The 43,338-nt window shown below is 71.9% G+C and carries 36 protein-coding genes (1 of these 36 cut by a window edge); 17 read left to right on the top strand and 19 right to left on the bottom strand.

Features of this window, described 5'->3' with window-relative positions:
* Positions 1–892, bottom strand: partial view of an ABC transporter transmembrane domain-containing protein gene (locus IEY91_RS21685; protein ID WP_189175293.1) — the beginning only. The gene continues 1,157 nt to the left of window position 1, outside the view; only the first 892 of its 2,049 coding nucleotides appear in the window; it begins with the start codon at positions 890–892; the stop codon falls past the left edge of the window.
* A gap of 248 nt (positions 893–1,140) precedes the next feature.
* On the opposite strand from IEY91_RS21685, the gene IEY91_RS21690 reads away from it, so the two are divergent.
* A complete protein-coding gene (locus IEY91_RS21690) occupies positions 1,141–1,959 on the top strand; it encodes an endonuclease/exonuclease/phosphatase family protein (protein WP_189175336.1) in 819 nt (272 codons plus the stop codon).
* A gap of 231 nt (positions 1,960–2,190) precedes the next feature.
* Here the strand turns inward: IEY91_RS21690 and dctA are convergent, their stop codons facing one another.
* From dctA to IEY91_RS21715, 5 genes are all read right to left on the bottom strand, one after another.
* Complete coding sequence (gene dctA, locus IEY91_RS21695) at positions 2,191–3,609, bottom strand: C4-dicarboxylate transporter DctA (RefSeq protein WP_229697133.1); 1,419 nt, start codon at positions 3,607–3,609, stop codon at positions 2,191–2,193.
* Positions 3,610–3,718: 109 nt separating this feature from the next.
* Positions 3,719–4,774: a tartrate dehydrogenase gene (locus IEY91_RS21700; RefSeq protein WP_189175338.1), complete on the bottom strand. Its 1,056-nt coding sequence runs from the start codon at positions 4,772–4,774 to the stop codon at positions 3,719–3,721.
* Positions 4,775–4,932: 158 nt separating this feature from the next.
* Entirely contained in the window at positions 4,933–5,817 is an 885-nt protein-coding gene (locus tag IEY91_RS21705) for a LysR family transcriptional regulator (RefSeq protein WP_189175294.1), read from the bottom strand.
* A gap of 144 nt (positions 5,818–5,961) precedes the next feature.
* A complete protein-coding gene (locus IEY91_RS21710; RefSeq protein ID WP_164317521.1) occupies positions 5,962–7,743 on the bottom strand; it encodes an ABC transporter ATP-binding protein in 1,782 nt (593 codons plus the stop codon).
* Positions 7,740–9,689 carry an ABC transporter transmembrane domain-containing protein gene (locus IEY91_RS21715; protein WP_189175339.1) on the bottom strand — a complete coding sequence of 650 codons (1,950 nt, stop codon included), beginning with the start codon at positions 9,687–9,689 and terminating at the stop codon, positions 7,740–7,742. The genes IEY91_RS21710 and IEY91_RS21715 overlap by 4 nt, the downstream gene beginning before the upstream one ends.
* 160 nt (positions 9,690–9,849) lie before the next feature.
* On the opposite strand from IEY91_RS21715, the gene IEY91_RS21720 reads away from it, so the two are divergent.
* A complete protein-coding gene (locus tag IEY91_RS21720; protein ID WP_189175295.1) occupies positions 9,850–10,614 on the top strand; it encodes a L,D-transpeptidase family protein in 765 nt (254 codons plus the stop codon).
* Between the two features lie 81 nt (positions 10,615–10,695).
* On the opposite strand, the gene IEY91_RS21725 is transcribed toward IEY91_RS21720, so the two are convergent.
* Positions 10,696–12,174 (bottom strand): Gfo/Idh/MocA family protein, encoded by a 1,479-nt coding sequence (locus IEY91_RS21725; protein WP_189175296.1) that lies wholly within the window; start codon positions 12,172–12,174, stop codon positions 10,696–10,698.
* 175 nt (positions 12,175–12,349) lie between these two features.
* Between IEY91_RS21725 and IEY91_RS21730 the strand changes: the two genes are divergently transcribed.
* On the top strand, positions 12,350–13,207 hold the full coding sequence (locus IEY91_RS21730) for a maleylpyruvate isomerase family mycothiol-dependent enzyme (RefSeq protein WP_189175297.1): 858 nt from the start codon (positions 12,350–12,352) through the stop codon (positions 13,205–13,207).
* A 35-nt stretch (positions 13,208–13,242) separates the two neighbouring features.
* On the opposite strand, the gene IEY91_RS21735 is transcribed toward IEY91_RS21730, so the two are convergent.
* From IEY91_RS21735 to IEY91_RS21745, 3 genes are all read right to left on the bottom strand, one after another.
* On the bottom strand, positions 13,243–13,536 hold the full coding sequence (locus IEY91_RS21735) for a hypothetical protein (RefSeq protein ID WP_164317511.1): 294 nt from the start codon (positions 13,534–13,536) through the stop codon (positions 13,243–13,245).
* A gap of 186 nt (positions 13,537–13,722) precedes the next feature.
* Positions 13,723–16,713: an FAD-binding and (Fe-S)-binding domain-containing protein gene (locus tag IEY91_RS21740; RefSeq protein ID WP_189175298.1), complete on the bottom strand. Its 2,991-nt coding sequence runs from the start codon at positions 16,711–16,713 to the stop codon at positions 13,723–13,725.
* A gap of 88 nt (positions 16,714–16,801) precedes the next feature.
* A complete protein-coding gene (locus IEY91_RS21745) occupies positions 16,802–17,245 on the bottom strand; it encodes a MarR family winged helix-turn-helix transcriptional regulator (protein WP_164317508.1) in 444 nt (147 codons plus the stop codon).
* A gap of 158 nt (positions 17,246–17,403) precedes the next feature.
* Between IEY91_RS21745 and IEY91_RS21750 the strand changes: the two genes are divergently transcribed.
* The 10 genes from IEY91_RS21750 (at position 17,404) to IEY91_RS21795 (ending at position 30,082) form a co-directional block, all read left to right on the top strand.
* On the top strand, positions 17,404–19,263 hold the full coding sequence (locus IEY91_RS21750; RefSeq protein WP_189175299.1) for an ABC transporter ATP-binding protein: 1,860 nt from the start codon (positions 17,404–17,406) through the stop codon (positions 19,261–19,263).
* 65 nt (positions 19,264–19,328) lie between these two features.
* Entirely contained in the window at positions 19,329–20,180 is an 852-nt protein-coding gene (gene mltG / locus IEY91_RS21755) for an endolytic transglycosylase MltG (RefSeq protein WP_189175300.1), read from the top strand.
* A gap of 134 nt (positions 20,181–20,314) precedes the next feature.
* Complete coding sequence (locus IEY91_RS21760; protein WP_189175301.1) at positions 20,315–21,607, top strand: S8 family peptidase; 1,293 nt, start codon at positions 20,315–20,317, stop codon at positions 21,605–21,607.
* Positions 21,608–21,841: 234 nt separating this feature from the next.
* On the top strand, positions 21,842–24,676 hold the full coding sequence (locus IEY91_RS21765; RefSeq protein WP_229697134.1) for a M4 family metallopeptidase: 2,835 nt from the start codon (positions 21,842–21,844) through the stop codon (positions 24,674–24,676).
* Positions 24,677–25,171: 495 nt separating this feature from the next.
* Positions 25,172–26,077 (top strand): helix-turn-helix domain-containing protein, encoded by a 906-nt coding sequence (locus IEY91_RS21770; protein ID WP_164317497.1) that lies wholly within the window; start codon positions 25,172–25,174, stop codon positions 26,075–26,077.
* Positions 26,061–26,966: a hypothetical protein gene (locus tag IEY91_RS21775; protein WP_189175302.1), complete on the top strand. Its 906-nt coding sequence runs from the start codon at positions 26,061–26,063 to the stop codon at positions 26,964–26,966. Before IEY91_RS21770 ends, IEY91_RS21775 begins: the two co-directional genes overlap by 17 nt.
* A 112-nt stretch (positions 26,967–27,078) precedes the next feature.
* The gene (locus IEY91_RS21780; RefSeq protein ID WP_164317493.1) at positions 27,079–27,222 is read left to right on the top strand and encodes a keywimysin-related RiPP; all 144 of its coding nucleotides are present in this window, start codon (positions 27,079–27,081) and stop codon (positions 27,220–27,222) included.
* Between the two features lie 117 nt (positions 27,223–27,339).
* Positions 27,340–29,376: an asparagine synthase-related protein gene (locus IEY91_RS21785; RefSeq protein WP_189175303.1), complete on the top strand. Its 2,037-nt coding sequence runs from the start codon at positions 27,340–27,342 to the stop codon at positions 29,374–29,376.
* Positions 29,376–29,648 carry a lasso peptide biosynthesis PqqD family chaperone gene (locus tag IEY91_RS21790; protein WP_164317488.1) on the top strand — a complete coding sequence of 91 codons (273 nt, stop codon included), beginning with the start codon at positions 29,376–29,378 and terminating at the stop codon, positions 29,646–29,648. Before IEY91_RS21785 ends, IEY91_RS21790 begins: the two co-directional genes overlap by 1 nt.
* Positions 29,645–30,082, top strand: coding sequence for a lasso peptide biosynthesis B2 protein (locus IEY91_RS21795; protein ID WP_189175304.1), 438 nt, complete (start codon positions 29,645–29,647; stop codon positions 30,080–30,082). Before IEY91_RS21790 ends, IEY91_RS21795 begins: the two co-directional genes overlap by 4 nt.
* Before the next feature lie 32 nt (positions 30,083–30,114).
* Here IEY91_RS21795 and IEY91_RS21800 read toward each other — a convergent pair whose 3' ends face one another.
* The 6 genes from IEY91_RS21800 to IEY91_RS42685 form a co-directional block, all read right to left on the bottom strand.
* On the bottom strand, positions 30,115–31,212 hold the full coding sequence (locus tag IEY91_RS21800) for an FAD-dependent oxidoreductase (protein ID WP_189175305.1): 1,098 nt from the start codon (positions 31,210–31,212) through the stop codon (positions 30,115–30,117).
* A 107-nt stretch (positions 31,213–31,319) separates the two neighbouring features.
* A complete protein-coding gene (locus IEY91_RS21805) occupies positions 31,320–32,528 on the bottom strand; it encodes an LLM class flavin-dependent oxidoreductase (protein WP_189175306.1) in 1,209 nt (402 codons plus the stop codon).
* Positions 32,529–32,530: 2 nt separating this feature from the next.
* Entirely contained in the window at positions 32,531–33,589 is a 1,059-nt protein-coding gene (locus IEY91_RS21810) for an ABC transporter substrate-binding protein (protein ID WP_189175307.1), read from the bottom strand.
* A gap of 83 nt (positions 33,590–33,672) precedes the next feature.
* On the bottom strand, positions 33,673–34,458 hold the full coding sequence (locus IEY91_RS21815) for an ABC transporter ATP-binding protein (protein ID WP_189175308.1): 786 nt from the start codon (positions 34,456–34,458) through the stop codon (positions 33,673–33,675).
* Entirely contained in the window at positions 34,431–35,324 is an 894-nt protein-coding gene (locus IEY91_RS21820; protein WP_189175309.1) for an ABC transporter permease, read from the bottom strand. Before IEY91_RS21820 ends, IEY91_RS21815 begins: the two co-directional genes overlap by 28 nt.
* Positions 35,325–35,497: 173 nt before the next feature.
* A complete protein-coding gene (locus IEY91_RS42685; protein WP_352319302.1) occupies positions 35,498–35,599 on the bottom strand; it encodes a putative leader peptide in 102 nt (33 codons plus the stop codon).
* A 129-nt stretch (positions 35,600–35,728) separates the two neighbouring features.
* On the opposite strand from IEY91_RS42685, the gene IEY91_RS21825 reads away from it, so the two are divergent.
* On the top strand, positions 35,729–36,172 hold the full coding sequence (locus IEY91_RS21825) for a YjbQ family protein (protein WP_189175341.1): 444 nt from the start codon (positions 35,729–35,731) through the stop codon (positions 36,170–36,172).
* A 113-nt stretch (positions 36,173–36,285) separates the two neighbouring features.
* Entirely contained in the window at positions 36,286–37,650 is a 1,365-nt protein-coding gene (locus IEY91_RS21830; RefSeq protein ID WP_164317471.1) for an FAD-dependent oxidoreductase, read from the top strand.
* A 22-nt stretch (positions 37,651–37,672) separates the two neighbouring features.
* Here the strand turns inward: IEY91_RS21830 and IEY91_RS21835 are convergent, their stop codons facing one another.
* On the bottom strand, positions 37,673–39,523 hold the full coding sequence (locus IEY91_RS21835; protein ID WP_229697135.1) for an FAD/NAD(P)-binding protein: 1,851 nt from the start codon (positions 39,521–39,523) through the stop codon (positions 37,673–37,675).
* 192 nt (positions 39,524–39,715) lie between these two features.
* Here IEY91_RS21835 and IEY91_RS21840 point away from each other — a divergent pair, with 192 nt between their 5' ends.
* Positions 39,716–40,381: an LmbU family transcriptional regulator gene (locus tag IEY91_RS21840; protein WP_189175311.1), complete on the top strand. Its 666-nt coding sequence runs from the start codon at positions 39,716–39,718 to the stop codon at positions 40,379–40,381.
* Positions 40,382–40,472: 91 nt separating this feature from the next.
* Complete coding sequence (locus tag IEY91_RS21845) at positions 40,473–41,699, top strand: class I SAM-dependent methyltransferase (protein WP_189175312.1); 1,227 nt, start codon at positions 40,473–40,475, stop codon at positions 41,697–41,699.
* A 27-nt stretch (positions 41,700–41,726) separates the two neighbouring features.
* Here IEY91_RS21845 and IEY91_RS21850 read toward each other — a convergent pair whose 3' ends face one another.
* Together IEY91_RS21850 and IEY91_RS21855 are read right to left on the bottom strand one after the other, a co-directional pair.
* A complete protein-coding gene (locus IEY91_RS21850; RefSeq protein WP_189175313.1) occupies positions 41,727–42,992 on the bottom strand; it encodes a beta-ketoacyl-[acyl-carrier-protein] synthase family protein in 1,266 nt (421 codons plus the stop codon).
* Positions 42,989–43,338: glycosyltransferase (locus tag IEY91_RS21855; RefSeq protein WP_373287995.1), on the bottom strand; the 350-nt coding region annotated here is incomplete at its 5' end. The genes IEY91_RS21855 and IEY91_RS21850, both read right to left, overlap by 4 nt.

Below are 43,338 nucleotides of genomic sequence, written 5' to 3' on the forward strand. Positions count from 1 at the left end.
AGCCGTAGACGGCCACCAACTCGCCGACGGTGAGGTCTCCTTGGGCGGCCATGCGGGCGGACAGCCAGGTCACGGCGGCGAGGAACAGGGTGGGCAGGCCGAGGGCGAGGGCCTGGATCCAGCTCAGGGCGGCGCCGACACGGTAGCCCTCGTCGCGCAGCCGACGGGAGCCGTCCCGGTAGCGCGCGGCGAAGACCTCCTTGCCGCCGAGGCCGTTGAGGACGCGCAGCCCGCCCGAGAGGTCACCGAAGACGGCGGCGAGCCGTCCTTGCTGGTCACGGTAGGCGCCCTCCGCACCCGTGAGGCGGCCGAGCAACGGGCCGATGGCAAGGGCGAGCAGGGGGACACCGAGCAGGACGATCACGGCGAGGAGGACGGAGACGGACAACAGGAGCGCGGCGACCACCAGGTAGGAGAGCACCCCGCCGATGCCGGGGCCCATGACGGTGAGGGTCTGGCTGAGGATGCCGACGTCGGAGTGGCCGATCGCGACGACCTCCCCGGCGGACAACCGGCGGGGCAGTGTGGCGCCGAGGCGTGTGGTGTGGTCGACGACAAGGCGTACCGTGCGGACGTACGCGTCGAGCCGGACCCTGCTCATCGTGCGGTGGCGCATCACGGCGAGCCAGGCGTTGAGGATCCCGACGGCTCCCAAGACCGCGGTCCAGACGGCGAGCTGCCCGAAGTCGCCGGGGCGCAGGCCATCGTCGATGGCGCGCGACAGGACGTACGGCGGCACGGCGAGGCCGATCATCCAGAGGCTGCCCAACAGGGCTCCGCCCGCGATCCGTTGGCGCTGGCTGACGACCAGCCACCACAGGTAGCGCGCGGGCCCGCGTCGGCCGGGGGCGGCAAGGTCTGTGCCGCCAAGGTCCGTGCGTAGTGCAGCCATTGGTGCACCCTAACTATCGTCCGCGCGCGGCGGCACGGCGGCCTGGCTGCACGCCGGGATGGGGCGGGCGGGGTTCATACGCGGGGAGATACCGCGCGCAACATAGCGAAATCCGGCACACCGCATGTGTTGCTGACCGTCCCGTCCCATAACCTCGTGCATGGAGACGTCAGACGTGCCATGTGTATCCATTCTGAGGATCTGAGGAGGCGGCCGTGCTCGGAGGTACGCGGTTGCTCGCGGGCGGGATGGCCGTGGCCTGCATGGTGCTCGTCGGCCCCAGTACGCCGAGCGGGGACCTCTTCGGCAGGTCACTGCCCGCCGCCGCCGTGAGGGACGTCGTACCGAACCGGGTCATGACGTGGAACATCTGCAACCCCTGCGACGAGAACAACGGTGGCCGGGCAGCGGAGATCGCCACGTATGCGCCCCAGGTCGTCGGCATGCAGGAAGCGTGCGTGCGTGACGTCGAGAAGATTCGGGATTACCTGGAGAGCCTTTACGGGCTGGTCTACCACGTCGAGTACGGGTCGGTTCTTCGGAATCGGAGCCGCTGCGGGGGATGGCCGTGGAGCCCCGGGGGCTTCGGTCAGGCGATCCTCTCGGCGGCGCCGATGACGGACCGCGTGAATGTGGAATATTCCAACGGCGGGTCCGAAGACCGTGGGTACATGGCCGTCACCACCAAGGTGGGCGGCCAGTCCGTGCGGGTCTTCAACACGCACCTCGCCCAACGGCGTCAGGAAGAAGTCCGAGCGGACCAGGTCGGCGTACTCGCCAAAGAGGTGGCCCGACACGACCGCGCGATCGTTCTCGGCGACTTCAACGCCGTGTCGGACGCCCCCGAACTCACCGACATGTGGGCCCAGGCCGCGGACGCGGACCCCCAGTGCCAGCCCTCGCCCACCGGGACAGGCACCGGAACCGGCACCTGCGAGACAACCACCGACTGGGACAGCAAGTTTGACTACGTCTTCCTGCGGGACATCGCCCCGCTCAACCAAGGCGTGCATCCCAGCCAGTACTCGGACCACCACCTGGTGCACGCCGACCTGGACCTGACTTAGACGGCCACCCCGGCACGGCGCGCCAACTCGGTCGCGGTCCAGCACCCACTTGAGCTTCTGCCTGGCCCTGCTGGACGGTCGGGCAGCGTTGGACCTGTCGGTGGCTTCGTCTGGCCGGATCCGGTCTGAGGCGGAGCCTCGACGACACTCCGACACATGAGCCCGGGCCATGGCGTGCTCACGCGCCATGGCCCGGGCCGACGCCTGACGCCTGACGCCCGAAGCCTGGAGTCAGGTCTTCGCCAGCGCCGGTGTCGACCCGGTGTCGTGCTCTGGGAGTGGGGCCGCCTCTGGTTCCGGGTCGTCTGCCGGTGGTTCGGGGATTCCGGTGCGCAGGACCCGGTTGACGCGGGCGGTGTCCAGGACCCCTTCCCAGCGGGTCACCAGGAGGGTGGCGACGCTGTTGCCGGCGAGGTTGGTGAGGGCGCGGCACTCGGACATGAACTTGTCGATGCCGAAGATCAGCATGATGCCGGCCGCGGGTACGGTGCCGACGCTGGAGAGCGTCGCGGCCAGGGCGATGAATCCGGCGCCCGTGACGCCGCCCGAGCCCTTGGAGGTCAGGATCATGACTGCCAGCAGGCCTAGTTGCTGCCCGAGGGACAGTGGGGTGTCCGTGGCCTGGGCTATGTAGACGGCCGCCAGGGAGAGGTAGATGGAACTGCCGTCGAGGTTGAAGGAGTAGCCGGTCGGCACCGTCAGGCCGACGATGTCGCGGCGTACGCCGAGGCCCGTGAGCTTGGTCATCAGGCGCGGCAGCACGCTCTCGGAGGAGGACGTGCCGAGGACGATGAGGAACTCCTCGCGCAGGTAGTGCAGCAGCCGGAAGATGCTGATCCGCAGGAGGGCCAGGGCGGTGCCGAGGACCACGACGACGAAGAAGAGCGACGTGCCGTAGAACAGGCCGATGAGGCGGCCGAGGCTGGTCAGGGTGGAGATGCCGTACTTGCCGATGGTGAAGGCCATCGCCCCGAAGGCGCCGACGGGCGCGGCCAGCATGACGTAGTGAAGGATCTTGAACACTACGGTGCTCAGCCGGTTGATCCCGTCGACGATCGGGACTCCGGGCGGTCCCACGGCCTTCAGCGCGATGCCGAACAGCACCGAGAAGAAGATGACCTGGAGGATGTTGCCCTCGGCGAAGGCGCCCACGGCGCTGGAGGGCACCACGTCGGTCAGGAAGTGCCACCAGCTCTGGCCCTCGCCGTCCTTGACGTACTGGGCGGCGTCTCCGGCGAGGCGCAGTTCGCCGGGGTCGGCGTGGACTCCGGCGCCGGGCCGGAACAGGTTCACGGCGAGCAGGCCGAGAGCCAGGGCCACCAAGGTGCCCGCCTGGAAGCACACGAGGGACTTCAGGCCGACCCTGCCGACGCGGCGCAGGCTGTCGACTCCGCCGATCCCGCCCACGATGGTCAGGAAGACGATCGGCGTGATCAGCATCTTGATGGCGGACACGAATGTGGTGCCCACCGGCTCCAGGCCCACACCGACGTCCGGCCAGAGCCAGCCGGTCAGGATGCCGCAGACGATCGCGGTCAGGACCCAGAAGTAGAGCTGTCGGTACCAGGGTTTGGGCGGCGGGCGATCAGGGGCGGGAGCGGGGGAGGGCGAAGAGTCGGGGGGAGGGCTGGGGGACGTGGGCGCTGCCATGGTGGTTCTCCTCGTCTCTCCTCGTTGAGGAACGTGGAACGCGGAACGCAGCCGGGACGTTGGAGCGGGTGAGTGCGGCGTCGGAGCGGTGGGAGCGGTGCCGAGGCGGTCAGAGCAGGTCGAGGAGCTTGTCGGTGAACTCGGCGGTCGTCGCACCGCCACCGAGATCGGGCGTAAGGACATCCGTCTTGGCCAGCACCGCGGCGATCGCGTCGGTGACGTCCTTGGCCGCCTCGGGATGCCCGAGGTGGTCGAGCATCATGGCGGCCGACCAGATCGCGCCGAGCGGGTTGGCGACGCCCCGGCCTGCGATGTCGGGCGCGGAGCCGTGGACGGGCTCGAACATCGAGGGGAAGTCGCGCTCGGGGTTGAGGTTGGCGGCCGGGGCGATGCCGATGGATCCGGCGACGGCGGCGGCGAGGTCGCTGAGGATGTCGCCGAACAGGTTCGAGGCGACGACCACGTCGAAGCGGGCCGGGTCGAGTACGAACTTCGCCGCCAGCGCGTCGATGTGCTCCTGGTTCCAGTCGACTTGAGGGTGGGCGGCGGCACGCTCGGCGACGAGTTCGTCCCAGAACGGCATGGTGTGCACGATGCCGTTGGACTTGGTGGCCGAGGTGAGCGTCCCGCCGCGCCGCGCGGCCAGCTCGAAGGCGAAATCGAGGACCCGGGTCACCCCGGCACGCGTGAAGACCGCTTCCTGGACGGCCAGTTCCTCGGGGGTCCCCCGGTTCAGCCGGCCGCCGATCTCGCTGTACTCGCCCTCCACGTTCTCGCGTACGACGACGAAGTCCACGGCACCTGCGGCGGCACCGCGCAGCGGGCTGTCGACGCCCTCGAAGACGCGGATCGGCCGCAGGTTGACGTACTGGCGGAAGCCGCGCCGGATCGGGATCAGCAGCCCCCACAGGGAGACATGGTCGGGCACGCCCGGGTATCCCACGGCGCCGAGCAGGATCGCGTCCTTGTCGCGGAGCTGATCGAGGCCGTCGGCGGGCATCATCGCGCCCTCACGGACGTACCGCTCGCAGGACCAGTCGTACGACGTGTACGAGAAGTCGATGCCGTGGCGGGCGCCGACGGCGTCAAGGACCTGCTGGGCGGGCGGCAGGACTTCGGCGCCGATGCCGTCGCCGGGGATGAGGGCGATGCGGTGGCGGGTCATCGCGACGGGGTGGCCGGTCATGGGGTGATGGCGGGTCATGCGCCGATTGCAGCAATCAGGCCGGCGGACCGTCCAAGTCGCTCTGCCGATCTGGCATATAAGGCCGGGTTATCAGTGGCCCACCTGCCGGGTTACCAGCGGCCCAAGGGCGGGCTTCCCTAGTTCTTGACCGCCTCCAACGCGTACGTCACGAACGTGCGGGCCGCGGGAGACAGCCCCGTGCGGCGGCTGACCAGTGCGATCCGCAGCGTCGTCTTCGGCTCGATGTCCAGGACCAGCGCCCCGGCCCGCTCGGCCATGGTGCGCCAGGACTCGGTGACCACGGCGAGCCCGACGCCGGCGAGGACCAGGGGGAGGATCGCCACCCGGTGCTCGGTCTCCGCCGCGACGGTGATGTCGATGCCGCGTTCGCGCAGGCCGTCGACGTACGCGCGCATTCCCGTACCGCGCTGCCCGACGATCAGCCGCTGCCCGGCCAGCGCCTCACAGGCGATCGACTGCCCGGCCGGAAACGGTCCTTCGGGCGGCGTGACGAGCACGAAGCGCTGCTCCCCGGCGGCATGTGACACCACTTCCTTGTCGGGAAGCGGCCCCGACGTGGCGAGAAGGCCCAGCTCGGCGGCGCCGGTGCGCACCATGTCGACCACGTCACGGGAGGTGAAGGCGGCCCGGACGCTCACCGACACACCCGGGTACGGGCCGCTGAACGCGCGGACCATCGTGGTCAGCGGCTCGACCGCCTGGGAGGGCATCGCGGCGATGTCGAGCCGGCCCTCGCGCAGCTCGTGCACGGCCGCGACGCTGGCGCGGGCCGTCTCCAGGCCACGCACGGCGGCGCGGGCCGGTTCGATCAGCGCCGTCCCGGCTTCGGTGAGCACCGCGCGGCGGCCGATCCGGTGGAACAGGCTGCCGCCCAGGTCCCGCTCCAGCGCCCGCACGGCCTGGGAGAGCGCGGGCTGCGAGACGTACAGGGCGTTCGCCGCCCGGTTGAAGCCTCCGTGATCGACGATCGCGAGGAAGTACTCCAGCTGCCGGATGTCCATGACGGCCATCCTGCCTGCGGCCGGCCCGTGCGCCGGGGTGAGGGGCGCCGGAGCGTCGAGGCCACGGCGCGCGGCGTCCCTGACCGCCCGCCGTGCGCGGGACTGGGCCCCGCCGTCCCACAACCCCCGCCGCCCGCGGCCACCTCACCCGTGCCAAGACCTCCACAACGCCGCATAGGCCCCGTCCGCCCGCACCAGCTCGTCATGGCTGCCGAGTTCGCTGATGCGCCCGTTCTCGACCACGGCGATGACGTCCGCGTCGTGGGCGGTGTGCAGACGGTGGGCGATGGCCACGACCGTGCGGCCGTCGAGTACGCGGGCCAGGGAGCGCTCCAGGTGGCGCGCCGCGCGCGGGTCGAGGAGCGAGGTCGCCTCGTCCAGGACCAGCGTGTGCGGGTCGGCCAGGACGAGCCGGGCCAGCGCGATCTGCTGCGCCTGCGCGGGGGTGAGGCCGAAGCCGCCCGAGCCGACCTCCGTGTCGAGCCCGTCGTCGAGGCCGCGCGCCCAGGCGTCCGCGTCGACCGCGCCGAGAGCCGCCCACAGCTCGGCGTCGCTCGCCCCGGTCCGCGCGAGCAGCAGGTTGTCGCGGAGCGACCCCACGAAGACGTGGTGCTCCTGGTTGACGAGCGCCACATGGGCGCGGACGTCCTCCGCGGGCATCCGCGTCAGCTCGGCGCCGCCCAGCGTCACGCGGCCGGTGCGCGGCCCGTAGATCCCGGCGAGCAGCCTGCCCAGCGTCGACTTGCCCGCGCCGGAAGGACCGACGAGCGCGACCCGCGACCCGGGCTCGACCGCCAGGGACACCTCGCGCAGCACGTCGACGCCCGCGCGGTAGCCGAAGTGCACGTCGTCCGCGAGGACGGCGCGCCCCTCCGGCCGCACGGAGGCGTCGCCCGCGTCCGGCTCGATGTCGCGCACGCCGACGAGCCGGGCCAGCGACACATGCGCGACCTGCATCTCGTCGTACCAGCGCAGAATGATGTTCAGCGGGTCGACGAGCATCTGCGCGATGAGCGCGCCCGTCGTGAGCTGACCCACCCCGATCCACCCCTGCAGCACGAAGACGCCGCCGATCATGAGGACCGAGCAGAGCACGATGATGTGGGTGGCGTTGATGACGGGGAAGAGGACAGAGCGCAGGTAGAGCGTGTAGCGCTCCCAGGCCGTCCACTCCTTGATGCGCCGCTCGGACTGCTCGACGCGGCGCGCGCCGAGCCGGTGCGCCTCCACGGTCCGGCCCGCGTCGACGGTCTCGGCGAGGGCGGCGGCGACGGCCGCGTACCCGGCGGCCTCCGAACGGTACGCGGACGGCGCCCGCTTGAAGTACCAGCGGCAGCCGACGACCAGCACGGGCACGGCGAACAGCAGCGCAGGGGCGAGCGGCGGCGCGGTCACGGCGAGGCCGCCCACCAGCAGGCCCACCCACACCACGCCGATGGCGAGCTGCGGCACGGCCTCCCGCATCGCGTTGGCGAGCCGGTCGATGTCCGTGGTGATACGGGACAGCAGGTCACCGGTGCCCGCGCGCTCCAGTACGCCCGGCGGCAGGCCCACCGAGCGCACCAGGAAGTCCTCGCGCAGGTCCGCCAGCATGCGCTCGCCGAGGATCGCCCCGCGCAGCCGCACCTGACGTACGAAGAACGTCTGCACCAGCAGCGCGAGCGCGAACAGGCCGACGGTGCGCTCCAGATGAAGCTCACGGGACTTGTCGGAGACGCCCTCGACGACGTCGCCGAGGAGGTACGGGCCCACCATGGAGGCGGTCACGGCGAGCGTGTTCACGGCGATGAGCAGCAGGAAGGCGCGCCGGTGGCGCCGGAACAGCTCGCGTACGTAGGCGCGTACGGTCGCGGACGCCCCGACGGGCAGCGTCTCGGCGGTGGTCGGGGCCGCCGGGTCGTACTCCGGCGGCGCCAGGCCGATCATGCGGACTCCTCGATGTCGATGTCGATGCCGGTTTCGATGTCCGGTACGTTCACTTTGCGCGGGCCGCCGTCACGCTCGTCCACGGCTGCCTCCGTGGCCGACGCCGCGGCCACCTCGTCGTCCGTCTCGCGCGTCACCACGGCCCGGTACCGCGGCTCGCTCACGATCAGCTTGCGGTGTTCGCCGACCGCGGCGACCTCGCCGTCGTGCAGGAACACGACGCGGTCGGCGCGGTCCAGGAGCAGGGGCGACGAGCTGAGGACCACGGTCGTGCGGCCGGCGCGCAGCTCGCGCAGACCGTCCGCGATGCGTGCCTCGGTGTGCGAGTCGACGGCGGACGTCGGCTCGTCGAGCACCAGGGCCTCCGGGTCGGTGACCAGCGACCTGGCGAGCGCGAGACGCTGGCGCTGGCCGCCGGACAGGGAACGGCCGCGCTCGGTGAGGCGGGCGTCCATAGGGTCGTCCGCGACCGAGCCCTGAAGGAGGGCGTCGAGCACGTCGGAGCACTGCGCGGCGGCCAAGGCCTGCCGTGCGCTCACGGCTCCTGACGACGGTACGTCCAGGAGCGCGCGCAGCGTTCCGGACAGCAGGACCGGGTCCTTGTCCTGTACGAGGACGGCGGTGCGGGCCGTGTCCAGGGGGACCTCGTCCAGCGGTACGCCGCCGAGCCGCACCGACGGCAGCTCCGCCGCCTCCTCGAATGCCGGGTGCCCGCCGAGCCGTTCCGCGAGCCTCCCGGCCACGTCGGGGTCGCCGCACACGACGGCGGTGAGGCGTCCGGCGGGGGCGAGCAGGCCGGTGGCGGGGTCGAGGAGGTCGCCGGAGGGCACCTCATGAGCCCCACCTCGCGCCTGCTGCGCACCACCTTGCGGCTCGTGCGCACCATCCCGCGCCTCCTGCGCACCACCCCGTGCCTTCTGCACAGCATCCTGCGCGTCCTGCGCACTCTCCGTCCGCTCCAGCGCAAGCACCCGCGCCGCCCGCTTCGCCGAAGGCCGCGAGAACGAGTACGCCATCGCGATCTCCTCGAAGTGCCGCAGCGGGTAGTTGAGCAGCATCACCGCGCTGTACACGGTGACCAGTTCGCCCACCGTGATGCGGCCGTCCTGGGCCAGGTGCACGCCGTGCCAGACGAGCGCCACCAGGAGCAGCCCCGGCAGCAGGACCTGAATGGCCGAGATGACCGCCCACATGCGCGCGCTGCGCACGGCCGCCGCCCGCACCTCCTGCGAGGCGCGCCGGTAGCGGTCCAGGAACAGCTCCTCGCCGCCGATGCCGCGCAGCACCCGCAGTCCCGCGACGGTGTCGGAGGCCAGCTCGGTGGCGCGCCCGGCCTTCTCGCGCTGGACGTCGGCGCGCCGGGTGGCACGTGGCAGAAGCGGCAGGACGGCGACCGCGAGGAGCGGAATGCCGATGGCGACGACGATGCCGAGCGAGGGCTGGTACACGAGCAGGCCCACGCAGACCGCGACCACGGTCAGCGCGGCGGCGGCGAACCGCGACAGGGCCTCCACGAACCAGCCGATCTTCTCGACGTCGCCCGTGGACACGGCCACGACCTCGCCCGCGGCGACCCGCCTGGTGAGCGCGGCGCCGAGCACCGCGGTCTTGCGGGCGAGCAACTGCTGGGTGCGGGCCGCCGCCGTGATCCAGTTGGTGACCGCGGTGCGGTGCAGCATGGTGTCACCGACCGCGACGGCGATCCCGGCCAGCAGGATCACACCGCCCGCGGCGGCGAGCCGTGTGCCCGAGCGGTCGACGACGGCCTGCACGGCGAACCCGACGGTGTACGGCAGCGCCGCGATGCCGAGGAAGTGAAGCAGCCCCCAGCCGAGCGCCTTGAGCTGGCCGCCGAGCTGGTTGCGGCCGAGCCAGAGCAGGAAGCGGGGACCCGAGCGGGTGTCGGGCTCGCCCGGGTCTGCGTACGGAAGATCGCGAATCTGCATGATGTCCAAGCGCCCGGAGGTAACAAACCGTGAAAGGTTCGCCTCGTTGCGTGGCCCGAAGCAAACGATTTTCCGTGGCCGGGCAAAGAGTCGGCCATTCCGCGGCGCCGCGCGCGGTCCGTGTCCGGGTGCGGAAGCGCCCGGTGCGACGATGGAGCGCATGCGAATAGCCGGTGTGGTGCGAGTCGCGGCCGCGGCAGTGGTCAGCTCCGTCCTTCTGACGTCCTGCGGCGGATCGGGCGACGACGACGGGGACACGGGGGACGGCGGCGGCGCCCGGAAGGCAGGCCGTACGGACGCCCGCGCCGCCGAGGACCTCAAGCGCATCCCGGACGTCGGCGACCGCCTCCAGTCACGCATCCCGAAGAACTCCCGCCAGGTCGTGGCGGTCTACGGAGAGGGCAGGAACTCGGCGGACGCGACGGTCGTTCTCTATACGAAGTCCGCCGCCACGAAGTCCGCCGCCACCTGGAAGAAGACCCGCAGCTGGCCCGCCCACAACGGCAAGAAGGGCTGGACGCCGAACCACCGCGAGAACGACAAGCGCAGCCCCGTCGGCGTGTTCACCCTCAGCGACGCGGGCGGTGTCCTCGCCGACCCCGACCCAGCCCGGGGCACCGGACTCCCGTACACGAAGTCCGCCGCCTTCCAGGCCCCGCACTACTGGCCCAAGACGCACTGGCACGACTTCGACCACGTCATCGCCATCGACTACAACCGCGTCAAGGGAACCCCGCCCAACGACCCGACACGCCCCCAAGGGCAGTCCAAGGGCGGCAGCATCTGGCTGCACATGGACCACGGAAGCGGCACGTCCGGCTGCGTGAGCCTGTCGAAGTCCGGCATGCGTTACCTGCTGCGCACGCTCGACCCGAAGCAGCACCCGGTCGTCGTGATGGGGGACAAGGAGGCCCTGAAGTCCTGAGGGAGCGGCCCGAGTTCTGAGGGAGCGGCCCGGCGGCCGGACCGCTCCCCGTGCGTCATGCGTTCAGGACTCCCTGTGCGTTCAGGACTCCTTGGGCTTCTCCGAGTCCATCCCGGGACGCGCCTTCTTCCACAGACCCCGGGTGAAGTCCGGGATCGCCTGCGGCGCGCCCTTCGCCTTGATCGAGGCGTGGCTCAGCGGCACCGGTGCCGTCCAGGTCGCCGCGTCGTACACGTCGAAGTCCGGCACGAGACCGAGACGTACGCACTGCATCAGGCGGAACACCATGATGTAGTCCATGCCGCCGTGCCCGCCGGGCGGGTTGGCGTGCTCCTTCCACAGCCAGTGGTCGAACTCGGCGGCGTACTTGCCGAAGTCGCCCCACTCGTCGTCCGTGTGGTCGGGCTCGATGTAGATGCGCTCCGGGTAGTCCTCGAAGACGCCCTTGGTGCCGCCGAGGCTGTTGATGCGGCTGTAGGGGTGGGGCGTGGAGACGTCGTGCTCCAGGCGGATCACGCGGCCCTTGGCGGTCTGGACGAGGCTGATGGTGCGGTCGCTCTCGATGTACGTCTCCTTCCAGCTCGGGTCGCCGGGCGGCATGTGCGCCTTGCGGTACTCGGCGAGGCCGAGGGAGGGCGTGCCGAAGCTGGAGATGTGCGTGACGCGGTCGCCGCGGTTGACGTCCATGTAGTTGGCGACGGGGCCGAAGCCGTGGTTGGGGTACAGGTCGCCGCGCAGCCGTGTGTGCCACAGGCGGCGCCACGGGCCCTCGTAGTACTTGGGGTCGAACATCAGGCCGCGCAGGTCGTGGTTGTACGCGCCCGCGCCGTGCAGCAGGTCACCGAACTTGCCCGCGTGCGCCATCCGCAGGACCCGCATCTCGTTCTTGCCGTAACAGCAGTTCTCCAGCTGGATACAGTGTCTGCGGGTGCGCTCGGACAGGTCGACCAGCGCCCACAGTTCGTCGAGGCGCATCGCGACGGGACACTCCACGCCGACGTGCTTGCCGTTCAGCATCGCCGACTTGGCCATGTCGAAGTGCAGGTCCCAGGGCGTCGCCACGTACACGAAGTCGACGTCGCCGCGCTCGCAGAGCTTCTCGTAGTCGTGGTCGCCATTGGTGTACGTCGCGGGGGCGGGCTGGCCCGCGGCCACCACCTTCTTCGCGGCCGCCGCCGTCTTGTCCTTGACCGGGTCGCACAGCGCGACGACGCGTACGCCGGGCAGGGCCAGGAACAGGTCGATCATGCTGCCGCCGCGGTTGCCGAGGCCGACGATGCCGACGCGGACCGTGGAGCGGGCCTCGAAGGGGACGCCGATCATGGTCTTGCCCTTGCGGGCCGGGGCCGGGGCCGGGGCCTGGGCGGCGTCGGCGGCCGCGGACGCCACCGCCGGGGCTTCGGCGGGGGCGTCCGCGTGGGCCGCGCCGGTGCCGAAGGCGCCCAGGCCGAGGCCGGCACCCGCTATGCCTGCCGTGCGGAGGACCGTACGCCGGGAGCTACCACCGGTGGACTGGTCGGTGGACTCTTCGGGTGCCGGTGTCGCGTTCTCGTCGTGCATCGGACCTCCGTGATCGCGGTGCCTATCTGTGGGCGGAAGACACCCTGATGGCGGGGCGATCGGGACGCAAGAGACCGAAGTGGCCAAGGGGTTGGACTTTTCTCGAGGCGGTCGGTGGTCATCAGGAAGGGGATATCCGGTGGCCATCGGGACATTCGGTCGGCAGGCTTGAGCCATGAACTCCTGGCCCACCGGTGAGCCGAGCCACCTCTGGCTCGGTGCCCCGATCGACGCCCGCCCTCTGTTCGCGCCCGAGCACGCCGCGCTGATGGCCACCCTGCGCGGCCTGGCGCCCGCCGACTGGGGCAAGGAGGCGGTGCCGGGCTGGACGGTGCGGGATCTGGCCGCGCACGTCCTGGGCGACTTCTACGGGCGCCTCGCCCGGGACCGCGACGGGCACCGGGAAGGGCCCGCCTTCGCTCCGGGGGAGACGCTGGAGGCGTTCATCCACCGCATCAACCAGGAATGGCTGGACGCCTTCTCGCGGGTGAGCCCGGCCGCGCTCACCGACACCCTCGACCTTGTGGGCGGGCAGGTCGCCCGGCTCTTTGAGGCCGCCGATCCCGACTGCCCCTCCCTGGGCGTGTCCTGGGCCGGAGTCGATCCCGCGCCGATGTGGCTGGACAGCGCCCGTGACTTCACCGAGTTCTGGACCCACCGCCAGCAGATCCGCCGCGCGGTCGGCCAGGACACCGACGCCGATCCGCGAATCCTCTCCGTGGTCCTTGACACCTTCATGCGGGCCCTGCCCCACACCCTGCGCGACGTCGCCGCGCCGACCGGCACGCAGATCCAGGTGCGGGTGGACGGTCCGGCCGGCGGCACCTGGACCGCGACGGCCGCCGGGGACTGCTGGTCGCTCGCCGAGCCGGACGCCGGACGTCCCGCCGCGCTCGTCGCCCTGGACGCGGAGACCGCCTGGCGGCTGTGCACCCGGGGCATTCAGCCGGACACCGCGCTCGCCCGTGCCCGTGTCGAGGGCGACCGCGAACTGGCCGGAGCCGCCTGCCGGATCGTGTCGATCGTGTACTGACAGCAGGCGGCCCGGCGCGCGACCGAGTGTGTCGGTCAGCGGGTGACGACGTTGTGCGCGGGGGTGATCTGCGGCTCGCCGTCGGCGTGGCCCAGATCGGCGAGGATCGGCTGCAGGATCTTCCCGAAGTTCTCGAACGCCTCCTCGGACTCCCATACGTCGACGACCCGCCACCCGCCGTCGATCGGCCCGGCCGCGTGGGAGATCAGTCCGGGCGCGGGAATGTCGGCGAGCGAGGTGAACTCGCCGCCGTCGGTGAGGCGGCTGACGCAGGCGTCGTAGAGCTCCTGCCCGACGCCCGGAGTGTCGAATGTGACGATGATGGCCATGTCGTCCCCCACTGCTCGCTCACTGCGTACGGCGATCGCTCCGGTCGGCGCGATCCCCCTCATGCCTACCCGAGCACTGTCCGCGCGTCGACGGCCTCGCGGGGGCCGGGTGGCGGGAGCTGAGGCACGGCGGAGGGTTCCGCGCCCCGGGTGAGCCGACTGCCACCCGGCGTGCGCCGCCCTCTCCTAAGGCTTCGTGGGCCGCGTGGCCCGCTCCAACTCCTGCAGCACCGACCCGTACTCCCGCCCCGTCGCGTGCTGCATCCCCACCTCGCACAGGCGGTTCGCCGAGAGATGGGCGTCGAAGTGGCGGGACGTCACCTCGGCGGCCTCCCGGTGCGTGGCGGACTCCGTGAGTTCCTTGTGGAGCATGCCCCGGTCGCCCGCGAACGCGCAGCAGCCCGCGTCGTCCGGGACCACGACTTCGTCGGCGCACGCCTCGGCGACGGCGCGTAGCTGCGGCTCGTCGCCCAAGTGGTGCATGGAGCAGGTGGGGTGGAGGACGGCGGTGCCGATGGTGCGGTGGACGGTGAGGTGGGGCAGGAGGTCCTCGGCGGCCCAGACGAGGGAGTCGACCACCGTCAGTTCCTTGTGCAGTTGGCGGTTGTCGTCCGTGAGGTAGGGCACGACCTCGTGGGCGATGCCGAGCGTGCAGGACGAGGCGTCCACGACGAGCGGCAGCGCCCCGCCCGCGGTCCAGCCCCAGGCGGCCTCCACGATGCGGTTGGCCATCACGCGGTTGCCCGCCTCGTACCCCTTGGAATGCCAGATCGTCGCGCAGCACGTCCCCGCGACGTCGTCCGGGATCCACACCGGCTTGCCCGCGCGGGCGGAGACCGCGACGACGGCCTGCGCGAGGGGGACCGCGCCGGGGCTGGCGAAGATGCGGTTCACGCACGCCGGGTAGTAGACGGCGGACGCGCCCACGCGCGCGGTGTGCGGGAGCCGGGCGGGGGCGGCGCCGGGGATCTCCGGCAGCCACTCGGGGACCAGGTCAGGGCGGACGGCCTTGCGGGCGGCCCGGGTGACGGCGGTCAGGAGACGATCACCCCGCCGGTCGCCCCTTCCGTCTCGCCCGCCCCGGCCGCCGCCGAGGCGCGCGCCGAGCGTGTCGGCCGCGGCCACCGCGAGCCGCGCCGAGGCCTCGACCGCCTTGAAGTTCCGGGCGGCCAGCGCGGCCGCCCTCTCCTCGCGCGGCGAGTGCCGGGCGTGCCGGAAGTCCTTCATCAGGGCGCCCGTGTCGATGCCGACGGGGCACGCCAGCTTGCACGTGGAGTCGCCGGCACAGGTGTCCACGGCGTCGTATCCGTACGCCTCGACGAGGCCGTCCTCGACCGGGGAACCCGGCTGCTGCCGCATCATCTCGCGGCGCAGCACGATGCGCTGGCGCGGGGTGGTCGTCAAGTCCTCGCTGGGGCACGTCGGTTCGCAGAAGCCGCACTCGATGCACGGGTCGGCGATCACCTCGACCTTCGGGATGGTCTTCAGGCCCCGCAGATGGGCGCGCGGATCGCGGTCGAGGACGATACGGGGCGCGAGCACGCCGTCCGGGTCGATGACGCGCTTCGTGCGCCACATCAACTCCGTTGCCCTCGGGCCCCATTCGAGCTCCAGGAACGGCGCGATGTTGCGGCCCGTCGCGTGCTCGGCCTTGAGCGAGCCGTCGAACCGCTCGACGGTCAGCCGGCAGAACTCGTCCATGAACGCGGCGTACCGGTCGACGTCGGCGGGCCTGCCCGCGTCGAAGGCGAGCAGGAAGTGCAGATTGCCGTGCGCCGCGTGCCCGGCGACGGCCGCGTCGAAACCGTGCCGGGTCTGGAGCTCCAGGAGCGCCTCGCAGGCGTCCGCGAGACGCGACGGGGGCACGGCGAAGTCCTCGGTGATCAGCGTCGTCCCCGCGGGGCGTGAGCCGCCGACGGCCGTCACGAACGCCTTGCGGGCCTTCCAGTAGCCCGCGATCGTCTTCGCGTCACGGGTGAACTCGTTGGTCACGGAGGCCACGGGCGCCACCAGGGAGAGGTCGCCGAGGACCCGCGCGGCCGCCTCCTCGTACGCCTCCTGACGGGCCTCGTCCGGCGCGCGGAACTCCACCAGGAGCGCGGCCGTGTCCTTCGGCAGCCGCGCCCAGTCGGCCGGAACTCCCTGCACGCTCACCGAGGCGCGCAGCGTGTTGCCGTCCATGAGCTCCACGGCCAGGGCGCCCGCCTCGTTGAACCGGGGCACGGCGGCAGCGGCGGCGGGCAGCGACGGGAAGAACAGCAGCGCCGTCGTCACGCGCCGGTCCAGCGGCAGCGTGTCGAAGACGACTTCGGAGATGAAGCCGAAGGTGCCCTCGGAGCCGACCATCAGGCCGCGCAGGATCTGCACGGGCGTCGCGCCGTCGAGGAACGCGTCCAGGCGGTAGCCGTTGGTGTTCTTGATCTCGTACTTCGCGCGGATCCGGGCGGTGAGCTCCGGGTCCGCCTCGATCTCCCGCTTGATCTCAAGCAGGCCCGCGCACAGGGCGGGTTCGGCGTGCGCGAGCTCGTCGTCGGCGTCCGGGTCCGCCGTGTCGACGACCGTGCCGGACGGCAGCACGAACGTCAGGGACGCCACCGTGCGGTAGGAGTTGCGGGTGGTGCCCGCCGTCATCCCGGAGGCGTTGTTCGCCACGACGCCGCCGATGGTGCAGGCGATCGCGCTCGCCGGGTCCGGGCCGAGCACCCGCCCGTGGCGGGCGAGCGTGGCGTTGGCGCGCACCACCGTCGTGCCAGGACCGATCCGCGCGCGCACCGCGCCCCCGGGGCCCTCGATCACCTCGACGCCCGTCCAGTGCTTGCGTACGTCCACGAGGATGTCCTCGCCCTGCGCCTGGCCGTTCAAGGAGGTGCCGGCCGCGCGGAAGACCACCTCGCGGCTCCGGCCGTGCGCGTACGAGAGGACGGCCGAGACGCCGTCGATGTCCTCGGCGACGACCACGACCTGCGGCACGAAGCGGTACGGGCTCGCGTCCGACGCGTACCGCACCAGGTCGGACACCTTCGTGAGGACCTTGTCGGCACCGAGGATCGCGGCGAGGTCGGCGCGCAGTGGTTCGGGGGTGCCGCCGGCCCGGTGGTCCGGGACGCGGTCGGAGGACGGCGCGCGGCCGTCGGGGGCGGGGCGCAGTGCGTCGGGGTCCGGCTCCAGCAGGGGCATGGCCTCTCCTCGGCAGATCGGCTGCGGCTCTCGCAGGTCGGCTGCGGTCCTCGCGTGGGCGGCGGGTCGGCGGCGACGCCCGGCGAGGTCAGCAGCGGTGGCGCTCCGGCACGTCGAACAGCGCGTCGAGCAGGCCGCCGAGCTGCTCGCGCTGCGCGGCGTCCAACGGAGCCAGGATGTCCTCCGCGGCGGCCCGGCGCGCGCCGCGCAGCCGCCCGAGGGCCTTGAGTCCGCCGTCGGTGAGCTCTATGCGGATGACGCGGCGGTTGGTGGGGTCGGGGACGCGGCGCACCAGGTCGGCCGCCTCCAGGCCGTCGACCACGCTGGTCACGGCGCGGGGCACCACCTCCAGGCGCTCCGCGAGGTCCGCCATCCGCGGCGGCGTCTCGTAGTGCGCGAGGGTGCGCAGCAGCCGTGACTGGGCCGGCGTGATGCCGATGGGCTCCAGATGGCGCTTCTGGATGCGGTGCAGCCGACGGGTCAGCCGCAGCAGTTGCTCGGCCAGAAGTCCGTCGGTGTCCGGGTTGCTCATGGCCGAACTTTATCAGGACCTTGTGCATTGTGAGTATAGGTAACAATGAGCTACGCTCTCATAGTCATCGCCGGAGCGCCGGCGGCGCGGGCCGGCGGATCGGCGGCCACGCTGCCGCCTGCCCGCGCCCGGCCCCCGTCGCACTCCCGTAGGAGCCCATGCGTCACGACGAACCCACGCGGAACCTCGAATCCGAACAGCCCCGCGAACAGCCCCGCGAACAGCCCGGCGAGCAGCCCCGTGAGCTGCGCCGCATCCTGCGCCTCTTCCGTCCCTACCGCGCCCGTCTCGCGCTCGTGGGCCTCCTGGTCTGCGCCGCGTCCCTGGTCTCGGTGGCCACCCCCTTCCTCCTCAAGGAGATCCTCGACACCGCGATCCCCGAGGGCCGCACGGGCCTGCTGAGCCTGCTGGCGCTCGGCATGATCCTCAGCGCGGTCGTCACCAGCGTCTTCGGCGTCCTGCAGACCCTGATCTCCACGACCGTCGGCCAGCAGGTCATGCACGACCTGCGCACGGCGGTGTACGGCCGCCTCCAGCGCATGTCCCTCGCCTTCTTCACCCGCACCCGCACCGGCGAGGTCCAGTCGCGGATCGCCAACGACATCGGCGGCATGCAGGCGACGGTCACGTCCACGGCCACCTCCCTGGTGTCGAACCTGACGAGCGTCATCGCGACGGTCGTCGCCATGCTCGCCCTCGACTGGCGCCTGACCGTCGTCTCGCTCCTGCTGCTCCCCGTCTTCGCCTGGATCAGCCGCCGCGTCGGCCGCGAGCGCAAGAAGATCGCCACCGAACGCCAGAAGCAGATGGCCGCGATGGCCGCCACGGTCACCGAGTCGCTGTCCGTCAGCGGCATCCTGCTCGGCCGCACCATGGGCCGCGCCGACTCGCTGACCCGCTCCTTCGAGGAGGAGTCCAGACAGCTCGTCGACCTCGAGGTCCGCTCCAACATGGCCGGACGCTGGCGCATGGCCGTCATCACGATCGTGATGGCCGCGATGCCCGCGGTCATCTACTGGAGCGCCGGCCTCGCCTTCCAGATGGGCGGCCCCACCGTCTCCATCGGCACGCTCGTCGCCTTCGTCTCGCTCCAGCAGGGGCTGTTCCGCCCGACGGTGAGCCTGCTCTCGACCGGCGTGCAGATCCAGACCTCCCTGGCGCTGTTCCAGCGCATCTTCGAGTACCTGGACCTGCCCATCGACATATCCGAACGCCGGGACCCGGTCCGCCTGGAGACCATCAAGGGCGAAGTCCGCTTCGAGAACGTCTCGTTCAGCTATGACGAACACGAGGGGCGCGACGAGCACGACGGGCACGACAAGCGCGCCCCCGTCCTCGACGGCATCGACCTCACCGTGCCCGCCGGCGGCAGCCTCGCGGTCGTCGGGCCCACGGGCTCGGGCAAGTCGACCCTCAGCTACCTGGTGCCGCGCCTGTACGACGTCACCGGCGGCCGCGTCACGCTCGACGGCGTCGACGTGCGCGACCTGGACTTCGACACCCTCGCCCGCGGCGTCGGCGTCGTCTCCCAGGAGACGTATCTCTTCCACGCCTCGGTCGCGGAGAACCTCCGCTTCGCCAAGCCGGACGCGACGGACGAGGAAATGCACGCGGCGGCGCGCGCCGCCCAGATCCACGACCACATCGCGGCCCTGCCCGACGGGTACGACACCGTGGTCGGCGAGCGCGGCCACCGCTTCTCCGGCGGCGAGAAGCAGCGCCTCGCCATCGCCCGCACGATCCTGCGCGACCCGCCCGTCCTCATCCTCGACGAGGCCACCAGCGCGCTGGACACCCGCACGGAGCACGCCGTGCAGCAGGCCATCGACGCCCTGTCGGCCAACCGGACGACGCTCACCATCGCCCACCGCCTGTCGACGGTCCGCGACGCCGACCAGATCGTGGTCCTCGACTCCGGCCGCACGGCCGAGCGCGGCACCCACGGCGAGCTCCTCGACCGGGGCGGCCGCTATGCCGCACTGGTGCGGCGGGACGCCCGACTGGAGCCGGTGACATGAGGCAGTGGGGCGAGCGGAGTAGTGATATGCAGCAAATATGACGAATGTCGGGTTAGCGTTCCCGCATGTACAACACGACCCCGCCACGGGGCACGAAACGGGGCACGATCCGGCTGACGCGCCGGGGCTGGATCACCTTGGCCGCCATCGGCGCCGTCACGGCGGGCGTCGCCGTGGCGGTGCCGATGCTGCTGCCCCTCACCAGCACTGACGAAGCCCGGCCCAAGACGCTGACCGTCCCCGAGGGCTGGCGCTCCGGCCAGGTGTACGAGGCGGTCGACAAGGCCCTGGACGTGCGGGCCGGGACCACCAAGAAGGCCGTCTCCAAGACCGACCTCAAGCTCCCGGGCGACGCGGGCGGCAACCCCGAGGGGTACCTCTTCCCGGCGACGTATCCCATCGGCTCCCAGTCGACGCCCGCCTCCGTCCTGTCGTACATGGTCAACACCGCGAACAAGAAGTTCAGCGGAGGCCACGTCACCGCGGGGGCCGACCGCAACGCGGTGAACATCTACCAGACCATCACCATCGCGAGCATGGTCGAGGCCGAGGCGGACACCAAGGAGGACATGGGCAGGGTCGCCCGCGTCATCTACAACCGCCTGGACCGGGGCATGCCGCTGCAGATGGACTCCACCATCAACTACGCCCTGAACCGCTCCACGCTCAAGACCACCAGCCGCGACACGAAGATCACCAGCCCGTACAACACCTACGCCCGCATGGGGCTGCCGCCGACCCCGATCGGCAACCCCGGCGAGGCCGCCATGCGCGCCGCGACCAGCCCGACACCGGGGGACTGGCTGTACTTCGTGACGGTGAAGCAGGGCGACACCCGCTTCACCGCGAACTACGAGGAGCAGCAGCGGAACGTGGCGGAGTTCAACCGCAACGGACAGCAGGCCGCCGCCCGCTGAGCGGCGGGCCTTGTGCCGCCCTGAGCCGCGCGAGACGCTGGCGTGCGTTTTTTCCGCCGGACCAGCGAAAGGTTCAGGTGCAACCCGAGATGAGACACCCGAGACAGACGAGACATCTGAGATATCCGAGACCGATGGGTACGTCCATACGCCGCCGGTCGGCAGCGGTGGCGCTGTCCGCCGCGCTGCTCGCCGCGGGACTCCAGCTCGGCGCCGCTCCCGCGTACGCCGGGTCCGAACGGGCCGCCCCCGAGGGGGAGTTACGGCTCGCCGGTTCCGGTGAGGCCGCGGTGCCGGACGGCTGGATCGTCGTCCTCAAGGAGCCCGCGGGCGCAGCGGCGGCCGAGGTGTCCGCCGTGGCGCGCGACCTCCTCGGGCGGGCCGAAGGGGCGCGGCTCGGCCATGTGTACCGGGCGGCGCTGCACGGCTTCTCCGCCTCGATGAGCAGGGCCGAGGCCGCCCGCACGGCCGCCGACCCCCGCGTCGCGTACGTACGCCAGGACACCCGGGTGCGCGTCGGCGCGACGCCGTCCACGCGGCCGGACCCCACGCGGCTGTCCGCGACAGCCGTCGACCAGACCCAGCCCAACGCCCCCTGGGGCCTCGACCGCATCGACCAGCGGAAGCTGCCGCTGTCCACGACGTACACGTACCGGACCACCGCGCCGGACGTCAGCGTGTACGTCGTCGACACCGGGCTGCGCACCACGCACCAGGAGTTCGGCGGCCGCGCCTCGGTGGGCGTCGACACCGTGGGCGACGGGCAGAACGGCAACGACTGCCACGGCCACGGCACGCACGTCGGCGGCGTCGCCGCGGGCACGACGTACGGGGTGGCCAAACAGGCCAAGCTGGTGGCGGTGCGCGTCCTCAACTGCCAGGGATCGGGGACGATTTCGGGCGTCGTCGCGGGCATCGACTGGGTGACGGCCAAGGCCGTGAAGCCCGCCGTCGCGAACATGAGCCTGGGCGGCGGGGCCAGCGACGTCCTGGACCGGGCCGTGCGCAACTCCATCGCCTCGGGCGTCACGTACACCGTCTCGGCGGGCAGCGCGGGCCAGCCCGGCGGGGCCTGCTCCACCTCGCCGTCGCGGGTGCCCGAGGTCATCACCGTGGGCGCGAGCGACCGCGGTGACCGGGTGACGTCCTCCTCCAACCACGGCAAGTGCGTGTCGCTGTTCGCGCCCGGCGCGCAGATCCCCTCGGCCTGGAAGGACAGCGACACGGCCACCGCCACGCTCAGCGGTACGTCGATGGCGACCGCGCACGCCGCCGGCGCCGCCGCGCTGCACCTCGGCTTCCGGCCCGCCGACACCCCGGCGCAGGTGAAGAAGGGCCTGGTCGACAACGCCACGACGGGTGTGCTCCAGGGCAATCCGCCGCCGGTCGTGCCGGACAAGCTGCTCTACACCCTCTATCTGCCTTGACCGATTCTCCTGCCTCGACCGATCCTCCTCATTTCCACGAAGGATCTTCACAGGGCCGGAAGCGGTCTTGGCTCCTCTGTGCCCCATTGATGCGGCGGCGCATCGTCGCTTCCATGGCTGCCCTGTCCGGTGGCATCGTGCCGCCGGACCGGTCATGAGGGGGCTGGGGAGACAGTGCGTCGGTCCGGATCACGCTCGGCGAGACCGAGAGCAGGCAGAGCACAGCGGAACGGATTGACCGGTGCGGCGGCGCTCATCAGCGTCGCCGCACTTGTCGTGTCGGCGGCGCCCGCCGGTGCGGCCGACCCGGCGGGCCAAGCGCCGCCGCCGAGCCCGGGGGAGGTGATCCCGGGGCAGGACACGGCGACGCCCGCGCTGGTGCGGGGCATCCGGGAGCAGGCACCGGCGGGCGGCAGCGCCGCGACCGCCGCCCGCGGCTACCTGGAGTCGAAGGAGAGCCGCTACCGCATCGAGGAACCGGCCCGCGACCTGGTGCCGCTGCCGACCGCCACCGGCGCGGGCGGCCAGGAGACCGTGCGGCTCCAGCAGAAGCACCGGGGCGTGCCGGTCCTGGGCGGCCAGTACGTCGTACGCATGGAGAGGAAGAACGGCGAGCGGGTCGTCACCGGCACGTCCGGCAAGTACTTCACCGCCCTGCGCACGGCCACCGAACCCGGGATCGGCGAGGACCTCGCGGTCGAGCGGGCCGTCGACGCCGTACGCGACGACCTGAACAAGCGGCGGTTCCCGCAGCGGGCCGCCGAGGAGCGCGACGACGGCGAGGCGGGCGCGGCGAAGCTGAAGGGCACCTTCCGCGGCCTCGTCGTGCTGCCCACCGGACCCGGCGTGCTCACCCGGCACGTCACCGTCCGCGGCAGCGATCCGGCGAGCGGCGAGCCCGTGCTGCGCGAGGTCTACATCGACGCGCGCGCCGGGTACCCGGTCCTCACGTACAGCGGAATCAAGACGTTCGGCGGCGCCGCGCGGAGCACGGCGGGCAACGCCACCGGCACCGGCACGCGATCCGCGGCAAAGGCAAAGGCAAAGGCAGAGGCAGAAGCGGGCGAGAAGGGCTCCGGCGTCAAGCTGGACGGCAGGTCCGTCGCCCTCGACGTGGAGCGCGACACCTGGCGCGAGCAGTACGTGCTGCGCGACACCACCCGCATCCCGGACGAGGAGGGCTACGGCCGCACCCTGTCCACGTGGGACGCCCGGGACAGGTCCGTGGGCGAGGTGATCGGCCAATGGCCGCCGGGCATCCAGGAGTTCGGCTCACCCGACCTCGCCTTCGGCGGCGACGCCACCGAAGCGGGCGCGGTGGACGCGCACTGGGGCGGCGCGCAGGTCTTCGACTACTTCAAGGACAAGCACGGTCGCACGAGCCTCGACGGGCACGGCATGACCGTCAACTCCCTGGTGGGCGTGACGAACGGCGGCCAGCCCTACGTCAATGCCTTCTGGGACGGCCAGAAGATGGTGTACGGCAACGGCGACGCCGAGTACAAGCCGCTCTCCGCGGGCCTGGACGTCGTCGGCCACGAGATGACGCACGGCGTCGTCGAGCACACTGCGGCCCTGGTCTACGCGGGCCAGTCCGGCGCCATGAACGAGGCGATCGCCGACTACTTCGGCAACGCCATCGAGACCGAGGCGTACCAAATCCCCACCGACGACCCGGACTCGGGCCTGGTCGGTGACCGTTTGTGCCGCACGAAGACCCCGCGCGAGTGCGCGTTCCGCGATCTCAACGACGGCCGGAACACCGCCAAGCACTTCCTCGGTGTCGGCTTCGGCACCGACAACGGCGGCGTCCACCTCAATTCCACGATCTTCGCGGGCGCGCTGTGGGACGCCCGCGAGGACCTGGGTGCCACGCTCACCGACAAGCTCGTGTACCGGGCGCTCACCCAGTACCTGACCCCGCTCGACGGCTTCACCGAGGGCCGGGCCGCGGTGCTCGCCGCCGCCGAGGACCTCGGCGTCACGGCGGCGGACCAGAAGGCCCTGCAGCGCGCCTTCAACGCCCACGGCATCGTGCCCGGCTGGGAACTCGCCCTGGGCGTGGACTCCGACACGCTGCTCGACCGCGTCAACACCTACGACACGCGCCTCGGCGCGGGCGGCGGCTGGTGGGCGGCCTCCAAGTCCAACGAGGAGGGCTCGGAGCCGTACTCGGTGTGGGCCGGCCGCGCCGACGGCACGGGCTCGCCGAAGCTGATGAGCCCCAACGACGGCCGCTACCACGTCAATCCGGCCACCGACGGCAAGACCGTGGTGTGGCAGGCGGTCGGCCCCACGGGCACGGAGATCCTCGCCAGGCCGCTGGCCGGCGGGCCCGTGAAGAAGCTCGCGCAGCACTCGCGAGGCGTCGGGGACGCGGTGTCCGTCGACGGCGACGTGGTGACGTACCAGTACTACAACCACGGCGGGCGGCGCGGCGTCGTCTATCTGAGCCTGAGGGACCCGGCGAACAGGACGAGCGTCGGCGGCGGCACCTACCACCAGGCCTACTTCCCTTCGGCGAGCGACGGCAAGGTCGTCTACCAGGAGATGAAGCGGGTGCGCGCCGTCTACGAGTGGAGCACCGTCCTCGTCGACGTCGCCACCGGGGAGCGCACGCGGATCCAGTCGGCGGCGCCGGGCGCGAGCCTCGGCCCGACCGGCATCAACGGCAAGAAGGTGTTCTGGCTCGTCGACGAGAACGGCGCCGACAGTGCGACCGCGCTGCGCCGCGCCGACTTCGACGGCTCGGGCGTGGCCGACCTCAGCCCGGAGACCCGCCCGCACCCGCTGAACGCGTACGACCTCACGGTCTCGGGCGACGCGGTCACCGTCGGCGCCCGGCTCCCGGACACCGAGTACCGCAACGAGACGCTGGCCAAGCTCTGGCAGTTCGCGGCGGACGGCTCACCCAAGGACGACGCCACGCGCAGGGGCCGGGTCTCCTGCAACCGGGGCGAGCAGTTGTCGGCCGCCGCCGGGGTGGGCAGCCGGGTGCTGTGGCTGGACGCGACCACGGGCGTCAGCGACGTGGTGACGCGGGCACGGCCCACGGGGCGGTGCGGCTGATCCGCGTCACTTGGTGCGGCTGATCCGAATCAGTTCCGAAGCCGATCCGGATTTGTTCTGAGGCGATACGGACCGGGGCTCGTCGGGCGCATGTCCGGCGGGCCCCGGACGTGCGTCCTGCCGTGCCGCCACAGGGCTCTGACCTGCGCTTCAGCGGGGTCCGGGCGAGCTCTCCTATTGACATCCGGTCAGTAACCGATCCTGTCCCGTCTCGATTCGAGCCAGCTTGAGTCAATGATTGTTCCCCGATCGCCAGTTTCAGTCGCCGAGGCCGTCCGAAGGTCCCATGCTGGGCTCCCGGTTGCAGAAACGAGGGCGTCCACGAGGCGTCCGAGAAGAACCGGCCCCGGACTCGAACGCATATCTCTTACGCACATTTCGGACGCACATGAGGAGCCTGATGAACAGGCGAGACAGGCAAGACGGCCAAGACACGCAAGACGGATTAGGCGAGCAGGGGCACTTGCCGAACGCCCGGGGTGAGGAGGCCGCCGGGTGACTGTCCAGCCCACGTCGCCCGAGGACGCCCCGCGCAGCAAACGGGGCCGCAAACTCGGGCCGATCACGGCCGGGACGGGCCGCGCCCACCGCGCCTGGCTGGAGCCGCTGCGCGGGTCCTACCAGGCCAGCGGCCTGACCATCGGCCAGCTCGAACGCGAGACGGGCTGGTCCCGGTCGAAGATCTCCGAACTCCTCCGTGCCGCCGGGCGCTATCCGCGCTGGGAGTTCACCCGCAGCCTGCTCACCGCGCTGCGCTGGCCCGCCCCGTCCCTTGCGGACATGCGGGCGCTGTGGGCGCTCGCCGCCCGCGAGGCCAACAAGCGAACCATCTGGATAAACAACTGCCTGCAGGGGGACGGCCTGTCCGCCGACGACCGCCTTCCACTGCACTTCGCCGCGTTCCAGGACCTGTACCGCGAGGCCTACACGGGCTACGCGCTCACCTTCCTGCGCCGCCGCCCCGAGGCACGCCGCGCGGTGAACGACGTGTTCATCCTGCTGCTCTTCCTCTGGGACGAGGCTCTGGCCAGCGACAACCCCGAGCGGTTCGCCTGGCAGATCCTGCGCCAGACCGTCATGGAGCGCACGCCCCACCCCGGCGGCAGCCCCGCCCTGGTGGAGGCCGCCTTCGACACCGTCGCCCTGCGTACGGCCGCCGACCCCGTCGCGCAGATCGAGGAGTCGATGTACCTCTTCGAGGCGGTGCGCAGGCTGCCCGCGGGGCAGCTCGACGTCATGGTGCTGCTGCATCTGCGCGGCATGGACGAGTCCGGTGCCGCCGCCGTCCTCGGCATCCCTCTCGCGGCCGTGCGCTCCACGGCCCGGCACGCCCGCCGTCACCTCGACGGCCGCCTCCGTACCCCCATTCAGGAGGAACACCCCGATGACCGCGATGATTGACGAACTGCTCACCCGTGCCCGGCTCCTCGACGAGGCCGACACTCCGTACGACCACGTGCGCACGCCCCGCGCCGGCGCGAGCCCTGCCGTGGGGCGCCTCGCGGCCACCGGCGCGGCGCTGTCCGCGGGATCGGGCTTCGCCCACGGAGCCGTCCACACCACCGTCTTCCTGGCCGGGCGGGCCAGGAAGGACGGCGTGGCGCGGGCCGCGGCGCGTGATCTGCAGAGCCTGTGCGAGGCGGTGGTGACCACCGCGGCGGTCACCTCGCTGAGCGACTTCCTCACCCAGGCGCTGCCCAAGCCTCCCGGGGCCCGGGTCCTCGGCTGCATCCTGCAGTTGAGCGGCGCGGAGGACTCGGCCCGCTTCTGGTGGCAGTACGCCGCGGGCGCCGGCGACACCGCCGCCACCTACTGCCTCTATCTGCACCACCTCTCCCTCGGGGAGCAGGGCGAGGCGACCTGGTGGCAGCAGCAGACACCCAGCACCGCCCGTCCTGCCCGGTCCTGCGACGACCTGGGCGGCGCCCCCGAACCCGGCTTCCCCCTCGACCACCCGCCCGTGCAGACGGACCGCAGCGTTCCGACGACGCTTCGGGTGCTGAGCCGGCTCAAGGTGTCCGAGCGGGCGGCCGGGCTGCACACCCGGCCCGCCGTCGTCGGCGCCGTCATGGACTACGTCGCGTCCGCCGTCAGTTACGTGGACCCCGACCTCGAACTCCCGTTGCCGGACGCCGACTTCACCGACCGCATCCGGGTGCTGACGAAGCGGGCCGCCGGGACTCCCCGGTCGCCGTCGTGCCACCGCCCCCTCGCGGTGCGACGCCTGCTGGTGAACCGCTGTGACGCGAGTGACGACGGGTGTGGCGCAAGTGACGGTGTAGACGGGTGAGTTGAAGGGTAGTCCGCTTTCCGGCAAGCAGTTCGATTTTCTTGCCGCGCGCCACCTGAGCCCTCGTACCGAGGGCTCATTCATCTGTCAGGGCACCTACCAGGAGGAATCCATGGAAGAGCAGACGGGTACCACCGAGCGCGACACCACCGTCAGCTACGAGCCGCCGGCCCTCATCGCAGTCGGCGAGTTCTCCGAGGACACGCTGGGCTTCGGCACCCGGCACAACGACGTCCTCGGCGAGCAGGGCTGGTGAAAGTTCCCCACCACTCCGGCCACGCAGCCGTTTTCTGTTGAGTTCGACGCGTTCAGTGAGATCGCGTTCAAATGAGATCGCGTTCAGTGAGATCGATAAGAACTGAGGCCGTGTGAGATGAGCGCCGGTTTCGTCGTGCTTCCGGATACGCCGGGTACGTCGTCGCTCGACGACGCGTACCCCTTCGCGGCGCCCCGGCTGATAGCCCACCCGTCAGGCCGTCTGTGGCTGGTGGGGAGCTGGGAGCCGGACGAGATCCGTCAAGTGACGGTGGGGCCGGTGCGGGTGGTGGTGATCGGGCGTTGCCCGGTCACCACCGACCACCTGGAGCGGCTGTGCCGACGCCTTCGCACACTCGCCGATGTCGACGTGCTGGCACGGCAGTTGCCGGGCAGCTTCCACCTGGTGGCCGCCGTCGGGCACGCCACCCGGGTGCAGGGCAGCGTGACCGGGTTGCGGCAGGTGTTCCACACCCGCGTCGACGGCGGGTCCGGCGGGATCCCGGTCGCCGCCGACCGCGCCGACGTGCTCGCGGCGCTGACCGGCGCCGGGATCGACGAGACCACGCTGGCCCTGCGCGTCGTCTGCGGCGGCATGCTGCCGCCCCCGCTCGCCGACCGCAGCACCTGGTCGGGCATCTCCACGGTGCCGCACGACCACTGCCTGACCCTCGAACCGGACCGCGCCCGCGAACGACGCTGGTGGCAGCCGCCCACCCCCGAACTCTCCCTGGAGGAGGGCGCGCCGGCGGTGCGGGAGGCGCTGGCGGGGGCGGTGGACGGGGTGTGCGGCGCGGATGCGGTTCGGTGCGGGAGTGGTGGCGCGGACGTGGCTTCGTACGGGACCGGCGGTGTCGGCGCGAGCGGGGTGTCGTACGCGGTCGACGGCGCCCGCGCGGACGCCGCGCCGCACGGAGGCGGCGGCCTCAGCGCCGACATGTCCGGCGGCATGGACTCGACCTCCTTGGCCTTCCTCGCCGCGCGGCACACCCCCGGCCTGCTCACCTTCCGCTGGGCCGAGGCCGAGGCGGGCAACGACGACGCCCGCTTCGCCGCGCTCGCCGCACGCGAACTGCCGGGCGCACAGCACCTGGTGGTGGCCCAGCACGAACTGCCCCCGGTGTTCACCGACCCGGCCGCCCTCGCCGACACCGAACGGCCCTACCTCTACACCCGCACCCAGGCCCGCATGCGGCACACCGCCCGCGTCCTGGCCGAGCACGGGTCGCGGCACCACCTCGCGGGCCACGGCGCCGACGAACTCTTCGGCCGCATGCCGGGCTACCTGCACCGCCTCGCCCGCCGCCACCCCCTCACCATGCTCCGGCACCTGCGCGGCAGCCGCGCCCTCGGCCGCTGGCCGCTGTGGGGCTGCGTCAGCCAGCTCGCCCGCGCCGAGAGCATCGGCCAGTGGTGGCGCGCCCAGGCCGACGGCCTCACAAGCCCCGCACCACCCGCCCGGCTGCCCTCGCTGAGCTGGGGGCTCGCCCCGCTGCGCGCCCCCGCCTGGGCCACGGACGCCGCCGTCGACGCGGCCCGCGCGGCGCTGCGGGCCGCCGCCGAGGACGCCCGTCCCTTCGCCGAGGACCGGGGGCAGCACCAGTGCCTCGCGGCGCTGCGGATCACCTCGCCCGCGTACCGCCAGGTGGCCCGCCTGTTCGCCGCCGAGGGCGTGCGGCTGCACCAGCCCTTCCTCGACGACCGGGTCGTCGAGGCCGTTCTGGCGGTGCGCCCGCACGAACGCATCACGCCGTGGCAGTACAAGCCGCTGCTCGCCCGTTCCCTGCGCGGCCTCGTCCCCGACGTGATCCTCGACCGCACCACCAAGGGCGACTTCAGCGAGGACCTGCGGGTCGGGCGGAAGCGGAACCTCACCGCGATTTTGGACGTGTTCGCCGGGGAAGGTGGGGCCAGTGGGGCCGGTAGAGCCAGCGGGGCCACTGACGACACCGGAATCTCCGACACCGTCGGGTTCGGAGCCGGAGATTCCGGTTCCGTCCTCGCCGCCCTGGGACTCATCGATCCCAAGGCCGTCCGCGACTACCTCCTCGCCCCGCAGGCCGACTCCTCCCGCGACATCGCCGTCGAACAGCTTCTGGGCTGCGAGTCCTGGGCCCGCGCCGCACGCCGACCGCTACCCCTTGCGAGGTCTTGATGTCCCCACGCTCCCTGACCCTGCACCCCGACGTCTCCCTGGCGGAGACCGACGACGGCGCCGTCCTGCTCCACCAGCGCACCGGCCGCTACTGGCAGCTCAACCCCACCGGTGTCCTGGTCCTCAAGCAGCTCCTCGACGGCCGCACCCACGACCAGGCCGCCCAGGAGCTGACCGCGCGCCACCGCGCCGCCCCCGACGCCGCGCACCGCGACGTGTCACGCCTGGTCGACGAACTCCGCACCGCCCGCATCCTCGTGGAGTCCCGATGAGCGCCCCCGTCGCCCTGGCCGCCCGGGACCGGCTGCCCCTGCACCGCCGGGCGCTGCCGCTGCTCGCCGTCATGGTCGCCCGGCTGCTCGCGGGCGCCCGCCCGGCCCGGGTGCGCGCGGTCCTGGAGTTCCTGCGGCGCGGGGCCGAGCCCGCCACTGCCGAGCAGGCGCGCGCGGCGCGGCGCGACGTCGTGTCCGTGAGTCTGCGCTGTGCCGGTCAGGCCTGTCTGCAACGGTCCATCGCGACAGCCCTGTTGTGCCGGAGCCGCGGGGTGTGGCCGACGTGGTGCACGGGGGTGCGGACCAGCCCGTTCCAGGCGCACGCGTGGGTGGAGGCCGAGGGCGGGCCGGTGGGGGAGCCGCACCCGGCGGGGCACTACCGCACGCTGCTCGCGGTACCGCCGGTCAAGTCCCATCAGCCTGACGGGAGTTGACAGCGCAAGCCGACAGCGAAAGTCGCCCCACCTCACACCCCGACCGGCACCCCCTCCAGCAACCGCACAATGTCCCGCACAGCCGCCCGCCCCGCCCGGTTGGCCCCGATGGTGCTGGCCGAAGGCCCGTACCCGACCAGGTGCACGCGGGGGTCGGCGGCCGCCCGCGTACCGTCCATGCGGATCCCGCCGCCGGGCTCCCGCAGCCGCAGTGGCGCGAGATGCTCGATCGCCGCGCGGAACCCGGTCGCCCACAGGATGACGTCGGCCTCGACATGCCGCCCGTCGTCCCACTCCACACCGCTCGGCGTGATCCGGTCGAACATCGGCAGGCGGTCCAGGACGCCGTTCGCGCGGGCCTCGCGCACCGCGTCGTTGACCGGAAGGCCGGTGACCGACACCACGCTCAGCGGCGGCAGCCCCTGCCGCACCCGCTCCTCGACCATCGCGACGGCGTTCCGGCCGCGGTCCTCGTCGAAGGGCCCTTCGGCGAAGACGGGCGGGCGCCGTGTCACCCACCAGGTCTCGGCGGCGTACGGCGCGATCTCCATCAGGTGCTGGGTGCCGGACGCGCCACCGCCCACGACGATCACGCGCTGCCCGCGGAAGGCCTCGGGACCGGGGTAGATCGCGGTGTGCAGCTGCCGGCCGCGGAAGGTTTCCTGCCCGGGGTAGCGCGGCCAGAAGGGCCGGTCCCAGGTGCCGGTCGCGTTGATCAGCGCCCGCGTCGACCAGGTTCCCGCGGAGGTCTCGACGAGCAGCCGCCCGTCCTCGCCCTCGCTGACGCGGTGTACGTCGACGGGCCGCCGTACGCGCAGGTCGAACCGCTTCTCGTACGCGTCGAAATACGCGCCTATGACCTCCGACGACGGCCGCTCGGGGTCGGCCCCCGTCAGCTCCATGCCCGGCAGCGCGTGCATGCCGTGCACCTTGCCGTACGTGAGGGACGGCCACCGGAACTGCCACGCGCCGCCCGGCCGCGGCGCGTGGTCCAGGACGACGAAGTCCCGTTCCGGCTCGAAGCCCCTGCGCCGCAGGTGGTAGGCGCTGGACAGGCCCGCCTGACCGGCGCCGATCACCACCACGTCCACGTCGGTGACGGCCGCGTCTCGTACCCCGATGTCGTTCACGCTTCTACTAACTACGGCAGGAGCCGAGATCTTCCCCGCACGCCGAGGCCCGGCCGTTCACGCCGCCCGGCCGCTGACGACGGCCGGGCCCGGCGCCCCCGGCGTACTCAGCGCCCCCCGGCCACCAGCAGCGGCGCCCCGCCCGGAGCCGACGCCGGCCGCCCGTTCGCCGCCGGGACCCCGAGCAGCGGCGAGGCGGGGATGCGCGGCAGGAGCCCGCGAGTCGCCAGGTCGGGGATCACGCCCTCGCCGAACCAGTACGCCTCCTCCAGGTGCGGGTAGCCGGACAGCACGAAGTGCTCGACGCCGAGCGCGTGGTACTCCTCGATCCGGTCCGCGACCTCCGCGTGGCTGCCCACAAGGGCCGTGCCCGCGCCGCCCCGGACCAGGCCGACGCCCGCCCACAGGTTCGGCGCGATCACCAGGTCGTCGCGGGAGCCGCCGTGCAGCGCGAGCATCCGCTGCTGGCCCACGGACTCGCTGCGGCTGAGCGCCTCCTGCGCGGCGGCGACGGTGTCCGCGTCGAGGTCGTCGAGCAGCCGGGCCGCCGTCGCCCAGGCCTCCGCGGAGGAGTCGCGGGAGATGGTGTGCAGCCGGATGCCGAAGCGGACCGTGCGGCCCTCCGCCTCGGCGAGCCCGCGGATCCAGTCGATCTTCTGCTTCACCTGCTCGGGCGGCTCGCCCCAGGTCAGATACACATCCGTGTGCCGGGCGGCGACCGGGCCCGCGGCGGCCGACGAACCACCGAAGAAGATCTCCGGCAGCGGGTCCGGCGGCAGCGCGGTGAGACCGCCCTCGACCTGATAGTGCTCGCCGTCGAAGTCGTACGGCTTGCCGCGCCACACGCCTCGTACGACCGAGAGGAACTCGTCGGTGCGGGCGTAGCGGCGGTCGTGGTCCAAGTGGTCGCCGAAGCGCCGCTGTTCGGTGGAGTCGCCGCCCGTGACGACGTTGAGGAGCAGCCGTCCGCGCGTGATGCGCTGGTACGTCGCCGCCATCTGCGCCGCGAGCACCGGCGAGATCACCCCGGGCCGGAACGCCACCAGGAACTTCAGGCGCTCGGTGTGCTGGGCGAGCGCGACGGTGGTGAGCCACGCGTCCTCGCACCACGTGCCGGTCGGCGTCAGGACCGCCTCGAAGCCCAACTGCTCGGCGGCCTTGGCGATCTGGGCCAGATACTCGATGTCGGGGGCCCGCACGCCGCTGACCGGCGTGACGCGGGAGCGCGTGATGCCGCCGTCGGTGTAGGCGTGCCGGTCCACGAGGGTGCGGCCGTCGCCGCCCGTCGGCAGGAACCAGTGGAGGTGCACGGTCATGCTCAGGACTCCTTGTAGGTGCGGGGCGCGGTCGTGGAGGGCGGCAGCGAGCCGTTGAAGCGGGTGTCGGTGAAGTCGCCGAAGTCGACGCGGCGCGGGATGAGCTTCAGCCGGGCGAAGGTGTCGACGATCTCCTGCTCGGAGGCGATGGCCTGCCGGTCGACGGCGACCGGGACGCGGGTGCCGTTGGTGCGCTTCACGGCGTCGAGCGCCACCTCGTACGGCAGGCCCGTGTCCTTCGCCCAGACCTTCGCCCACGCCTCGGGGTGCTTGAAGACCCAGTCCTGGGCCTTGCGCAGGCGCCGCAGATAGTCGTCGATCGCCGCGGCCTTCTTCTTGTCCGCCAGCGCGCCGGGCGCGGCGACCTGGAAGCTGAGCCCGTTGACGACGCCCTCGCCGTCGGTGAGGATCCGGCCCTTGCCACCGCGAAGGACCTGCGAGGTGTACGGGTCCCACACCGCCCAGGCGTCCACCTTGCCGCCGGTGAACGCGGCGAGCGCGTCGGCGGGCTGCAGATACTTGACGTCGACGTCCTTGAGCGTGAGTCCCGCCTTCTTCAGGGAGGCGAGCAGTTGGTAGTGCGCGGACGAGCCCTGCGCCACGGCGACGGACTTGCCCTTCAGGTCGGCCGTCCGTCGGAACTCCGAGTCCTTGGGCACGACGATCGCCTCGCCGTGCGCGGTGCCGTGCGTCGCCGCCACCACGGAGATCTTCGAGCCCGCGCCCGCCGCGAAGACGGGCGGCGTGTTGCCGACCGCGCCGATGTCGACGGCCTTGGCGTTCACGGCCTCCAGGAGCGGCGGCCCGGACGTGAAGGTCGACCACTTGATCTTGTACGTCAGGTCGTCGAGCTCTCCGGCGGCGCGCAGCACCGCCTCCGAACCGCCCTTCTGGTCCCCGACGTTGAGGGTCAGCGAGCCCTTGCCGTCGGTGTTGCCGCCGCCGAGGCCGCCGCTGGACGTGTGGGCGGACGAGGATCCCGCGCAGGCGGAAAGGGCCAGGGAGAGGGGGAGAAGCAGGAGGGGGACGAGGCGTCGGGTGCGGCGGGGTGGGCGTGGCATGGGCGGGGGTCCGTTCTTCGGGGGAGGGCGTGGCGGGGACGGGCGCGCTGCGGAGGCGAGGGGATCGTTGCCGGACGACGCGGTCAGGCGGCCTCGGCGGCCGGAGCGGCCGGGGCCTCGACGCCGAGGCGTTCCAGGAGCCCGGTGCGCAGCGCGGCGAACCGGGGGTCGGCGATGTCGCGCGGCCGGGGCAGATCGATCCGCTGCTCGTGGGCGATGACCCCGTCGTCCATGACGAGGACACGGTCGGCGAGCAGCACCGCCTCCTCCACGTCATGGGTGACGAGCAGGACGGCGCAGCCGCGGCGCTGCCACAACTCGTCGACCAGGCGCTGCGCCTTGACCCGGGTCAGCGCGTCGAGCGCGCCGAACGGCTCGTCCAGGAGCAGCAGATCAGGCTCGCGGACCAGCGCGCGGGCCAGCGAGGCGCGCTGGGCCTCGCCGCCGGACAGCGTCTTGGGCCAGGCCTGCGAGCGGTGGCTGAGCCCCACCTCCTCCAACGCACGCTCGGCGACGGCCCGTTCGGGCCTGCCGGGCAGGCCGAGCAGGACGTTGCGCCACACCCGCTTCCAGGGCATGAGGCGCGGCGCCTGGAACGCGACGGCCTTGCGGCGCGGCACGAGCACGGTGCCCTCGATGTCGCGGTCGAGCCCGGCGAGGATCCGCAACAGCGTGGACTTCCCGCAGCCGCTGCGCCCGAGCAGGGCCACGAACTCCCCTGCCTGTACGTCGAGTTGGAGCCGGTCGATGACGGGGCGGCCGTCGAAGGCGCGGGTGAGGCCGTCGACGCGTACGACAGTGGGGTGCTGGGAAACGGTCTCGCCCCCGTGGGGCGCGCCGGTCACCGGCCGGTGAACGTCGGTCGCCATTGCAGCAGCAGCCTTTCGAGAGTGCGGACGACGAAGTCGGCGAGCAGGCCGAGGAAGGCGTAGACGACCAGGCAGACGACGATCACGTCGGTCCGCAGGAAGTCGCGCGCCTGGACCATCAGGAAGCCGATGCCCGCGTCGGCGTTGATCTGCTCGGCGAAGACGAGGGCGAGCCAGGCGATGCCGAGGGAGTAGCGAAGCCCGGTCATGGCGCCGGGCAGCGCGCCCGGCAGGATCACATGCCGGACGAGCCCCCACCGGGAGAGCCCCAGGGACTCCCCGGCCTCGATGAGCTGGGAGTCGACGCCGCGGATACCGGCGTACACGTTCAGATACAGCGGGAACGACACGCCAAGCGTGATGATGGCGACCTTGGGCGCCTCGCCGATGCCGAACCAGATGATGAACAGCGGGATGAGCCCCACGAACGGCACGGTCCGCAGCATCTGCACGCTGGCGTCGACCAGGTCCTCGCCGATCCGGAAGAGACCGGACACGAGCGCGAGCCCGGTGCCGACGAGCGTGCCGAGCAGCAGCCCGATGGCGACGCGCTGCAGGGACACCCCCATGGCCGTGGTCAGCGACCCGTCCTCGATCAGATCCCCGGCGACGCGGGCGATGGTCCCTGGCGAGGCGAGTACGTCACTGGCCAACGCCCCTGTGGCGCTGAGGAGTTGCCAGAGTCCGAGCAGGAGCAGGGGCCCGGTGGTGCGGCGCAGCCAGCGGGGGACGCGGGCGCGACGGGAGGAGGAGGGGACGAGGGCGACGAGTTCGGGCGACGGGCCCGGCCCGGGTTCGAGGGACTCCGCGTGTCCCTTTCTTGAAATGTCGGGTACCGGCTGCGGCGGGGCATGACTGATGCTCATGGCGCTCCAGGGCAGGGAGGAGTCAGGCGCAGGTGGGGCTCAGGCGCGGGGAGAAGAGTGGGACGTCTCACCGCCGCGACGGGCGGCCGAGGACGAGGAAAGCCGCGGGCGGTGCGGCGCAAGCCACGGGAGGTGCGGCGGGAAATCCGGAGAGCGGGGGAGGAAGAAGGGCGTCAGCAGCCGCGACGACACGCGGAGGAGGCCACCCGCAGCAGGTCGATGTGACCGCGCGAAGTGAGCAGGGCTGAACGCAACATGCGGCAGAACGTAGTCATCTCGTCGGCGCACGGTCAATGACGTCTCGCAGAATGGACGCTACGTATCGCCAGATGGAAACATCCGTACCGGCGCGGCTGCCGCGACGCGGTGCGGGCGCCACTCCGGCGCGGCCGGACTGGTGCAGGATGGGAGGCATGTCCGATGCCTTTTCCGGTGCCTTCACCACCCGCGTCCTGAACGTCACGACCGGCTCGGCGGAGACGATCGTCGACCTCACGCACGAGTGCGAGGGCTTCCTGCGCGACGCGGCCCGTGGCCGAGACGGCCTCCTGAACATTTTCGTCCCGCACGCCACTGCGGGCGTCGCGGTCCTGGAGACGGGTGCGGGCAGCGACAGGGATCTCCTCGCCGCCCTGCACACCCTGCTCCCGGCCGACGACCGCTGGCAGCACCGCCACGGCAGCCCCGGCCACGGCCGCGACCACGTCCTGCCCGCCTTCGTCGCCCCGCACGCGACGCTCCCGGTGATCGGCGGCAGCCTGGAACTCGGGACGTGGCAGTCGGTGTGCCTGGTCGACACGAACAAGGACAATCCGGACCGACAGGTGCGGCTGAGTTTCCTGGGCTGACCGGCCGGCGAGGGCGGTCGGGGGCATGGATCCAGCCCGATCGATGACTTAGGCTTGCCTTAGTTTAGGCTTCCCGACGAGTCCGTACGTCACCGCTCGAAGGGAACCTGATCGTGCCTCGCCCTCTGCGGGTCGCCATTGTCGGAGCTGGCCCTGCCGGAATCTACGCCGCCGACGCGCTGCTGAAATCCGAGGTGGCCGCCGACCCTGGTGTCTCCATCGACCTCTTCGAGCGGATGCCGGCGCCGTTCGGCCTCATCCGCTACGGCGTCGCTCCCGACCACCCGCGGATCAAGGGCATCGTCAAGGCACTGCACCAGGTGCTCGACAAGCCCCAGATCCGTCTCTTCGGCAACGTCGACTACCCGCGCGACATCAGCCTCGACGACCTGCGTGCCTTCTACGACGCGGTGATCTTCTCCACGGGGGCGACGGCCGACCGCCCGCTCGACATACCCGGCATCGGACTCGAAGGGTCCTACGGCGCGGCGGACTTCGTCTCCTGGTACGACGGGCACCCGGACGTGCCGCGCACCTGGCCGCTGGAGGCCGAGAAGGTCGCCGTCCTCGGCGTCGGCAACGTGGCGCTCGACGTGGCCCGCGTCCTCGCCAAGACGGCGGACGAACTGCTGCCCACCGAGATCCCGGCCAACGTCCACGAGGGCCTGAAGGCCAACAAGGCGCTCGAGGTGCACGTCTTCGGCCGCCGCGGCCCCGCGCAGGCGAAGTTCTCCCCGATGGAGCTGCGGGAGCTGGACCACTCCCCGAACATCGAGGTCATCGTCGACCCGGAGGACATCGACTACGACGACGGCTCGATCGCGACCCGGCGCGGCAACAAGCAGGCCGACATGGTCGCCAAGACCCTGGAGAACTGGGCGATCCGCGACATCGGCGACCGCCCGCACAAGCTGTTCCTGCACTTCTTCGAGTCGCCCACCGAGATCCTCGGCGAGGACGGGAAGGTCGTCGGCCTGCGCACCGAGCGCACCGCCCTCGACGGCACCGGCAACGTCAAGGGCACCGGCACCTTCAAGGACTGGGACGTCACCGGGATCTACCGCGCCGTGGGCTACCTCTCCGACGAACTGCCCAAGCTCCCCTGGGACGTCGAGTCGGGCACGGTCCCGGACCAGGGCGGCCGGGTGATCGAGGAGTCCGGCGACCACCTGCAGTCGACGTACGTCACGGGCTGGATCCGGCGCGGCCCCGTGGGCCTCATCGGCCACACCAAGGGCGACGCCAACGAGACGGTCGCCAGCCTCCTCGACGACCACGCCAACGGCCGTCTGCACGCGCCGACTTCGCCCGACCCGCAGGCAGTGGACGCGTTCCTCGGCGAGCGGAACATCCGCTTCACCACGTGGGAGGGCTGGTACCGCCTCGACGCGGCGGAGCAGGCGCTGGGCGAGCCCCAGGGCCGTGAGCGCGTGAAGATCGTCGAGCGCGAGGAGATGCTCGACGCGAGCGGCGCGTAGTCCGCCGACCCCTCCCGGAGAATCAAGGGGTGGCTGCGCGGGGCGGCCTCGTCGGCCGGGTCGACGAGGCGGCCGCGTGCCGCAGGACCGTGCGGGCGATCTCGTCGTTGCGGCGGAAGAAGCCCGCGTCGGCGCCCGCGTGCGGGAACTGCTCGGGGCCTGCCACGTACCAGGTGCGGTGGGCGCGGCCCGTCGCGTCCAGGGGGTGGCCGTCGCGGACGCGCAGGGCACCGGTGGGGCGCGGTCGGCCCGTGGCGTCAGGCGCCGTCTCCTCGCTGATGTGTCCGGCCGCGAGGAGCCGGCGCAGCAGCGGGTCGGCGGTGCGGGCGAGGTCGGGCTCCGGGAGGCGGGCGTCGAGCAGGATCCGCGCGGTGTACGTGGCCCGCACGCGCGGGCTGGTGGCGTGGAAGACCGCGTGCTCCTCGTCGGTGACCACGGCTGAGCCGGGCCCGGTGAAGGTGACGATGCCCGCTTCGCTGAGCGCGATGAGCTGCTCCATCCGCAGCGGCGGCGGCCCGCTGCTGAGGAAGGCGCCGACGGAGAACCGGCGCAGCGCCACGGCCGCCGCCGCGGGCGAGAGTTCGCCCCCGTTGTACAGCTCCCCGAGCACGCCGCCGACCGCGCCGAGCGCACGGACCACCGCCACGTGCGCGCTGTGCCGCGGTTCCCGGCGCCGGCGCACGCTGTCGCGCAGATGCGCGCGGACACGGTGCTGGAGCGCGAGCGGGTCGGGGGAGCGGTGCGTGGCGAGCGGGGCCGTGAGGCGTTCGGGGTCGAAGTGGTCCTCGGGATCCGGGACGGCGGAGCGTACGAGCTTCGCGGCGCGGTCGTCGTTCCAGGCGAAGTGGGCGTACTGCGCGGAGAACGCCGTCCAGTCGGTGCGGGTGCGGTCCGGGTGGGACGTGAACAGCTCGTGGTAGTACGCCCAGCACAGCTCCTGCAGCGCGAGCGCCCACACATCGCGGTCGAAGTCGAAGCCCGGCCCTCGCAGGCGCGTGCGGCAGGCTTCGGCGTTCAGGTAACGCGGCGGCGGGCAGGGCGAGTTCAGGGTGTAGGCGGGTTTGGGGTACGGGGGTACACCGCGGCGTGAGCCCGCGTACAGCAGGGGTTCGCGGCCGGACGGGCGGTAGCGGAGGCGCCCGTCATGACGCGAGCGTGTGAACCGGCCGCCGCGCCCCTCGGTGAGCAGCAACAGGCAGTCGATGAAGACCAGTCCGAGTCCGCGCACGAGAACCGGGGCGCCGTCGGGTATGCGCGCGAGTCGGTCCGCGTCCGCCCGCGCGGGACCGATGCGGACGAGCCGGTCGTCGTCGGGAGGGGCGTCGGCGACGACGTCCGTGTGGCCCTGGGCGAGGACGAGTTGGGGTGCGGCCACCGGGCGCCGGCCGCCGTCGAGCACGACGGACTGGCGGTCCGTGCCCGCGTGGCGGACGTCCACGGCGGTGGCGCGGTGCAGGTGCAGGCGCAGGTTCGCGGGCAAACGGGTGCGTACGCCACTGAAAAACTCTTGCAAATAGTGGCCTTGCGCGGGGCGCGACGCGTACCGGCCGTCGTGCAGCGCGCCGCGGCCCGATTCCTCCAGCCACCGGCTCGTCGTCGGCCCCGGGTACGGGGGTCCGGCGCAGCGTACCGAGCTGTCCGGGAACATCGTCACCTGCTCGGCCGCCGAGTTCATCCACAGCAGTTCACTCTGCCCCGTGTGCCAGGTGCGGCCGGAGCCCGGGGGAAACGGGTCCACGAGATGAATCGCGAATTCCCGGTCGCCAAGAATCTCGGGCGCATTGGCCGCGATGCGTTCCAGGATCGACGTACCGCGCGGGCCCGCGCCAATGATGCACACGGCCGGCGATGGATCACCACGGCCCTCCTTCATGGTCCTCTCTCCGGCAGGGGTGGACGAGGCGGACAGGACATACGGATCAATGGACGGGAGGAGCGGACCGCGCACTCTCCGACGGTGGAGAACGCTGCACTCCCCTTGTGCCAGACCGGGCCGCTCATTACTGTTTCTTTACTGACCGCTCGAATCGCAGCGCGACGAGCCGTCACCGGGGGAGACACCAGTATGGCAAATCTGCGACATCCCACATCGAACATCCATGAGCCACAAGAGAAGTTGACCGTCGACGACCGGGCCCGGACCCGGCGTTCCTCACTGTCCTTGCCCGAGTATCTGCCACTGGAACACTGGAAAACCATCGGAGAACAGATCTTTGCGATTGTCGATTCGTCCGCGTGGTGGTTGGGGGACTGGCTGGTATTCGGCCAGCAGACGTATCCCCACCGATATCGCGACGCGATCGAGCAGACATCGCTCGACTATCAGACGTTGCGCAACTACGCCTGGATCGCCCGCAAGTTCCCGCCGTCCCGCCGGCGGGACGGGCTGAGCCTGCAGCACCACGCCGAGGTCGCGGCGCTGCCCGCCGAGGAGCAGGACCGCTGGCTCGGCGAGGCGGAGAGCCGGGCCTGGTCCCGCAATGAGCTGCGACGTCATCTGCGGGCGGCGCGCGTCGAACGGCTCGGCGCGGCCGCGACAGAGGATGTGCAGGTGACCGCGTCCGCCGAACAGTGCGACCGCTGGGAGAAGGCCGCCCAGGGCATGGAGAGCGACCTCAACGACTGGATGATCAGGAAAGTCGACGAGGCCGCAGCCACGGCACTCGGGCCGGAAATCGTGGATGACACGGTCCGTTCCGATCACGCCGACTCATCCGTAACCTCTGAGTAATTCCCCGGTTCGGCGGCCGTGAAATCCGCGGCCGCCGAACCGCGGTGCCGCGCCGCATCCGGGGATCGGCCAGCTCACGGAGGAGAGAAATATGCCGGAGTCTTCCGCGTGCCGCATCTGCGGCGGTGACGTCGTCGCCTTCATGGATTTCGGCGAACAGCCGGTTTCGGACTGCTTTCTGCCGCCCGGGTCGAGCGCCCCGGAACACTTCTACCGCCTCGTCGTGGGCGCCTGCGGCTCGTGCACGATGGTCCAGCTCCTGAACGAAGTGCCGCGCGAGCGCATGTTCCACGAGGATTACCCCTACTTTTCCTCGGGCTCCGCCCGAATGAGGGAACACTTCCAAGGTGTGGCCGAACGATTTGTCGCGACCGAACTCGCCGGTGACGACGCGTTCATCGTCGAACTCGGCTGCAACGACGGAGTGATGCTCAAAACGGTTGCGGAGGCCGGAATCCGGCATCTGGGCGTGGAGCCGTCCGGCTCGGTCGCGGACGTCACCGCCGCGCGCGGCATCCGGGTGCGCAAGGACTTCTTCGAGGAATCCACCGCGCGCGCGATCCTCGCCGAGGACGGCCGGGCAGCGGTGATCTACGCCGCGAACACCCTGTGCCACATTCCGTACATGGGCTCCGTGCTGCGCGGGGTGCGTGAACTCCTCGCCCCCGACGGGGTGTTCGTCTTCGAGGACCCCTACTTCGCCGACATCGTGCGGCAGACGTCGTTCGACCAGATCTATGACGAGCACTTCTATTACTTCACCGCCCGGTCGGTGGCGGCGATGGCACGCCGCCACGGTCTGGAGCTCGTCGACGCGGAGCGGCTGCCCGTGCACGGCGGCGAGGTGCGCTACACGCTGGCCCGCGAAGGCGCCCGTGAGCGCGCCGCGGCGGTGGCGGAGCTGCTGGCCGCGGAGGACGCTGCGGAGCTGACCGCGCGGGCCACCCTGGAGCGGTTCCGCGACCGTGTGCTGAAGGCGGGCGAGGACCTGACCTCGCTGCTGCGCGACCTGCGCGCCCAGGGCAAGGACGTCGTCGGCTACGGCGCCACGGCCAAGAGCGCCACTGTGCTGAACTACTGCGGAATCGGCCCCGAGCTGATCCGGTACGTCACCGACACCACCCCCGCCAAACAAGGGCGACTGACTCCGGGTTCCCACATCCCGGTCGTGCCGCACCAGCGTTTCACGGACGCGTATCCGCACTACGCGGTGCTGTTCGCGTGGAATCACGCGGAGGAAATCATGGCGAAGGAACAGTCGTTCCGTGATGCGGGGGGCCGGTGGATCCGGTACGTGCCCGGGGTGCGGGTGAGTTGAGGAAGCCGGACGGCGGGGCGCGGAACCTCAGCCGCGCCACCGCCGCAGCACGAGCACCGCGTTGTGCCCGCCGAAGCCGAACGAGTGGCTGACGCCGACCTCCACGTCGTGCTCCTGTGCCTCGTGCGCGACGAAGTTCACCGCCGGGTCCTCGGGGGCATCGCAGTTCAGGGTGGGAGGCACGCTGCCGGCGTTGATGGCCTCGGTGACTACGGCGGCCTCGACGGCGCCGCCCGCCGCGAGCATGTGGCCCGTCATGCTCTTCGTCGAGCTCACGGGGACGCGGTGGGCATGTTCGGCGTACACCCGGCGGATCGCGGCGAGTTCCGTGTCGTCGTTCAGCCGGGTGCCGGTGCCGTGGGCGTTGATGTAGCCGACGTCCGCCGGGGTGGCGCGGGCGGACTCCAGGGCCTTCCGCATCGCGCGTGCGGCCTGGGAGCCGTCGGGGGCGGGCGCCGTCAGGTGGTGGGCGTCCGTCGTCGACGCGTAGCCCGCCAGCTCGGCGAGGACCACGGCTCCGCGGCGCCGTGCGTGGGCGGCGCTCTCCAGGACCAGGACGCCCGCGCCCGCGCCCATCACGAATCCGTCCCTGTCCTTGTCGAAGGGGCGGCTCGCGGACGTCGGATCGCCGGTCCTGCGGGAGAGGACGCGGGCGCGGGCGGCGGCCGCGAGCTCCAGCCGGTCGAAGGCGTCCATGCCGCCGGCCACCGCCACGTCCGCGCGGCCCTCGCGGATCCAGCGGGCCGCCTCGCCGAGGCACACGGTGCCGGTGGCGCACGCGGCGACCATCTCGGCGGACGGGCCGCGGCTGCCAAGCTCCAGGCAGACCTCCGCCGCCGAGCTGATGCCCATCGTCGGGAACACCTGCGGGCTGACCGCGGCGTACCCCTCGTCGCGCATGGCCATGGCGTTGCGCGAGGCGACGCGCGTGCAGCCGATGATGGAGCCCACGGCGACCCCGACCCGCGGCGCGAGCCGGTCGTCGATCTCGATTCCCGCTTCCTGAAGTGCCATACGGGCGGCCGCGACGACGACCTGGATGGTCCAGTCGGTGCGCCGGACGACGTGCCGCGGGAGGTGGCGTTCCGGCTCGAAGCCGGGTACCTCGCCGCCGATGCGGACCGGCAGGTCGCTCACGTCGAAGCCGGTGATGTCGCGGATGCCGCTCTTGCCGGCGAGCAGGGCGGCCCAGGTGTCGGGCCAGTTCGGTGCGAGCGGGGAGACGACGCCCCGGCCGGTGACGACCACGCGGTCCGGCGCGCTCTGCTCGATGTGTCGTGACGCGGTGCTCATGTCGTCGCCTTCCTGCGGGTGTTCGGCGCCCGATGGGGGTTCGCCGTCGGCGGACGCCGGTGCCGCTCGGCGAGGTGGAGGAGGTGGGGGACGGCTTCGGCGGGGGCCGGCATGGCGAGCATGTCGGCGCGCAGCCGTCGCGCGCCCTCGGCGTAGGAGGTTTCCGTGAGCATCCGCCGCACTTCGTGCGCGACGCGTTCGCCGGTGGCCTCGGCCACGCGCAGGTCGGTGCCGGCTCCGTACGAGGTCACGCCGCGGGCGAGCCAGATCGCGTCGAGCTGTTCCGCGAGGGCGAGTTGGGGGACGGCGTGCAGCGAGGTCGTACCGATCGTCCCGAACCCGCCGT

Source organism: Streptomyces lasiicapitis (assembly GCF_014646335.1).
GTDB lineage: Bacteria > Actinomycetota > Actinomycetes > Streptomycetales > Streptomycetaceae > Streptomyces > Streptomyces lasiicapitis.

Excerpts from the sequence above, each read along its gene's own strand:
- IEY91_RS21720 (WP_189175295.1), top strand. The coding sequence starts at position 9,850 with ATGCGAATAGCCGGTGTGGTGCGAGTCGCGGCCGCGGCAGTGGTCAGC.
- IEY91_RS21810 (WP_189175307.1), bottom strand. The coding sequence starts at position 33,589 with ATGCCACGCCCACCCCGCCGCACCCGACGCCTCGTCCCCCTCCTGCTT.
- IEY91_RS21780 (WP_164317493.1), top strand. The coding sequence starts at position 27,079 with ATGGAAGAGCAGACGGGTACCACCGAGCGCGACACCACCGTCAGCTAC.
- IEY91_RS42685 (WP_352319302.1), bottom strand. The coding sequence starts at position 35,599 with ATGACTACGTTCTGCCGCATGTTGCGTTCAGCCCTGCTCACTTCGCGC.
- IEY91_RS21745 (WP_164317508.1), bottom strand. The coding sequence starts at position 17,245 with ATGAGCAACCCGGACACCGACGGACTTCTGGCCGAGCAACTGCTGCGG.
- IEY91_RS21790 (WP_164317488.1), top strand. The coding sequence starts at position 29,376 with ATGTCCCCACGCTCCCTGACCCTGCACCCCGACGTCTCCCTGGCGGAG.
- dctA (WP_229697133.1), bottom strand. The coding sequence starts at position 3,609 with ATGGCAGCGCCCACGTCCCCCAGCCCTCCCCCCGACTCTTCGCCCTCC.
- IEY91_RS21795 (WP_189175304.1), top strand. The coding sequence starts at position 29,645 with ATGAGCGCCCCCGTCGCCCTGGCCGCCCGGGACCGGCTGCCCCTGCAC.
- IEY91_RS21845 (WP_189175312.1), top strand. The coding sequence starts at position 40,473 with ATGCCGGAGTCTTCCGCGTGCCGCATCTGCGGCGGTGACGTCGTCGCC.
- IEY91_RS21825 (WP_189175341.1), top strand. The coding sequence starts at position 35,729 with ATGGGAGGCATGTCCGATGCCTTTTCCGGTGCCTTCACCACCCGCGTC.
- IEY91_RS21690 (WP_189175336.1), top strand. The coding sequence starts at position 1,141 with ATGGCCGTGGCCTGCATGGTGCTCGTCGGCCCCAGTACGCCGAGCGGG.
- IEY91_RS21740 (WP_189175298.1), bottom strand. The coding sequence starts at position 16,713 with ATGCCCCTGCTGGAGCCGGACCCCGACGCACTGCGCCCCGCCCCCGAC.
- IEY91_RS21750 (WP_189175299.1), top strand. The coding sequence starts at position 17,404 with ATGCGTCACGACGAACCCACGCGGAACCTCGAATCCGAACAGCCCCGC.
- IEY91_RS21700 (WP_189175338.1), bottom strand. The coding sequence starts at position 4,774 with ATGACCCGCCACCGCATCGCCCTCATCCCCGGCGACGGCATCGGCGCC.
- IEY91_RS21805 (WP_189175306.1), bottom strand. The coding sequence starts at position 32,528 with ATGACCGTGCACCTCCACTGGTTCCTGCCGACGGGCGGCGACGGCCGC.
- IEY91_RS21840 (WP_189175311.1), top strand. The coding sequence starts at position 39,716 with ATGGCAAATCTGCGACATCCCACATCGAACATCCATGAGCCACAAGAG.
- IEY91_RS21815 (WP_189175308.1), bottom strand. The coding sequence starts at position 34,458 with ATGGCGACCGACGTTCACCGGCCGGTGACCGGCGCGCCCCACGGGGGC.
- IEY91_RS21850 (WP_189175313.1), bottom strand. The coding sequence starts at position 42,992 with ATGAGCACCGCGTCACGACACATCGAGCAGAGCGCGCCGGACCGCGTG.
- IEY91_RS21725 (WP_189175296.1), bottom strand. The coding sequence starts at position 12,174 with ATGCACGACGAGAACGCGACACCGGCACCCGAAGAGTCCACCGACCAG.
- IEY91_RS21835 (WP_229697135.1), bottom strand. The coding sequence starts at position 39,523 with ATGAAGGAGGGCCGTGGTGATCCATCGCCGGCCGTGTGCATCATTGGC.
- IEY91_RS21785 (WP_189175303.1), top strand. The coding sequence starts at position 27,340 with ATGAGCGCCGGTTTCGTCGTGCTTCCGGATACGCCGGGTACGTCGTCG.
- IEY91_RS21760 (WP_189175301.1), top strand. The coding sequence starts at position 20,315 with ATGGGTACGTCCATACGCCGCCGGTCGGCAGCGGTGGCGCTGTCCGCC.
- IEY91_RS21730 (WP_189175297.1), top strand. The coding sequence starts at position 12,350 with ATGAACTCCTGGCCCACCGGTGAGCCGAGCCACCTCTGGCTCGGTGCC.
- IEY91_RS21820 (WP_189175309.1), bottom strand. The coding sequence starts at position 35,324 with ATGAGCATCAGTCATGCCCCGCCGCAGCCGGTACCCGACATTTCAAGA.
- mltG (WP_189175300.1), top strand. The coding sequence starts at position 19,329 with ATGTACAACACGACCCCGCCACGGGGCACGAAACGGGGCACGATCCGG.
- IEY91_RS21710 (WP_164317521.1), bottom strand. The coding sequence starts at position 7,743 with ATGATCGGCCTGGCGCCGCCGGAGTACGACCCGGCGGCCCCGACCACC.
- IEY91_RS21735 (WP_164317511.1), bottom strand. The coding sequence starts at position 13,536 with ATGGCCATCATCGTCACATTCGACACTCCGGGCGTCGGGCAGGAGCTC.
- IEY91_RS21705 (WP_189175294.1), bottom strand. The coding sequence starts at position 5,817 with ATGGACATCCGGCAGCTGGAGTACTTCCTCGCGATCGTCGATCACGGA.
- IEY91_RS21715 (WP_189175339.1), bottom strand. The coding sequence starts at position 9,689 with ATGCAGATTCGCGATCTTCCGTACGCAGACCCGGGCGAGCCCGACACC.
- IEY91_RS21775 (WP_189175302.1), top strand. The coding sequence starts at position 26,061 with ATGACCGCGATGATTGACGAACTGCTCACCCGTGCCCGGCTCCTCGAC.